This is a genomic window from Photobacterium ganghwense (assembly GCF_003025595.1).
GTDB lineage: Bacteria > Pseudomonadota > Gammaproteobacteria > Enterobacterales > Vibrionaceae > Photobacterium > Photobacterium ganghwense.
Genome location: NZ_PYMI01000001.1, coordinates 1,267,804 through 1,325,474 on the forward strand (window position 1 = coordinate 1,267,804; position 57,671 = coordinate 1,325,474).

General features: G+C 53.9%; 45 protein-coding genes and 1 other annotated feature (2 of these 46 only partly in view). Of the genes, 20 read left to right on the forward strand and 25 right to left on the reverse strand.

The genetic code is table 11. The annotated features are described in order from the left end of the window. From C9I92_RS05555 to xerD, 6 genes are all read right to left on the reverse strand, one after another. Positions 1–371, reverse strand: partial view of a hypothetical protein gene (locus C9I92_RS05555; protein WP_047886466.1) — the 5' portion only. 49 nt of this gene lie to the left of the window's left edge; the window shows 371 of its 420 coding nt (coding positions 1–371); the start codon lies at positions 369–371; the stop codon falls past the left edge of the window. A 137-nt stretch (positions 372–508) separates the two neighbouring features. Further along, on the reverse strand, positions 509–2,014 hold the full coding sequence (gene lysS / locus C9I92_RS05560; protein WP_047886465.1) for a lysine--tRNA ligase: 1,506 nt from the start codon (positions 2,012–2,014) through the stop codon (positions 509–511). A 33-nt stretch (positions 2,015–2,047) separates the two neighbouring features. Continuing rightward, positions 2,048–3,146 (reverse strand): peptide chain release factor 2 gene (prfB, locus tag C9I92_RS05565; protein ID WP_107193815.1). Its coding sequence is split into 2 segments (ribosomal slippage): positions 2,048–3,070 and positions 3,072–3,146, totalling 1,098 coding nucleotides; the frame shifts between segments, so codons are not numbered across the junction. Positions 3,147–3,643: 497 nt separating this feature from the next. Next, positions 3,644–5,368, reverse strand: coding sequence for a single-stranded-DNA-specific exonuclease RecJ (gene recJ, locus C9I92_RS05570; RefSeq protein ID WP_047886464.1), 1,725 nt, complete (start codon positions 5,366–5,368; stop codon positions 3,644–3,646). A gap of 339 nt (positions 5,369–5,707) precedes the next feature. Further along, entirely contained in the window at positions 5,708–6,430 is a 723-nt protein-coding gene (gene dsbC / locus C9I92_RS05575) for a bifunctional protein-disulfide isomerase/oxidoreductase DsbC (RefSeq protein WP_047886463.1), read from the reverse strand. A gap of 258 nt (positions 6,431–6,688) precedes the next feature. Further along, complete coding sequence (gene xerD, locus C9I92_RS05580; protein WP_047886617.1) at positions 6,689–7,585, reverse strand: site-specific tyrosine recombinase XerD; 897 nt, start codon at positions 7,583–7,585, stop codon at positions 6,689–6,691. A 433-nt stretch (positions 7,586–8,018) separates the two neighbouring features. Between xerD and fldB the strand changes: the two genes are divergently transcribed. Continuing rightward, positions 8,019–8,537: a flavodoxin FldB gene (gene fldB, locus C9I92_RS05585; RefSeq protein ID WP_047886462.1), complete on the forward strand. Its 519-nt coding sequence runs from the start codon at positions 8,019–8,021 to the stop codon at positions 8,535–8,537. A 99-nt stretch (positions 8,538–8,636) separates the two neighbouring features. Here the strand turns inward: fldB and brnQ are convergent, their stop codons facing one another. Further along, positions 8,637–9,947 (reverse strand): branched-chain amino acid transport system II carrier protein, encoded by a 1,311-nt coding sequence (gene brnQ, locus C9I92_RS05590; protein ID WP_047886461.1) that lies wholly within the window; start codon positions 9,945–9,947, stop codon positions 8,637–8,639. A gap of 367 nt (positions 9,948–10,314) precedes the next feature. Between brnQ and C9I92_RS05595 the strand changes: the two genes are divergently transcribed. After that, complete coding sequence (locus C9I92_RS05595) at positions 10,315–11,079, forward strand: tRNA1(Val) (adenine(37)-N6)-methyltransferase (protein ID WP_047886460.1); 765 nt, start codon at positions 10,315–10,317, stop codon at positions 11,077–11,079. A 183-nt stretch (positions 11,080–11,262) separates the two neighbouring features. After that, complete coding sequence (gene srmB / locus C9I92_RS05600) at positions 11,263–12,495, forward strand: ATP-dependent RNA helicase SrmB (RefSeq protein ID WP_047886459.1); 1,233 nt, start codon at positions 11,263–11,265, stop codon at positions 12,493–12,495. Positions 12,496–12,676: 181 nt separating this feature from the next. Here the strand turns inward: srmB and yaaA are convergent, their stop codons facing one another. Both yaaA and C9I92_RS05610 read right to left on the reverse strand, forming a co-directional pair. Further along, complete coding sequence (yaaA, locus tag C9I92_RS05605; protein WP_047886458.1) at positions 12,677–13,450, reverse strand: peroxide stress protein YaaA; 774 nt, start codon at positions 13,448–13,450, stop codon at positions 12,677–12,679. A 147-nt stretch (positions 13,451–13,597) separates the two neighbouring features. After that, complete coding sequence (locus C9I92_RS05610; protein ID WP_047886616.1) at positions 13,598–15,031, reverse strand: alanine/glycine:cation symporter family protein; 1,434 nt, start codon at positions 15,029–15,031, stop codon at positions 13,598–13,600. A gap of 567 nt (positions 15,032–15,598) precedes the next feature. Between C9I92_RS05610 and C9I92_RS05615 the strand changes: the two genes are divergently transcribed. Beyond that, positions 15,599–15,781 carry a DUF3545 family protein gene (locus tag C9I92_RS05615; protein WP_047886457.1) on the forward strand — a complete coding sequence of 61 codons (183 nt, stop codon included), beginning with the start codon at positions 15,599–15,601 and terminating at the stop codon, positions 15,779–15,781. A gap of 239 nt (positions 15,782–16,020) precedes the next feature. Here the strand turns inward: C9I92_RS05615 and C9I92_RS05620 are convergent, their stop codons facing one another. The 4 genes from C9I92_RS05620 to nfo all read right to left on the reverse strand — a co-directional run bounded on the left by C9I92_RS05620 (position 16,021) and on the right by nfo (position 18,622). Then, positions 16,021–16,563, reverse strand: coding sequence for a hemerythrin domain-containing protein (locus C9I92_RS05620; protein ID WP_047886456.1), 543 nt, complete (start codon positions 16,561–16,563; stop codon positions 16,021–16,023). Between the two features lie 119 nt (positions 16,564–16,682). Continuing rightward, positions 16,683–17,363, reverse strand: a complete 681-nt coding sequence (gene ung / locus C9I92_RS05625) for a uracil-DNA glycosylase (RefSeq protein ID WP_047886455.1) — start codon at positions 17,361–17,363, stop codon at positions 16,683–16,685. A 78-nt stretch (positions 17,364–17,441) separates the two neighbouring features. Beyond that, positions 17,442–17,567, reverse strand: a complete 126-nt coding sequence (locus tag C9I92_RS25755; RefSeq protein WP_273858543.1) for a hypothetical protein — start codon at positions 17,565–17,567, stop codon at positions 17,442–17,444. 206 nt (positions 17,568–17,773) lie between these two features. Continuing rightward, positions 17,774–18,622, reverse strand: a complete 849-nt coding sequence (gene nfo / locus C9I92_RS05630) for a deoxyribonuclease IV (RefSeq protein ID WP_047886454.1) — start codon at positions 18,620–18,622, stop codon at positions 17,774–17,776. Positions 18,623–18,965: 343 nt separating this feature from the next. Here nfo and grcA point away from each other — a divergent pair, with 343 nt between their 5' ends. Next, positions 18,966–19,343 carry an autonomous glycyl radical cofactor GrcA gene (gene grcA, locus C9I92_RS05635; RefSeq protein WP_047886453.1) on the forward strand — a complete coding sequence of 126 codons (378 nt, stop codon included), beginning with the start codon at positions 18,966–18,968 and terminating at the stop codon, positions 19,341–19,343. A 105-nt stretch (positions 19,344–19,448) separates the two neighbouring features. Here the strand turns inward: grcA and thrC are convergent, their stop codons facing one another. Genes thrC through thrA form a run of 3 tightly spaced genes read right to left on the reverse strand, consistent with a single transcriptional unit; the run spans position 19,449 to position 24,152 of the window. Continuing rightward, entirely contained in the window at positions 19,449–20,732 is a 1,284-nt protein-coding gene (gene thrC / locus C9I92_RS05640) for a threonine synthase (protein ID WP_047886452.1), read from the reverse strand. A 2-nt stretch (positions 20,733–20,734) separates the two neighbouring features. Then, positions 20,735–21,691 carry a homoserine kinase gene (thrB, locus tag C9I92_RS05645; RefSeq protein ID WP_047886451.1) on the reverse strand — a complete coding sequence of 319 codons (957 nt, stop codon included), beginning with the start codon at positions 21,689–21,691 and terminating at the stop codon, positions 20,735–20,737. Between the two features lies 1 nt (position 21,692). Next, the gene (thrA, locus tag C9I92_RS05650; protein ID WP_047886450.1) at positions 21,693–24,152 is read right to left on the reverse strand and encodes a bifunctional aspartate kinase/homoserine dehydrogenase I; all 2,460 of its coding nucleotides are present in this window, start codon (positions 24,150–24,152) and stop codon (positions 21,693–21,695) included. A gap of 63 nt (positions 24,153–24,215) precedes the next feature. Further along, positions 24,216–24,341, reverse strand: a sequence feature (Thr leader region). A gap of 290 nt (positions 24,342–24,631) precedes the next feature. On the opposite strand from thrA, the gene aceK reads away from it, so the two are divergent. Together aceK and C9I92_RS05660 are read left to right on the forward strand one after the other, a co-directional pair. After that, positions 24,632–26,404, forward strand: coding sequence for a bifunctional isocitrate dehydrogenase kinase/phosphatase (gene aceK, locus C9I92_RS05655; RefSeq protein WP_047886449.1), 1,773 nt, complete (start codon positions 24,632–24,634; stop codon positions 26,402–26,404). Between the two features lie 103 nt (positions 26,405–26,507). Next, positions 26,508–26,966 carry a hypothetical protein gene (locus C9I92_RS05660; RefSeq protein WP_047886448.1) on the forward strand — a complete coding sequence of 153 codons (459 nt, stop codon included), beginning with the start codon at positions 26,508–26,510 and terminating at the stop codon, positions 26,964–26,966. 342 nt (positions 26,967–27,308) lie between these two features. On the opposite strand, the gene C9I92_RS05665 is transcribed toward C9I92_RS05660, so the two are convergent. Together C9I92_RS05665 and C9I92_RS05670 are read right to left on the reverse strand one after the other, a co-directional pair. Then, positions 27,309–27,800, reverse strand: coding sequence for a putative 4-hydroxy-4-methyl-2-oxoglutarate aldolase (locus C9I92_RS05665; protein ID WP_047886615.1), 492 nt, complete (start codon positions 27,798–27,800; stop codon positions 27,309–27,311). 87 nt (positions 27,801–27,887) lie between these two features. After that, entirely contained in the window at positions 27,888–28,289 is a 402-nt protein-coding gene (locus C9I92_RS05670) for a DUF3293 domain-containing protein (RefSeq protein ID WP_047886447.1), read from the reverse strand. A gap of 391 nt (positions 28,290–28,680) precedes the next feature. On the opposite strand from C9I92_RS05670, the gene arcA reads away from it, so the two are divergent. Next, entirely contained in the window at positions 28,681–29,400 is a 720-nt protein-coding gene (gene arcA / locus C9I92_RS05675) for a two-component system response regulator ArcA (protein WP_047886446.1), read from the forward strand. A gap of 265 nt (positions 29,401–29,665) precedes the next feature. On the opposite strand, the gene C9I92_RS05680 is transcribed toward arcA, so the two are convergent. From C9I92_RS05680 to mnmL, 4 genes are all read right to left on the reverse strand, one after another. Continuing rightward, positions 29,666–30,208, reverse strand: a complete 543-nt coding sequence (locus tag C9I92_RS05680) for a hypothetical protein (RefSeq protein ID WP_047886445.1) — start codon at positions 30,206–30,208, stop codon at positions 29,666–29,668. A gap of 4 nt (positions 30,209–30,212) precedes the next feature. Continuing rightward, on the reverse strand, positions 30,213–32,570 hold the full coding sequence (gene arcB / locus C9I92_RS05685; RefSeq protein ID WP_047886444.1) for an aerobic respiration two-component sensor histidine kinase ArcB: 2,358 nt from the start codon (positions 32,568–32,570) through the stop codon (positions 30,213–30,215). Between the two features lie 241 nt (positions 32,571–32,811). Beyond that, positions 32,812–34,737, reverse strand: a complete 1,926-nt coding sequence (locus tag C9I92_RS05690; protein ID WP_242551833.1) for a diguanylate cyclase domain-containing protein — start codon at positions 34,735–34,737, stop codon at positions 32,812–32,814. A gap of 63 nt (positions 34,738–34,800) precedes the next feature. Further along, positions 34,801–35,742 (reverse strand): tRNA modification radical SAM protein MnmL/YtqA, encoded by a 942-nt coding sequence (gene mnmL / locus C9I92_RS05695; RefSeq protein WP_047886442.1) that lies wholly within the window; start codon positions 35,740–35,742, stop codon positions 34,801–34,803. 599 nt (positions 35,743–36,341) lie between these two features. On the opposite strand from mnmL, the gene gltB (C9I92_RS05700) reads away from it, so the two are divergent. The 11 genes from gltB (C9I92_RS05700) (at position 36,342) to C9I92_RS05750 (ending at position 54,209) form a co-directional block, all read left to right on the forward strand. Further along, positions 36,342–40,919 carry a glutamate synthase large subunit gene (gltB, locus tag C9I92_RS05700; RefSeq protein ID WP_047886441.1) on the forward strand — a complete coding sequence of 1,526 codons (4,578 nt, stop codon included), beginning with the start codon at positions 36,342–36,344 and terminating at the stop codon, positions 40,917–40,919. Continuing rightward, on the forward strand, positions 40,912–42,381 hold the full coding sequence (locus tag C9I92_RS05705) for a glutamate synthase subunit beta (RefSeq protein WP_047886440.1): 1,470 nt from the start codon (positions 40,912–40,914) through the stop codon (positions 42,379–42,381). Before gltB (C9I92_RS05700) ends, C9I92_RS05705 begins: the two co-directional genes overlap by 8 nt. Positions 42,382–42,754: 373 nt before the next feature. Next, positions 42,755–47,218, forward strand: a complete 4,464-nt coding sequence (gltB, locus tag C9I92_RS05710) for a glutamate synthase large subunit (RefSeq protein ID WP_047886439.1) — start codon at positions 42,755–42,757, stop codon at positions 47,216–47,218. Between the two features lie 12 nt (positions 47,219–47,230). After that, positions 47,231–48,643, forward strand: a complete 1,413-nt coding sequence (locus C9I92_RS05715; protein WP_047886438.1) for an FAD-dependent oxidoreductase — start codon at positions 47,231–47,233, stop codon at positions 48,641–48,643. Positions 48,644–48,760: 117 nt separating this feature from the next. Next, positions 48,761–49,459 (forward strand): 5'-methylthioadenosine/S-adenosylhomocysteine nucleosidase, encoded by a 699-nt coding sequence (mtnN, locus tag C9I92_RS05720; RefSeq protein ID WP_047886437.1) that lies wholly within the window; start codon positions 48,761–48,763, stop codon positions 49,457–49,459. Beyond that, entirely contained in the window at positions 49,459–50,415 is a 957-nt protein-coding gene (locus C9I92_RS05725) for a cobalamin biosynthesis family protein (RefSeq protein ID WP_047886436.1), read from the forward strand. Before mtnN ends, C9I92_RS05725 begins: the two co-directional genes overlap by 1 nt. Beyond that, positions 50,416–51,237: a vitamin B12 ABC transporter substrate-binding protein BtuF gene (gene btuF, locus C9I92_RS05730; protein WP_053061902.1), complete on the forward strand. Its 822-nt coding sequence runs from the start codon at positions 50,416–50,418 to the stop codon at positions 51,235–51,237. Between the two features lie 116 nt (positions 51,238–51,353). Beyond that, the gene (locus C9I92_RS05735) at positions 51,354–51,965 is read left to right on the forward strand and encodes a TRIC cation channel family protein (protein ID WP_047886435.1); all 612 of its coding nucleotides are present in this window, start codon (positions 51,354–51,356) and stop codon (positions 51,963–51,965) included. Between the two features lie 198 nt (positions 51,966–52,163). Further along, entirely contained in the window at positions 52,164–52,592 is a 429-nt protein-coding gene (locus tag C9I92_RS05740; RefSeq protein WP_047886434.1) for a VOC family protein, read from the forward strand. Continuing rightward, the gene (locus C9I92_RS05745; protein WP_146149663.1) at positions 52,540–53,619 is read left to right on the forward strand and encodes a questin oxidase family protein; all 1,080 of its coding nucleotides are present in this window, start codon (positions 52,540–52,542) and stop codon (positions 53,617–53,619) included. Before C9I92_RS05740 ends, C9I92_RS05745 begins: the two co-directional genes overlap by 53 nt. Next, positions 53,616–54,209: a flavodoxin family protein gene (locus C9I92_RS05750; RefSeq protein WP_047886432.1), complete on the forward strand. Its 594-nt coding sequence runs from the start codon at positions 53,616–53,618 to the stop codon at positions 54,207–54,209. The genes C9I92_RS05745 and C9I92_RS05750 overlap by 4 nt, the downstream gene beginning before the upstream one ends. Positions 54,210–54,346: 137 nt before the next feature. On the opposite strand, the gene tyrS is transcribed toward C9I92_RS05750, so the two are convergent. Beyond that, positions 54,347–55,534 (reverse strand): tyrosine--tRNA ligase, encoded by a 1,188-nt coding sequence (tyrS, locus tag C9I92_RS05755; RefSeq protein ID WP_047886431.1) that lies wholly within the window; start codon positions 55,532–55,534, stop codon positions 54,347–54,349. Positions 55,535–55,661: 127 nt separating this feature from the next. Here tyrS and shyC point away from each other — a divergent pair, with 127 nt between their 5' ends. Beyond that, positions 55,662–56,981, forward strand: a complete 1,320-nt coding sequence (gene shyC / locus C9I92_RS05760) for a peptidoglycan DD-endopeptidase ShyC (RefSeq protein ID WP_047886430.1) — start codon at positions 55,662–55,664, stop codon at positions 56,979–56,981. Positions 56,982–57,130: 149 nt separating this feature from the next. Here shyC and erpA read toward each other — a convergent pair whose 3' ends face one another. Then, positions 57,131–57,472, reverse strand: a complete 342-nt coding sequence (gene erpA, locus C9I92_RS05765; RefSeq protein ID WP_047886429.1) for an iron-sulfur cluster insertion protein ErpA — start codon at positions 57,470–57,472, stop codon at positions 57,131–57,133. A gap of 60 nt (positions 57,473–57,532) precedes the next feature. Continuing rightward, a protein-coding gene (gene clcA / locus C9I92_RS05770) for a H(+)/Cl(-) exchange transporter ClcA (protein ID WP_047886428.1) crosses the window boundary here: on the reverse strand, positions 57,533–57,671 show its 3' portion. 1,265 nt of this gene lie beyond the right edge of the window; the window shows 139 of its 1,404 coding nt (coding positions 1,266–1,404); its start codon lies beyond the right edge, outside the window; it ends in the stop codon at positions 57,533–57,535.

Genomic DNA, 57,671 nt, shown 5'->3' on the forward strand with positions numbered 1-57,671 from the left:
ACCTCCGTTTCAAAACTCCCATTCCCCGCAAACCAGGCTCGAACACCTAACCCATGGTCAATAGCGGCTCCAAAATTCTTGCAGAGCTTAGGAAATATTTCTGCTTCCGTTTCAGCTTGATGTATTCCCCAAGTCCACCGAGGGTTAGGTAAGCGATAGATGAGCGTTAACAATGCGGTGTCTTCATCATAGTGAAAAGTTTGCATTCCGCCGCGAAATGGCACAGCAGGTTCATCATTCAGCCGTTTAAGTTGCTCGTTCAACTTAGCAGGCACCTGGCTGGCAAAATCGGAAGCGGGTGGCATTAGCTGGGTGGTCATACAGCCGGAAAACAGCACGCAGGCGGCAACAAGGGAAGCTTTTCGGTACATTCTTTCACCTGATCACAATAAGATACTCGTTTTATATAAGCAATATTTTACAGACACAGAAGAAAAAAGATGAGACATATCAAACAGAAAGAAAAAAGCCACCCGGTGGGTGGCTTTTATAATCATTCCGCGAGAAATCAGTTCACTTGTGGACGCATCGCCGGGAACAGAATCACGTCACGGATGGTGTGCGTGTTGGTCATCAGCATCACCAGACGATCGATACCAATACCCTGACCTGCTGTTGGTGGCAGGCCGTGCTCCAGCGCAGTGATGTAATCGGCGTCGTAGAACATCGCTTCGTCATCGCCTGCATCTTTCGCTTCAACCTGTGCTTTGAAACGAGAATCCTGATCCTGGGCATCGTTCAGCTCAGAGAAGCCGTTCGCCACTTCACGACCACCGATGAAGAATTCAAAACGGTCAGTAATGAACGGGAAATCATCGTTACGACGCGCCAGTGGTGAGATATCCGCCGGGTAACCCGTGATAAACGTTGGCTGAATCAGTTTAGGTTCCGCCGTTTCACCAAAGATCTCTTCCAGCAGCTGGCCACAAGTCCAGAAATCTTCCACTTCCACGTGAACAGACTTCGCAATCGCAATCATGTGGTCACGATCCTGAACTTTGTCGTAGTCCAGCGCCTGAATATCAGCGTGGTTCGGGTTGTAGTGCTTGATCGCTTCCAGCATGCTCATGCGAGCGTAAGGACCGGCAAACTCAACGGTTTCATCGCCGTAAGGCATGCTGGTTGAACCCAGTACGTCTTGTGCGATTTTGCTTAGCATCTCTTCCGTCAGATCCATCAGATCTTTGTAGTCTGCGTACGCCATGTAGAATTCCATCATCGTGAATTCTGGGTTGTGGCGCGGAGACAGACCTTCGTTACGGAAGTTACGGTTGATTTCGAACACACGCTCGAAGCCACCAACAACCAGACGCTTCAGGTACAGCTCAGGCGCAACACGCAGGTACATGTCGATATCCAGCGCATTGTGGTGAGTCACGAACGGACGAGCTGTTGCACCACCTGGGATCACGTGCATCATTGGGGTTTCGACTTCCATGAAGCCTTTTTCCACCATGAAGTTACGGATCGCCGATACTACTTTAGAACGTACCACGAAGGCGTTACGAGAATCTTCGTTAACAATCAGGTCAACGTAACGCTGACGGTAACGCATTTCCTGGTCAGTCAGGCCGTGGAATTTTTCTGGCAGAGGACGCAGTGCTTTTGTCAGCAGGACGTACTCGTTCATGTTGACGTACAGGTCACCTTTACCTGACTTGTGCAGCGTACCTTTCACACCGATGATGTCACCGATATCCAGACCAGAGTATTTCTCTTTCAGCTCTTTCTGCACTTCTTTGTCAGCATAAACCTGAATGCGGCCAGAGACATCCTGAATCGCCAGGAATGGGCCACGCTTAGCCATAATACGGCCAGCTACAGCAACAACGTTGCCCGCCTCTTCCAGCTCTTCTTTGCTCAGCTCACCAAATTGAGCTTGCAGATCAGCAGCCAGGCTATCGCGACGGAAATCATTTGGGTGGCCGTTTGCTTTACAACCTTCGCGGATTCTGTCTAGTTTCGCGCGACGTTCAGCAATCAGCTTATTCTCATCTTGTAATTGATCAGTCATGGGTGAACCCTTAAATACATTAACCGAACTCGGTTACAGACCCGATTTCAGGCTGGCTTCAATAAAACGGTCTAGATCGCCGTCTAGAACTGCCTGGGTGTTTCGATTTTCCACCCCGGTACGCAAATCTTTAATGCGTGAGTCATCCAGTACGTATGAACGGATCTGGCTACCCCAACCAATGTCAGACTTGGCATCTTCATTGGCCTGCTTCTCAGCATTTTGCTTTTGCATTTCAAGCTCAAACAGTTTTGCTTTCAACTGCTTCATCGCCTGATCTTTGTTCTTGTGCTGAGAACGGTCGTTCTGACACTGCACCACAGTATTGGTTGGCACGTGCGTAATACGTACCGCAGATTCGGTGGTGTTTACGTGCTGACCACCGGCACCGGATGCACGGTATACGTCAATACGCAGATCCGACGGGTTGATATCGATATCGATATTGTCATCCACTTCCGGATAAACAAACGTCGAGGCAAAAGAGGTATGACGACGGCCGCCGGAGTCGAACGGTGACTTACGAACCAGACGGTGAACACCGGTTTCTGTGCGCAGCCAACCGTAAGCATATTCGCCGCTGATGCGGACTGTTGCCGACTTCAGACCAGCCACGTCGCCTTCAGACACTTCAATCACTTCGGTCTTGAAGCCTTTGGCTTCTGCCCAACGCAGGTACATGCGCAACATCATTGACGTCCAGTCCTGAGCTTCGGTACCACCCGAGCCCGCCTGCAGGTCAATATAACAGTCTGACGAGTCGTGATCGCCGGAGAACATGCGACGGAATTCCAGCTGTTCCAGCTTGTCTTCCAGTTCTTTCAGCTCAGGCTCGATTTCGTCAAACGTTTCCTGATCGTTCTCTTCTACCGCCAGCTCCAGCAGACCTTCGACGTCTTCAACGCCCTGATCCAACTGATCGATAGTATCTACCACCGCTTCCAGTGCCGCACGTTCCTTACCCAGCGCCTGGGCGCGTTCAGGTTCGTTCCATACATCTGGTTGCTCTAATTCTGCATTAACCTCTTCTAGACGCTCTTTCTTAGCATCGTAGTCAAAGGTACCCCCTAAGGACGTCAGTACGTGCTGACACATCCTCAAGTCGGTTTTTAATAGGATTAATCTCGAACATTGCCACTCTTCATAGCCGAAATGGACATAACCGAAGGATTCTATCGAATTGTAGATAGAATATACAGGGGGGAAGAAAAGGAATCAGCGATTTTCTTCTCCGCCTGAGGCGCTGAAACAGTGCCGTTACCACTCAGTCATACTTTGTTTACTTCCCCTTGCTCGGCTTTGGTTGCGATAGCGGATGCAAGGCAGAAAACATTACCGTGAAAAGGCAAGGGATTACAGACGCAAACGGCAGGGCTGAGCCCTGCCGTTTGCAGACGATAACATGGAGAAAAAGCGTCTTTCCGTGACAGCATGAGAACTACGCCGGACTCAACAGCAAGTGCTCATCACAACCACAGACTCGAGTGAGCGTTAACCATGCTAGTGGCTAACGCCCCTGAGTTTATACAATCCTAAGCTTTTACAGTCCTAAGATTTTACAACCCTGAGATTTTATACCCCAGATATTGTATATCCCGGAGACTTTGCCACTCGGATTCGTACTGCACGCTACAGCGCTGACAGGTGCTCCACCAGCAGCTGAACGTTACTGTTACCGCGGAACTCATTCACGTCGAGACGGTAAACCAGCTCGACCTGCTGAACCGACGCATCCGGCCAGCGGCGCAGATCGACGTTAAATGCGATCCCGTCAATCACGCTGCCCCCCGCCAATGGCTCCAGCATCATTTTCAGGTGCTTGCCGCCCACCAGTTTCTGATGCAACAAACGGAAGTGGCCATCGAACAGCGGCTCCGGGAACTGCTGTCCCCACGGCCCACCGGCTCGCAGCAACTCGGCGGTTTGCAGGTTCAGCTCCTGCGGCGTCAGCTCACCGTCAGTCAGCAATACCCCTTTGAGGGCATCCTCATCCAGCTCATTCCGGACCACCAGATCAAACGCCTTGGTAAACGCGTCAAGCTTCTCTTCGGGAATCGTCAGACCGGCAGCCATGGCATGGCCGCCAAATTTACTGATCATTCCCGGATTCTGGGTATCAATCAGGTCCAGCACATCACGCATGTGCAAGCCGGGAATCGAGCGGCACGAGCCTTTGATTTCACCGTTACCGGCATCGGCAAAGGCGATCACCGGGCGGTGATAAATCTCTTTGATGCGGGAAGCCAGGATCCCAATCACGCCCTGATGCCAATCCCGCTGGAACAGCGCCAGGCCGAAAGGCATGTCCTGCTGATTAAACTTGAGGCGCTCACAGATTGCCATCGCCTCTTCTTTCATCCCCTGCTCAATTTCTTTACGGGTCTGATTCAGGGCATCCAGTTCTGCCGCCATTCGTCGGGCCGCCTGAATGTTGTCACACAGCAGCAACTCAACCCCAAAAGACATATCGTCCAGTCGACCGGCCGCATTAATACGTGGACCGAGCGCAAAGCCTAAATCGCTGGCCACCAGCTTGGCGGGATCGCGATTTGCCACTTCAATCAACGCACGGATGCCCGGACGGCATTTGCCGGCCCGGATACGTTGCAACCCCTGATGCACCAGAATGCGGTTGTTGCCGTCCAGTGCCACCACGTCTGCCACCGTGCCCAAGGCAACCAGATCCAGCAACTCAGCCAGATTCGGCTCTGCGATCCCCTGCTCGGCAAACCAGTTGGCCTCACGCAAAGCGACACGCAGCGCCAGCATCAGATAAAAAGCCACCCCGACGCCACACAGGGATTTCGACGGAAAATCACACTCATGCAGGTTCGGGTTCACAATAGCATCAGCATCCGGCAGGGTATCACCCGGCAGGTGGTGATCGGTCACCAGCACCTGAATCCCTTTGGCTTTGGCTGCCGCCACGCCACTGAGCGATGACACCCCGTTGTCTACCGTCATGATCATTTCCGCGCCGCGGGCAGCGGCCTGCTCCACCACTTCCGGACTCAGACCGTAACCGTCATCAAAGCGATTCGGCACCAGATAATCCACATTCCGGCTGCCCAGCATACGCAAAGCCAGTACCGACAAAGCAGAGCTGGTTGCGCCATCGGCATCAAAATCTCCCACCACAATGATACGACGCTGCTCGCTGAGTGCTTGTTTGAGCAACTCAACCGCTGGCTGAATACCGTGGAGCTGGTTGTAGCTGTGCAAGCCGCGCACGCCGCGCTCCAGATCATGTTCACTACGGATACCGCGGCTGGCATAAATTCGTTGTAACAGGGGATGAACAGCATCGCTGAACTGGCTGGTATCCGCCTCGGGGCGGCGCTTAATTTCAATCATCAGGCTTATCTACTGACCGGCAGAGGTTAAATAGGCAAGGTTTCGTCTTGCTCTTTTATCGTACGCTTTCGCTGTGCTTGTAGGCACCGCCGTTTGCGCTGTGTGTTCATGTGGCTTGTTCATTGGCTTTATCAGCTTTGGCTTTTAACTGCTTGAGCCTTTACAACTTTGGGGGGTTAAAACTTGGGCTTTTATCAGCGCAACGACAGACCGCGGAGATATTATAGACAGTCGGGAAAGACGGGCAACCGCCGCGCCGGAATTTCAACCGGAAAAAACACGCCCGGAATCATCTTCCGGGCGTGGCGTTTGTACTCTTGTGACGAACTGCTTTAGCTGTCAGGTGCGGCTGTCGAGCAATTTACGCAGCATTGGGGCCGGCTGGTAACCCGGCAGCATAGTGCCGTCTTCCAGAATCATCGCCGGGGTACCGGAGACTCCCATTGCCACGCCCAGTTCGTAATGCTTGCGCACCAGATCATCACGTTTCTTGCCGTCATTCGGATTAAACGTCCCGTTCTTGGCATCGTTCATGGCTTTGGCTGGGTCACTGGCCCCCCAGATCGCGCTCATTTCACCAAAGTTACGCGAACGCTCGCCACCTCGTGGAAACGCCAGATAACGGATAGTAATACCGGCATCGTTGTATGCTTGCATCTCACTGTGCAGCTTGCGGCAGTAACCGCAGGTGGTATCAGTAAACACTGTCACCACGTATTTTTCATTTTTGGCCGGATAAACGATCATCTCATCTTCCATGCCTTTGAGCTTGTCTTTGTTCAGTTTGGCCATCTTCTGCTCAGTCAGGTTGACTGGCTCTGCGCCGTCATTCTGATACAGGTGACCAGCCAGGAAGTATTTGCCGTCATCAGAGACATAGACTATTCCCCGCTCTGTCACTACCTCATTCAACCCAGGCAGCGGCGAAGCACTGATCGTTACTGGCACTAAACCCAGCCCACTCAGTTTGCTTGTAATGGCAGCTTCGTCAGGCTTGGCTGACGCGGCAAAAGCTGTCATGGCCACCGCAGTAGCGAGTAACGTACGACCCAAAAAGTGCATTCGACTCTTTCCTTTCCTATTAGATAAAAACAGACCAAACAGGGATACCGCGCGATTGTGACCAATCGATACCCACTTGTGAGGGATAAGACCACGGGTGTCTGAAAAAATTTCAACGGAACAAAAAATTCCTGACTTGATCAGTATAACCAATCCGGCAGACCTACAGCCAGTCTTCCGGCTGAGACACCCCGCCCGGTAACCGTTTATGCGACAAAAGAAGCCCTTCAACGGGATGATTCCCGCACCATCCCTCTGTTATGCACGCGGATGGTGAGTTTCGTGCAACTGCTTGAGGCGCTCAGTGGCCACATGGGTATAAATCTGGGTGGTCGATAAGTCACTGTGTCCCAGCAACATCTGTACAACCCGCAGATCCGCACCGTAATTCAGTAAATGTGTGGCAAAGGCATGACGCATCACGTGTGGCGACAGGGTTTCGGCATCAATACCGGCCAGCACCGCATAGTGTTTAATCCGGTGCCAGAATGTCTGCCGCGTCATCTGCTTGGCACGGCGGCTCGGAAACACCACATCGGAGCTTTTCTCGCCCAGCAGCTGAGGCCGGCCGTATTGCAGGAACTGAGTGATCCAATCAATCGCGTTCTCCCCCATCGGTACCAGGCGCTCTTTATCGCCTTTACCGATCACCCGGACCACCCCCTGACGCAAGCTGACATTTTCCATCGTCAGGCTGACCAGCTCAGTCACACGCAGGCCGGTAGCATACAGCAGCTCCAGCATGGCTTTGTCTCTCAGCTCCAGCGGATCGTCCGTGTTCGGCGCCTCCAGCAGGGCATCAACCTGGGCTTCGGTAATGTCTTTCGGCAGGCGCTTGGGCAGTTTCGGGCTCACCAGCATCGCACTCGGGTCATCATCACGCAGCTTTTCCCGGTGCAGGTACTGATACAGGCGACGAATCGCCGACGCCATCCGGGCCCGGGATGTCTGCTTGTACTCGGCATCAAACAGCCACTGTTGATAGCGCTGTAAATCGTCTGCCGATACGGTTATCAGGGTCAGCCCCTGGTCATCAATCCAGCCTTCGAGCTTTTTGAGATCGTTGCGATATGACGCTAGCGTGTTTTCCGACAAGCCGCGCTCCATCCACATTGCATCGAGAAACCGCTCGATAATCACTGCCTCGTTTTCCACTACTACCTCGAACACTTTATTGCCTGAACACCATGCGCCTGAACACAATTCCAATGAAACACTGCGCACCTAAAACACTGAGCAAGTGAAACATATGTACCTGAAAAACAGGCACCTGAACGATTGTGAGCAAGTACAAACACATGGATAAATAAACAGTATCTGTATAGTAGTCGATTTTGACCAAAAATGTAATGGCAGCCGTTATGGCCGCTATTTTATGTCGTTCCGCCAGCGCATGGCATAGAACCCGTAACCTTAACGTCGGGACCAGCCTGCGATAACCAAATACAGTAGTGACCACGCGGTAGAAGGTCGATAGATCACGCCGTCATGCCGCCACAACCACCGACAGTAACTTTAACTGGCAATCAGGGGATGGGGATAGGTAAAATCCCGTTATCACTTTTTTGTAAAATATTGGATACGCAGCATGAAGATTGGCCTATTCTACGGCTCAACCACCTGCTATACCGAAATGACCGCAGAGAAAATCCGCGAGTGTATCGGTGCGGAGCTGGTTGAGGTGTTTAACGTAAAAGAAGCAGACCTGACCGCCATGAACCAGTACGACATGCTGATCCTGGGAATTTCGACCTGGGACTTCGGCGAGTTGCAGGAAGACTGGGAAGCCATTTGGGAACAGCTTGACGGTCTGGATCTGACCGGCAAAACCATTGCCCTGTTTGGCCTGGGTGATCAGGAAGGGTATACCGAGTGGTTCCTCGACGCGATGGGTATGCTGCATGACAAACTGCTGCCATCTGGCGCAAACTTTGTTGGCTACTGGCCAAATGAAGGCTATACGTTTGAAGCGTCCAAAGCCCTGACCGAAGACGGCAAGTTCTTTGTCGGCCTGGCACTGGATGAAGACAGCCAGTACGAACTGAGTGACGAGCGTATCACAAGCTGGTGTGAGCAAATCCTGACGGAATACAGCGAGACACTGTAAGCGCTGCTGTGTGGAACCCAGGATAAAAAGACAGAAACAAAAACGGGATGCCTGAGCATCCCGTTTTTTATGTTCGGATCGTCTTGGATGGACGGGCCGTTATGCCGCAGAGGCTTCGCTTTGTGACTCTGGCGAACCAATGAAGCGAGTCACAACCAGTGCCAGTGCCGTTGGCAGTACCCACGCCATGCCATAGTCAAACAGCGGCAGGATATTCAGCGCGCTTAGATCCATGCCGATAAATTTGCCGGCATCAATCAGGCTGAACAACAGTGATACCGACAGCACCACACGGTATGCCAGACGCGGATTTGGCAACCAGCGACGCACAAAAGTCAGGGCCACCAGCGCGACTGCCACCGGATACAGCGCAAACAGAACCGGAATTGACAGGGAGATCAACTGGCTCAGACCTACGTTGGCGATTACCGCACAAACCACGCCCAACAGCACCACCCATTTTTCATAAGACAGCTTAGTCAGTGAGCTGAAGTAATCAGAACACGCACTGATCAGGCCAATGGCTGTTGTCAGACAGGCCAGCAGCACAATCGCAGACAGGATCAGTTGACCTACCGGGCCAAACAGTGCCTGTACATAGCTCGCCAGGATAGTCCCGCCATTGTCAGCACCTGCCGCCACTGCAGAGCTGGTCGCCCCCAGATAGAACAGTGACACATAGACAAATGCCAGACCCGCAGCAGCAATCAAGCCTGCGTAAACCAGATAGGTACAAGTGGTTTTTTCGTCAGTAATGCCTTTGCTGCGAATCACATCGACAATCAGCATCCCGAACATCAAGGCCGCAAAGGTATCCATAGTGTTGTAGCCTTCCAGGAAGCCTTTGGTGAACGCCATGTTCGCGTACTCACCCTGAGCCGCCTGAATCTCCCCCTGAGGGAACAGGAAGACAGCCACCGCCAGAACAGCCAGTACCGCAAACAGGGCAGGCGTCAGGAACTTACCGATAGTGTCAATCAGCTTACCGCGAGACCATGCAAAGAACATCGCCACGGCAAAAAACAGAATCGAAAACAGCGTCAGGCTGACTTGACCTGCTTCAGGGATAAACGGCTTCACCGCCATTTCGTAAGCCACAAGACCTGTACGCGGTGCTGCAAAAGCGGGACCAATAATAATGAAGATCAGCACAGCCATCAGAGTCGCCACTTGCGGTGGCAGATCACGTGTCAGCCCTTTCCAGCCCCCACCGGCAATCGCTACCGCGATAATGCCGACCAGTGGCAGACCCACCGCGGTAGACAGGAAACCAAACATGGCCGGTAGCAGATTATCACCCGCCGCCAGACCGGCCTGCGGAGGGAATATGATATTCCCGGCGCCTAAGAAGAATGCGAAGGTCATAAAACCTATCGCCATGATATCAGTGACTTTGAGTGACTTTTTCAAACTGCACCTTCCACTCTTACGGATTAATGTTGTGTTAGCGTTTTGCTTATATTTTTAATATCGAGATCACAAAAAATGAAAAGCTGAATGTGACCTTGCTCGCAGCATAATGACGAAAAAGCATTCAATAAGCAAGGGAATAGACAAAAACACCACAATCTTTGGCTGTCCACCTTTGAAACCAGAATATCAAACCAAAATCAAAACCTAGTACGGAACTATAAACCACCACATACGCATTCGATAAAAGATCACCATCAGAATTAAAACCTATTCAACAACCTGTTAACAGCTCATCACTGAACTTGCTTCTCTTTTTTGACGCGTTACTATCATCTGCAAAATTGTGACAGAACCTCAAACAACCATGGCAAAAGGCTTCACCTTCAAACAATTTCACGTCAATGATCACGGCTGCGGAATGCCGGTCAGCACCGACGGTGTGCTGCTGGGGGCCTGGGCGGAATTACCTCCCAGTGCACCGCACGTACCCGACCTTGCTGGTCAGGACAGGAAGACCGCCACAAAAAATACGGTACTGGATATTGGGACCGGCAGCGGTCTGCTGGCTCTGATGGCAGCCCAGCGTACGACTGAGCACACGACGGTGACCGCCATTGAGCTTGATGCCGGTGCTGCCCTGGCTGCACAACACAATTTTGCCGATTCCCCCTGGTCGTCTCGCCTGACGCTAGTCAATGCTGATGTGCAAACCTGGGCGACAGCGCAGCCAGCCGGGGCGTACCCAGCCATTGTCTGTAATCCACCGTATTTCAACCACGGGGAGCAGGCTGACTGCCAGGCCAGGGCCACGGCACGCCACACCGACAGCCTGACCCATCAGGCCCTGCTGACCGCCTTGCGGCACTTGCTGGCCCCGGAAGGCACCGCCAGCCTGATTCTGCCGGATTATGAAGGCCGCCAGTTCATCGCTATGGCAGAGACCTTTAAGCTCCATTGCCGCAAGGTATGTGAAGTGCGCACGACCGGGAACAAACCGGTCAGCCGCTTACTGATCGCACTGTCCCCCACCGCCGGGGCGTGCCTGAACGAACAGCTGGCGATCCACCATCAGGGAAGCTATTCAGCGGATTTTATTGCGCTGACACAGGCGTTTTACCTGAGGATGTAACCCTGCCGGACAGAAACGGACGCCATCGCCGGCAGTTTTTTGTATATTTATCGGTGATAGTTACGCCAATAATCACTATAATGCCGCCCCTTGCCGCCGAAGCGATAAGCGGCAAATAAACCGGAACCACAACGAGACGCCCCATCAGGGCCGTCGTCCTGCATTCCCGAGGAGAATTGACTGGTGAGAAACTTTTCCGAATTAGAATTAGATAGTGAGCTGTTGCAGGCCATTGAAGAGATCGGTTACGAGCGCCCAACCGCGGTCCAGACCGAAGCAATCCCACACGCACTGGACGGGCGGGACGTGCTGGCTTCCGCTCCTACCGGCACCGGAAAGACCGCCGCGTTTCTTCTGCCAATGCTGCAGCATTTGCAGGACTTCCCGCGTAAGAAGCCGGGGCCTGCACGCGTACTGGTACTGACGCCGACCCGTGAGCTGGCCATTCAGGTTGCCGATCAGGCTCGCGCCCTGGCTAAGTACACTTCGCTGAAAATCTTCACGATTACCGGCGGTATTTCTTACGACGAGCACGCCGAGCTGCTGGGTAAAACCCAGGATATCGTTGTGGCCACGCCGGGCCGTCTGATGGAGTACATCGAAGCTGAGCGCTTTGACTGTCGCGCCATTGAATGTCTGATTCTGGACGAAGCCGACCGCATGCTGGACATGGGCTTTGGTAAAATCGTGGAACGCATTCACAATGAATGTCGCTGGCGTCGCCAGAGCCTGCTGTTCTCTGCCACTCTGGAAGGGAAAGGGGTTCGTGACTTTTCACAGGGTATTTTGAATGAGCCGGTAGAAGTCAACGCTGAGCCGCCGCGCCGTGAGCGTAAGAAAATCCACCAGTTCTACTACCGTTGTGACGATATGGCGCACAAACTGGCGCTGTTGCAGGAAGTACTGAAAGAAGCGGATCGCACCATCATTTTCGTCAAAACCCGTGAACGCCTGGCCGAGCTGCGCGATCAACTGGCATCGATGAAAATTAATTGCTGCTGGCTACAGGGTGAAATGGCTCAGGCATCGCGTAACAACACGATCAACCGTTTCCGCTCTGGTGACATCAATATCATGCTGGCGACCGATGTCGCAGCCCGTGGTATCGATCTGCCGGATGTGAGCCATGTGATCAACTTCGACATGCCACGTACCGCAGATGTCTATCTGCACCGTATCGGCCGTACCGCCCGGGCTGGTAAGAAAGGCACCGCAGTCTCACTGGTTGAAGCGCACGATCAAAGCCAAATCGAACGTGTAAGCCGCTACATGAAAGAAGATGTGCCGGAGCGCTTCGTCGAAGGTATGCGTCCGAAACACAAGAAAGCCAGTACGGTGAAGAAGAAAAAGAAAAAAGACACAAAGAAAAAAGATGCCAAAGGCACTGCAGCGAAAAAGAAGAAAGTAAAAAAGTAACGACTCTTCCGTAATTTGCTGGACACGTGCTCCCTCTTACTGACGGGGCACCCGGATCAAAAAAGGCTGGTTTCGACCAGCCTTTTTGTTTGCCTGCGGATTGTTCATCCACGGCCTGTGTGCCGCACGCTCCACTTTCCTGACGTCCCGGATTTCCCGGATATATCAGAAACAGCCCGGTTTATTGCTCTTCGCGCTTAAACACCAGTTCCGTTGCCGTCGACTCCGCCGGTACAAAATAATAGCCAGCGGTATCAAAGGCTTTCAGGCCTTCAACCGAATCCACTTTGTGATCCAGAATGTAGCGCGCCATCATGCCACGCGCTTTTTTGGCGTAAAAGCTGATAACTTTGTAGGTGCCGTTTTTACAGTCTTTGAACACCGGGGTAATAATCTTGCCCGCGATTTTCTTCGGCTTCACCGCTTTGAAATACTCGTTGGAAGCCAGATTCACCAGCACATCGTCACCTTGTGCGGCTAACGCGGCATTCAGCTTATCTGTAATGATATCGCCCCAGAACTGGTACAGGTTCACCCCACGCGGGTTTTCCAGTTTCGTCCCCATTTCCAGGCGATACGGCTGCATCAAATCCAACGGGCGCAGCAGGCCATACAGACCAGACAGCATGCGCAGGTGTTGTTGCGCATAGGCAAAACCGTCTTCATCCAGCGTTTCCGCTTCCAGCCCGGTGTAGACATCACCTTTAAATGCCAGGATCGCCTGACGGGCATTATCAGTGGTAAATTCCGGTTGCCACTCAGCAAAACGGGCCGCATTCAGGCCGGCAATTTTATCGCTGACTTTCATCAGGCTCGCAATTTGCGCCGGGGTCAGTTCGCGACACACTTCAATCAGTTCAGCCGAATGTTCAGTCAGCTCCGGCTGGGTGTAAGTCTGGGTCGCCAACGGCGATTCATAATCCAGGGTTTTGGCCGGTGATACCACAATTAGCATAAGTTGTTCCTTTATCAGGCGCTCAGGTCCGACAAAATGGTAACAGCATTGCAAAAAAAAACCACGCGTAATCCGCGTGGTTTTTCCTATCAGAACCATCTGCTTGGCCGATGGCCAGTGTGGTAAGTGGTGGTGACCAGGAAGCGCTTACTGCTTACCGGACTGGTCCCAAATCCCTTCTTCTTCCAGCTGAGCATGCAGCTCCGGATAATCATTGCTGTCGAAGGTCGGCACTTTGCCTTGCTCCAGCTGCTTGTTATAGTCCCGCGCCAGCTTCACCACCGTACCGGACAGCAGCACAATGGCTATCAGGTTGATGATGGCCATCATACCCATCGACACATCGGCCATCGCCCAAACGGTCGGCAGATCCGCCATTGCACCAAACATCACCATACCCAACACAACTAACCGGAACAAAGTCAGACCCGCTTTGTGGTTGTGTTCCAGGAAGATCAGGTTCGTTTCAGCGTACGAGTAGTTAGCCACCAGCGAGGTAAACGCAAAGAAGAAAATCGCCACGGCAATGAAAATCGATCCCCAGCCGCCAACCTGTGAACTCAGGGCGCGCTGAGTCAGCTCAATACCGGTAATTTCGCTGTGCGGCACATATTCGCCAGACATCAGAATAATGGCAACGGTCGCCGAGCAGATCACGATGGTGTCCATAAACACCCCCAGCATCTGCACATATCCCTGCGAGGCCGGATGCGGCGGGTAAGGCGTGGCCGAGGCAGCCGCATTAGGTGCCGATCCCATCCCAGCTTCGTTTGAGAACAGGCCACGTTTCAGGCCATTGATCATCCCTTGGGCAATGGTGTAACCCAACGCCCCCGAGGCCGCTTCTTCCAGCCCGAAGGCGCTGCGGAAAATCATCCCCAGCACATCCGGCAGCTTCTCAATATTCATCATCAGAATGAACATCGCCAGCACCAGGTAACACAGGGCCATGGCCGGAACCAGAATTTCAGCTGTACGGGCAACGGCACGCAGACCACCGAAAATGATCACACCCGCCATAATGACCAGACCGATCCCGACATACATCGGGTTCCAGCCAAACGCGACATTCATCGCCTGAGAAATAGAGTTCGCCTGAACCGAGTTAAACACCAGACCGAAGGCAATGATCAGGCAGATTGAGAAGGCGACCCCCATCCAGCGCATGCCCAGGCCTTTTTCCATGTAATAGGCCGGGCCGCCACGGTAGTTTCCATCGTCATCGCGGGTTTTATACAACTGTGCCAGTGCACTTTCAGCAAACGCCGTGGCCATGCCCAGCATCGCAATCAGCCACATCCAGAAAATCGCCCCCGGACCACCCAGTGTCAGCGCGACGGCCACACCGGCCATGTTGCCGGTTCCCACCCGTGCTGCCAGGCTGGTACATAATGCCTGAAACGACGAAATACCTGCCTCGTCAGACTTTCGGCTGTTACGCATGACACTGAACATGTGACCGAAATGACGGAACTGGATGAAGCCCAGGCGGTAAGTGAAATACACGCCGACCCCAATCAACAGATATATCAGGACGGAGCCCCACAACAGATCATTCAAAAAGTTAATCTGACTTGACACGTCAACCCCTTTCAATTCATTCGAACACTGACGACTGCGACATAAAAATGGCAACCGTCAGGAAAAGACAAATGTAGCCTCAGCCAAACGGGCAAACCGCCGGAACAACGGAGAGTGCTACAACCTTAGTGTTATTATTTGATAAATGGCAGCGAAAGCCGGTTGCAGAGCAACATTCAGACCTTCACTTAGCGCAGTTAGCTTGTTATTGATTTGTAAATAACGGCCGGTTCTGTCGACAACCGGTCGTACCGATTGCACTTGGGCTAACTGCAGATGGGCGGTGATCATGCAAACTTACCCCTCAAAAATCAATATCTCATCCCTAAATTATTGGCGGATGACATGCTTTATGCCTGTCAGGTGCTTATAAATCGCCCCTGCATCCCGATTTTGAAACATCAGGAGGTCACCCCAGGTGGTGAAATATTCCGCAAGCCAAACGTTTTTGCGAGGTTTGACACATAAAACATTCATCAGCTGGCAACAATTGTGAAACACTTCAATTTTATTTTTAGGCCTGTTGTGATATTTAACTACTGACCGATTGTGAGGAAGAGGTGCTCTATGGACAGTTACGCATTCGATGACATTCTTGCAACAGACATGCCGACCCGAAGCTCACGCAGCAAGCCTGTGAAACGCAAGTGGCGGGAAATTGAAGCATTGAAGGACAAACAAAGACTACGCCGCGAACTTGCTGATATCGACATGTTCCGCGATTTATCAGATGACGAATTAGATCTCTAATCTAATCCACAGCTTACCGAAAAAGAGTCGGCCTGTGCCGACTCTTTGTGTTTACCTGGTTACGTACCAACACGCCACGCTTTTCCTTTTGTCGGTCACTCGCGCCCCGGCCCGTATTCCGGGGCGAATTCCCTCACCCCGGTCGATTCAGCGTTTGGCTCATGTCAGAGGCCGCCTCTATTAACGACTAACAACTAACGACTAACTACGGGGTGTGATCAATTACGGACTGCCACTGACTATGGCAGGCGCTGCAGACGCTCTGACAGCGCGCGATACCGTTCGGCGACCTGAGAGCCAAACAAAGGATCGCACTCGCACTGTGAGTATTGCCCGGACACGGCAAGCCAGTCATCTTTGGTGAAGTTAGCCCGGATCCGCGGAAAGACATTCTGCTCTTCAAATTCCAGGTGAGCCCGCTGCCGGGTGACAAACGCGTTCAGCTTGTCGGCAAATACATCAAGCGGCACAACCGCATCCATCAGGATCATTTCGACGGTATCTGAAAACTCGTGGGTCAGCTGAGCCAACTCCTGGTGCTCCCGCTCCAGACTGGCCATGTCACCCTGATCATCGGCATAGTGGCTCTGATAATAGTGGTAAAGAATATCTTCTTTCGGGTGGTGGCACTGTTCTGCATGGCTTTGCAGGTAATCCACGATCTCTTTGATCAGCGTGTAATTCACCGTCTGTCCCTGCCGAATAGCATCCAGCTTTTGTTGCAAAATATTGAGCAGACGGATGATATAACCATGCTCAGTGTGAATGTCATCCAACATCATTGTCGTTACCTCCCAGTCATCTTTCCATTACTGAAAGTGTAAGCACAGAATGGCATCCCCACCTTGATCCCGATTAGCAAACCCGCAAAAAGATCACACTTTCATCACAAATCACTCAATTAGGTACGATCGGCTAACATCCAGTTAATCGGCGATTTATTCATCTGCTCCAATAACTTATTGGTCTGAGAGAAGTGCTTGCAGCCGAAGAATCCGCGATACGCGGAAAGCGGTGACGGATGCGCTGAATGCAGCACATGGTGGCGGGCAGTGTCGATTTTCTTCCCTTTTTTCTGCGCATGGGCTCCCCAAAGCAGGAACACGACCCCCTCGCACTGCTGATTAATCACTTCAATCAAGCGGTCGGTGAACGTCTCCCAGCCGATCTTGGCATGCGAATGCGCTTTGCCCTGCTCCACCGTCAGAACCGTATTGAGCAACAACACGCCCTGCTCGGCCCAACCTTGCAGATAGCCGTGCTCGGGAGCCGTGAAGCCCGGAATATCGGTCGCCAGTTCTTTATACATGTTTGCCAGCGACGGCGGCACTTTGATTCCCGGCCGAACGGAAAAGCTCAAACCGTGCGCCTGCTCTGGCCCGTGATACGGATCCTGGCCCAAAATAACGACTTTCACCTGCTCCAGCGGGGTGCTGTTCAGCGCGCTGAACACCTCCGCCTCGGGAGGATAAATGGCTTTGCCGGACTCACGCTCAGCCGCCACAAAGTGCTCGATTTGCTGAAAGTAAGGCTTCTCGCGCTCAGCCGTGATGACTTGCTGCCAGGTCAGCGGTTGGCTCATATCATGCTCCTGTCATGTGATTGAGCCGCTATTGTATAGCCTTCCGCAGACAAAAAAAGCGCCCGCAGGCGCTCTCGATTATTCCGGTTGCTGACGTACTTTGGAACGGACTGGCGTTCGCCAGTGGCCACGTCCCTGGATATGACGGTATGCCTGAGGCAATCGGGATATGCCATAGCACAGGATCATCATCTCAGTATTCATAGTGCCTCCTCATTCTTGCGGCCAATGATCACTGAGACAACCTATGAAAAAAGGATGCCAAAATAATTAACCATTAATAATCAATATATTAAGTATCTGACACCTTTTTTTCCCGCAACTCGTGCGCCGAGGTGGGGCGCTCATGCGCCAAACCTGCACATCTCAACCCGAGATTATGCAGGTCGCTGCTATAACCGTCAGACCCGTTACGATGCCGGGATGAAAGCACGCAGGGTCGCGATCTCCTGCGCCCAGATATCCGGATTGATGGTTTCCAGCACCAGCGGAATGTTATCGAACCGGCTGTCCTGCATCAGATAACGGAAACAATCCCAGCCGATTTCCCCTTCACCCAGGCTGTGATGGCGATCCAAACGACTGCCCAGCCCGCCTTTCGAATCATTGAGATGCATACCGCGCAAATAGTGCATGCCGACAATCTGATCAAATTCGGCAAAGGTCTGATCGGTCGCGGTTTCAGTGCGCAGATCATATCCGGCAGCGAAAGTGTGGCAAGTGTCGATACACACACCGACCCGACTTTTATCCTCAACCTGCGCAATAATTTCAGCCAGATGCTCAAAACGCCAGCCCAGATTCGTCCCCTGACCCGCCGTGTTCTCAATTACCGCCACAACATCCGGCACCACCTGATGGGCCAGGTTGATCGATTCTGCAATCAGCGACAGGCAATCGGCTTCACTGATTTTCTTCAGATGACTGCCGGGATGGAAATTCAGCAGGGTCAGCCCCAGCTGCTGGCAACGTTCCATTTCATCGATGAACGCCGCGCGCGATTTCTCCAGCTTATCCGCTTCCGGAGCACCCAGGTTTATCAGGTATGAGTCATGAGGCAAGATGGATTCGGGCCCGAAACCATATTGCTTACATCGCGCCTTGAACGCAGCCACAACATCTGCGGTCAGTGGCTTGGCCACCCACTGCCGCTGATTTTTGGTAAACAGGGCAAAGGCGTTTGCGCCAATCTGGCGGGCATTTTCCGGGGAATGATGTACACCACCGGCGGCAGATACATGTGCGCCAATTAACTTCATGGCTCTCCTACTCAATCTCGTTACTGATTAACGTTTGCGACGACAATTCTGACACTGTCGACTCACATTTTTCTTAGGGTTAGTGATTTAACCCCGCTTATTTTGTAGTAATTTTACAACAAAATAAGCGTTCAACTATTTTTTAATGTTGACAAAAACAATTACAAAGCCAGTTTATTTAAGGGTTGATTGACCAAGCTCAAAAAATCAGCCTTATTTTATTTGTGGTTTTTTGTGGTTATTTGATCTAAATCAACACAGAAAAAAGGGGCTCGGGGTATATAATACGCAGCTCGACACGAAAATCGAAAAAATTAACGACATCCCCCTGAAGGAGAAAGCCATGATCAAGGGTATTCAAATCACTAAAGCGGCAAACGATGATCTACTGAACTCTATCTGGATCCTGGACAGCGACAAGAATGAAGCGCGCTGTGTAGCCGCTTCAGCAGGCTTTGAAGCCGACCAGGTTGTTGCCGCTACTGATCTGGGCGACATCGAGTACCGTGAACTGCCAATCGAAGCACCGGCAAAAATCGAAGGCGGCCAGCACCTGAACGTGAACGTTCTGAAGCGTGAAACGCTGGAAGATGCCGCGAAGCACCCTGAAAAGTACCCTCAGCTGACAATCCGTGTTTCGGGTTACGCTGTGCGTTTCAACTCGCTGACAACTGAGCAACAACGCGACGTGATCGCTCGTACTTTTACCAGCACGCTGTAATCGCCAATCTGGTTATGCCCAGCTTGGGCAACCCGCCTTAGGCACCCGAAATAAAAAAACGGCATCTTGGATGCCGTTTTTTGTTACCTGCCGTTCTGCGCAGGCTTATTGTACGTCGCGTAGCACCACTTTTAGCTGGGCAAAGTCATTATCACGCTCCAGCGACAGCAGCTCCATGGCGTTATGCTTAGCCAGTGGGGTGGGTAGTGGGATGTCTTTGCCCAGAATGTCATCCACCACTTCCTTAAATTTGGCCGGATGGGCGGTACACAGGAACAGCCCCGTTTCACTGTCTGCCAGTTGCTCATTCAGCACGCGGTAAGCAATAGCACCGTGAGGTTCACACAGGTAACCTTCCTGCTCCATCTGACGCAGCGTGTCGGCGGTCTGCTCATCATTCACCGCGCCGTAACCCAGGGTATCCAGCCCCCACCCCTGCTTGTGGCACAGCTCCTCGATACGCGGCCAGTTGTTCGGCTGGCTGACGTCCATCGCATTAGACAGCGTCGGTACGGTCGGCGTCGGTTCCCAGTTACCGGTTTGCAGGTAACGTGGCACTGTATCATTAACGTTGGTGGCCGCGATAAAACGCTTCACAGGCAAGCCAATCGCCTTGGCCAGCAAGCCCGCCGTCAGGTTACCGAAGTTACCGCTTGGCACGGCAATAACCAGCTCCTCGCGCTCAGCTTTTGACAGCTGTGCCACCGCTTCAAAGTAGTAGCAAATCTGCGCCAGCAGGCGGCTGATATTAATAGAGTTCGCCGAATTCAGACCCACTTCCTGACGCAGTTCAGCGTCGTCAAAGGCCTGTTTCACCAATGCCTGGCAATCATCAAACGTACCGTTAACGGCGACCGTGGTGATGTTGTCACCCAGCGTACAGAACAGTTTTTCCTGCAGCGGGCTGATTTTTCCTTTCGGATAGAGAATGACCACTTTGATGTTGTCCATGCCAAAGAAAGCATGGGCAACTGCCGCGCCAGTGTCGCCGGATGTCGCGGTCAGAATCGTGATCTTGCCGTCACGTTCAGACACCGCAGCCAGTGACTGAGCCATAAAGCGGCCACCGAAATCTTTAAACGCCAGAGTCGGGCCGTGGAACAATTCCAGCGCGTATACCCCCTCTTTTACTTTGGCAATCGGGGCCGGGAACTGGAACGCATTACCAACCATTTGCGCCACGGTTTCCGCCGCCAGTTCGTCACCGATAAAGGCCGATAAAATGCGCGTGCTGCGGCTGATAAAGTCTTGCTCCAGCAGAGCATCCACATCATCAAAAAACGGCAGCTCAGACGGGAAAAACAGCCCTTGATTCGACCCCAGTCCCTGACGGACCGCCTGGCCAAAAGAAACCTGTTCCTGGTGATTTTTTAAGTTATATAGCTTCATGGTTACAGCTCACTTCCTGTTACTTTCGAGCCCTGACTGTCAAGACGACAGACATGGACAAATCCTTCATCGTTCTGAACATAATGATCTTGCAACCATCGTGCAATACGCTGGGCAACGTCAATGTCATTACAGATGCTAAACATGGTCGGTCCGGAGCCGGAGATCCCGCTGGCCAGCGCCCCTGCTTCCAGCGCATATTGCCTCGCCTGGGCAAATCCCGGCAATAAGCGTTCACGGTATGGCTCCGCCACCACATCTTTGATCATTTTTGCGGCCAGCTCAGGCTGCTGCGAATGACAGGCGTGGATAAAGCCTCCCAAATAACGGCCGTGGGCAATAACGTCCTGACGGCGGTACTGCGACGGCAAAATTGCGCGCGCTTCTGCGGTGGGTACTTTGATCCCCGGATACGCCATCACCCAGTACCAGTCGTCAAAACACGGGACTTCCTGGCTGATGATGCCCAGCTCTTCCACCATAAACTGCAACCCGCCGAGGTAGCACGGCGCGACATTGTCGTAGTGCAGGCTGCCTGAAATTTCCGCTTCCATCTCGCCCATCAGGGCCAACAGTTCCGTTTCTGTCAGCGGCAAATCGTGGTAGTGGTTTAACGCATCCAGCGCAGCCACAATGGAACAGGCACTGGAACCCAGTCCTGAGCCAATCGGCATGTTCTTTTCCAGCGTCAGGGCAACCGGTTTTAGGGTCTGGCCTTTTTTGTCCAGTTCCCGGGCAAAGACCTGCCAGCAGCGGTACACAATATTTTCTTCCGCCTGCTGTGGCAGTTTGTCCACAAAGCGGCCGATACACTGCAGCGAGAAGGGCTGCTCTCCGGCAGCCACTTTCACCCGGTCCCCCAGTAATGTGCCGTCCAGCGGCGATACGGCCGCCCCCAGCACATCAAAACCTACGCTGACGTTCCCAATTGACGCTGGCGCGTAAACAACAACACTCATTTTATACTCCTAGTTTCCAGCCCAACGTCCGCATCAGATCCGCGAATACCCCGGCCGCCGTTACTTCAGTACCGGCTCCGTAGCCACGCAGCACCAGTGGGATTGGCTGGTAGTAGCGGCTGTAGAATGCCAGGGCATTTTCGCCATCCTTGATCTTGAACATAGGATCATCGGCATCCACGGCGGCAATGCGCACAGCACACTGCCCCTGATTAATTTCACCCACATAGCGTAGCACTTTCCCTTCTGCGGCTGCTTTTTCAGACAGCTCGGCAAAATAGGCATCGGCTTGCGGCAGGCGCGCCATAAACTCGTCATTACTACCACTGGCATCAAAGCCCGGCGGTAGTGCCTGTTCTACCACTACATCATCCAGTTCCAGTTCCAGACCGGACTCACGGGCAAGAATAAGCAGCTTACGCGCCACATCCATGCCGGACAGATCATCACGCGGGTCTGGCTCAGTAAAGCCATTATTGCGCGCCACTGTTGTCGCTTCACTGAAGCTCATGCCTTCATCCAGCTTGCCAAAGATGTAAGACAGTGAGCCGGACAAGATACCGCTGAAGCGCTCAAGCTCATCACCGGCTGCCATCAGGTTCTGCAGGTTTTCGATAACCGGCAGACCGGCACCCACAGTGGTGTCATACATGAACTTACGACGCTTGGAGCGGGCCGCCTGACGCAGCTGCTGGTAGTATGCCATGCTGGCCGTGTTGGCTTTCTTGTTCGGTGTGATGACGTGGAAACCGGAGGCCAGGAAGTCCGCATACTGCTCGGCAATGCCCTGATCCGACGTACAATCGATCACCACCGGGTTGATGATATGGTTGCGTTTCACCAACTGGATCATTCGCGCCAGACTCAGCGGCTCGCTGACCTGACCCATCAGATCACGCCAGTTTTCCAGAGGCAGCCCGTTGCTGTCCATCAGCATGCCACGGCTGTTGGCCAGACCACAAACCCGAATCACGATGCCGTTGTCGGCCAGTTTCACCTGCTGGCGACGGATCTGCTCGACCAGCTCACCGCCCACGCCGCCAACGCCGATAACAAACACATCCAGGAAGTGCTGGCTGTTAAACAGGTTTTCGTGACAGGCTTTCACCGATTCCGACACTTTTTCATCCGGGATCACCGCAGAAATCGCGCGCTCCGAAGACCCCTGAGCAATGGCCACAATGTTGACGTCCACTTCTGCCAGTGAGGTAAAGAACTGAGACGCCACGCCACGAGAGGTACGCATACCGTCACCCACCAGCGTTACGATCGCCACGTTATCCATGAACTCGACCGGCTCCAGCAAGCCTTCTTTCAGTTCCAGTTCAAAGTTGTTGTGCAGGGCTTTCTCGGCCGCAACTTTGTCATCGCTTTCAATACAGAAGCTGATGCTGTACTCCGACGATGACTGAGTGATCAGAACAATCGACACCCCGGCGGATGACATCGCGCCAAAGACTCGGGCCGCCATGCCGACCATTCCCTTCATACCCGGACCGGAAACGTTCACCATGGTCAGGTTTTTCAGCGTGGTGATGCCTTTGATATCCAGCTTGTCTTCGCCGGTATCCTGACCGATCAGCGTACCGGCCCCCTGCGGGTTAAAACTGTTTTTGATTAGGCAGGGAATGTGGAACTGGGCAATCGGAGCAATGGTTTTCGGGTGCAGTACAGAGGCGCCAAAATACGACAGCTCCATCGCTTCCTGATAACTCAGGGATTTCAACAGACGGGCATCCGGTACCAGACGCGGGTCACAGCTGTAAACACCGTCCACATCGGTCCAGATCTCACAGCAGTCAGCACGTAGGCAGGCTGCCAGCACAGCGGCTGAATAGTCAGAGCCGTTACGCCCCAATGTGACCAGTTCGCCTTTCTCATTGCCTGCGGTAAAACCCGGCATAATGTTGACATGGCCTGCCGGTAACGGCTGATTACGGAAGTTCTGAGTGGATACTTCGATATCCACATGGGCTTCCAGGTAATCGCCGTGCGCTTTCAGGTAAACCACAGGGTCAATCAGGAAGGCAGCCTGACCGCGGGCTTCCAGCAGAGATTTCATTGCCGCAATCGACAGCCGCTCTCCCTTGCTGATAATACGGGCATAAACATTGTCCGGACACAGCCCCAGCAGCTTAATCCCGTGTACATACTGCTTCAGCTGACCCAATGAGCTGGCCAGTTTCGCATCCAGTGCCGCCTGATCGAACTTAGGTTCCAGCGCTTTCAGGCCGGCAAACAGATCTTTAAAGACCGATTCCAGGTCAGCCAGTTGTAACTCGGCTTCACCGTAAGCAATGGTATTTTCGATAACGGACACCAGCTTATTGGTGACCTTGCCCGGAGCCGACAGCACGACAGACACGTCTTCCTGCTGGGCGTTGTTAAAAATGATGTCGCCTGCACGCGCAAAGCGTTCTGCATCGGCCAAAGATGAACCGCCAAATTTTAATACTCGCATTCCCTACTCCCAACTTCCTCAATCTTGCCCCATCTATGACCTGTCCGGGGATAAAAACATGGTTAAAAAAAAGCCCACACCTTGGAGGGGTGTGGGCTTTTTTTGTGCGATTCTTATTCGTCGTGCATCAGCCCACCCCAGCAACCATGGTGCCGGTAATAATAATGGTGGTGGTGTTCATGCTGATGACGTTGTGCATTGCAATCCTGCTACTATGCCTTTGAATTAGTATTTATCTACGTTTACCGGAAAGCTTTTGATGAGTCAACCATCAATTTCATCCCATTCTGGCTTTTAATTGCCACAAGCGCATAAAAAACAGCCGCAAAGGGATATAACGAAGACAGAAAATCAACGCAATTGATTGCAGTCACTCGGCTCAGGATGCATAGTAGGAAGCGATGGATATTTAAGCACTCGGCTATTTTTACACATGCTCAGCCCTAATTAGGCTAAGGTTAGATTCGGAGGGATCCCGAATGACTTCTGCAATGGAACAACTCGTCGCACACACCATCCTGCAAGGCTTTGACGCCATGTACGGACGGTTTCTTGATGTGACTGCTGGCGCTCAGGAGCGATTTGAATCGCAAGACTGGCCCGCCGTTCAGCAGGCACTGAAAACCCGGATTAATTTTTATGACCACCACGTTGGTCTGGTCACCAGTCAGATTCAGATCATGCTGGGAAAGCAGTATGCCAGCCACAGTTTTCTGATGGCGGTGAAAAATGCTTATGAAGATCTGCTGCTGGACTATCCGCGCTACGACATTGCAGAAAGTTTTTTTAATTCCGTATACTGCCGTATTTTCGAGCACCGTAATATCAATCGTGACAAGCTGTTTGTGCACAGTTCCCAGGAAGGGCGGATTCCCTCCTATCCCACCGCGCTGACCCGGCTGTACAATACCGGCGCAGGACTGGACACGCTGCTGGAACGGGTGATGGATGACTGCCCTTTTACGCTTTGCTGGGAAGATAAATACCGTGATATTCAGGAGCTGAGCCAACGGCTGCAGGCGGTGTTACCCGATACCCTGAGTACCCCGCCGGTGATCGAGATGATCCGCGAGCCCTTTTACCGGAACAAGGCAGCTTACCTGATTGGCCGGGTCCGGCTTGATGACTACCAGTTTTTCCCGCTGGTTCTGCCAGTGCTGACCACCGCCAACAATGAACTCTTTATCGATGCCTGCCTGACCAACGTCGATGACGTCAGCATCCTGTTTGGCTTCGCCCGTTCCTACTTCATGGTCTATGCCCCGGCGCCGGCGGCACTGGTGCGTTTTTTGGGAGAGCTGCTGCCCAAGAAAACCAAAGCTGAGCTTTACACTGCGATTGGCTGTCAGAAACATGCCAAAACCGAGCTTTATCGTGAATTTTTGCGTCATATGGCCAATTCGGATGATCAGTTCGTGCCCGCCCCAGGGATCAAAGGGATGGTCATGTCGGTGTTCACCCTACCCTCATACGGTTTTGTGTTTAAAATCATCAAAGACAAATTCGCACCGCAAAAAGATATCAGCCATGCGGTCGTCAAAGAAAAGTACCGTCTGGTTAAAGAACATGATCGGGTAGGCCGAATGGCTGACACCCAGGAATACCGCAATTTTACGTTTGACCGCCACCGTTTCAGTGACGAGTTACTGGACGAACTGCTGGCCGTAGCGCCGTCCATCATTACCGTGACCGATACCCAGGTCATCATCAAACATCTTTATACCGAGCGGCGCATGATTCCGTTTAACCTGTATATCGAACAGGCCAACGATGACGACTTGCGCCACGCGGTGGACGAATACGGCAAAGCCATCAAACAACTGGCCGCTGCGAATATTTTCCCCGGCGACATGCTGTTCAAGAACTTCGGGGTGACCCGTCACAAGCGGGTGGTGTTCTATGACTACGATGAAATCAGCTACATGACTGAGATGAATTTCCGGCGGATTCCGCCGCCACGCCACCCGGAAGATGAACTGGCGTCAGAGCCCTGGTACAGCGTCGGTATTAACGATGTATTCCCGGAAGAGTTTCGCACCTTCCTGCTGATCAACCCCAAAGTACGGGCGCTGTTTGAGGAACTGCACAGTGATCTGTTTGATCCGGCTTACTGGCAACACCTGCAGCATAACATTACCGACGGGCTGTTTGAGGATGTATTCCCTTACCCCAATTCGCTACGGCTATCACGTTTTCAGGTAACCGACGGCAACCCCGAGAAAGAGAATATGGCAGAGGGGCGCAGCCTGTGAAAACGCTCTGACGTGGAGTGTCTTTTTCCGGCAACCTAGCCTAGTATTATTTTGCTAAGAAATGGATAAATAATTCACAAAAGAAAAACAGGGAAGGTGATCAATGCGTAATTTGCTAATCACAATTACCCTGTTGGTAGTGGCCTTACCGACAGCAGCGGCAGAAAGCGACCCGCTCACTCTGCTGGATGACAAATCGAAATCCGGGTGGTTTCTGACCTCCCAGTCCCGAGGTGCGGAGCAGTTTGATCTGTGGCAGATCGACAGTGGTTATACGTACGCCCTGACAGACAAAACCGAGGTTTATTTAAGTACGCGTCTAAAAACGTCGACCAGTACGCAACCGGCCAGCCGAGGCTTACTGTCCGGGGTCAAGTATTCCTTGTCTCCGCGTCTGAGCCTGCAAAGCGCCGTGACGTCTGAAACGGAAGATCGCGAAACCGTCATGGGGGTGGAAGTGTCGAGCCAGTTTGAGGTCACCGACAGACTCAACCTGCACGCGACCCTGGACTACGAGTCCCTTGAGCAGATCTATCAGGTAGGCATAGGTTTTCGTTTTTAGCCTCTAGCCTTTTCGTTTCTGACTCATGCCTCTGGCTCATACCGTAGTCAGGTTAAGCAGAACAGTATCCTGCCCCTTGAAACCGTGACACCAATGCCACCTTGGTACGAATGACATCAACGCACAAAAAGCAGGCTCCGTTGATCACTGAGCCTGTTTTTATGCCTGACGCCTGTCTTGTGTTTCACGATTGTGATTCATGAAAATGGCTAGTCTTTACCGCCGCAACCGCCAGCCTTCGTTTCTCGTCAGGTAACTTCCAACCTCGTTCACCTATCCCAGAGCCGTTTCCATGAGCCAGCAGATTGCTTCATGCGGACAACCGTGTTGGCCCCCGCGGCGTTACAGTTTAGATAAGTCCAGCGGCTCTTTGCTGAACACGATGCCGTTGCGATCGGCATAAAGCATATCACCGGGGTAAACCAGCGTATGGGCAACCGTCAGGGTCACATTCTCTTCACCTGTCTGACGTTTGACGGTTTTGATCGGGCACGTTCCCAGGGCTTTTACCCCAAGAGCCATGGTTCGCAGCGCACCGGCGTCACGCACAGCGCCATTGACGACAATTCCCTCCCAACCGTGTTTCTGTGCCAACAAGGCAAGCTGGTCTCCCAGCAAGGCCCGGTTACATGAACCATGACCATCAATAAACAGCACTTTACCGACACCTGAACGAGATACAATGTCACGCACCAGGCTGTTGTCTTCAAAGCAGCGCAACGTCACCACTTCACCGTAAAAAATATCGCGTCCGCCAAAATCCTGCATCGTCAATGGCAGCCAGCGAACCTCTCCCTCAAAGTTGTCACATAAGTCCGGGGTCAAATCCTGCATTTTTGGCTCCTGGGCTGTTGTCATTTTCTTCCCTCCTTCTGACTGAAAGCACTGCCTGTGCTTCTTTTGATGAATGTGCTTCTTTGGTTAAGTGTAGAGAAAGCTCGGCCAATCTCCCAATCTTTGTATCTCCTGGCCCTCAATTAAAACCGGCACTAAAAACAATTCGTTATCCTCAACCCAATATATGGCATTCTGCTCCCATTGCCGAGCCAGCTGGCGCACTTTGGTCAAGCTCAGTGGCACCACAAATCCCGGCTCCTGCCATTGCCCGTCCAACCCACTGCAGGTGATCGGCAACAGCTCCTGCACCAGAGTGCTGAGTTCCGCCGCCATTTGGGCATTGCGGTCAAGGTTTTCTCTTTTACTAAGAACAATGCTTCTCGGATTAAATGCTGTTAGAATTGCAAAACAAGGGTAAACAGGGTGTTGCTTGAGATTAAAGATGATTGACTGGTAGCTACACCACAGTGAGAGTTTTTCACACATAATCTGACAGCCCCTGGGCACGATGCATTTTTTTGTAGCGAATGTTAAACAAAGTAGCGAGTCGTAAAACACTTCATACGGTTTGATATAAATCAAGAAAGTGCCCGAAAGCAGCGCTGAAACAAAAACCAATTATTGTTAGCGAGCTGTTAAGTGAATACAATCGTCGCCATCCCACGGAAATAGAAGCCAATGCCCTCTATTTTGGGCTTTTTTCAGCGCGAAATGAAATATCATACTGAACGCTGGATTAAAGGATGGCGTACCAACAGGCAAACCATGGGTCTTACACGTCTTTTCCCCTCGACTTTGCCTGTATGTGAATTTTTTTTATAGAATTTAACTATTCTGTTTTTGACCAGATTCCGTTTTTAGATATTAGGTACTGCCAATGCAAACCCCTCACATTCTAATTGTAGAAGACGAGCACGTTACACGTAACACCCTGAAAAGCATCTTTGAGGCAGAGGGTTATACGGTCTTTGAAGCCAACGATGGCGAAGAAATGCATCAGATGCTGTCTGAGCACCCAGTTCACCTGGTGATCATGGACATCAACTTGCCGGGTAAAAACGGCCTGTTGCTGGCCCGTGAACTGCGTGAGCAAGGCGACATGGCACTGATGTTCCTGACCGGACGTGATAACGAAGTCGACAAGATCCTGGGACTGGAAATTGGTGCGGATGATTACATCACGAAACCATTCAACCCACGCGAACTGACGATCCGTGCCCGTAACCTGCTGACCCGTGCGATGAACCAGGGTCTGCCGACTGAAGACAAGCGTCTGGTTGAGCGTTATGAGTTCAACGGCTGGTCTCTGGAAATCAACAGCCGCTCTCTGGTTAGCCCAAATGGCGATCAGTTCAAGCTGCCACGCTCTGAGTTCCGTGCTCTGCTGCATTTCTGTGAGAACCCGGGCAAAATCCAGACTCGTGCCGAACTGCTGAAGAAAATGACTGGCCGCGAGCTGAAGCCACACGACCGTACGGTTGACGTGACTATCCGTCGTATCCGTAAGCATTTTGAATCTGTGGCTGATACACCGGAAATCATCGCGACCATTCACGGTGAAGGCTACCGTTTCTGCGGCGATCTGGACGAAGAGTAATCTTCGCACTGATACCCCGCCACAGGCTCAGCGCTGTGTGCACACTGCGTGTATCTGATGCTGTGGTTTAGGTAGTGCGATGGTTTGTGTGGTGCCAGTTTAACTGTTCGCTGCGGGCGGGCGAGAGAAGTTTTGTCTGAACGAAACGATATCAGAGTGCGACTTAAACGACACGCCACATAAACGGCAAACGACCTAAAAAAAGGCTCCTTACGGAGCCTTTTTTGTTTGTTGTATTGCTCGGTTCTGGCAGGTTGTCACACGCTTAGTGGGCCTGCTCCAGCAGCACGCCGGTTTCGACCAACACATGCTCCTGCCCTTTATACAGTAAAGTCACCGCAATATTGGCCTTACCGCCCGGCAGCCATTCAGGGCCGCCATTAATGGCAATTTCCAGTCCCTGCTTTTCCAGCACCCGAACATCGAGATTATTCTGGCTAAGCCACTGCTCATCATCCTGCGCCATCATAACCTGCATGATCTCCACGCCTTTCGGCAGCGGCTTATCATCGGCAGTGACAACTTTGATGGAAGCAAACAGCTTGTTGGCCGGGACGCTGCCGTCCTCACCTATCACCGGCATGGTATTCAGCCACAGTGCACTGTGGAGCGTGACCTTGGTCCCCTCCAGATCCAGCTCCGTTGGGGATTGCCAGATATCCACTTCAGCCGGCAATTTCACCGGCTCTTCTACCGCTACCGGCTGCTCGGCTTCCGGCGCCTTGGCTTTATCGGCCTGATCCGGTTCACCGCACCCGGCCAACGCAGCCAGCATTGCCAGAAGGATCCCATGCTGCCTTAATTTCATCACACTACTCCTGCTGGGCTAACCAGTCTTTCAACACCTGAAGATCATTCTGGTAGCCGTCTTTGATTTCATCGACCCAGTCATTGATGTTTTCCCACCAAGCCGGCAGTTCCGGCGACTGGGCTTTCTGTGCGACCTGCTGGATATGTTTGAGACCAATCGAGCCTGCCGCTCCTTTTATTTTATGCGCTTCAAACTTAATGCCATCTTGATCTTTGGCCATCATGTTGGAATCCAGTATGGCAATGTACTCCGGCATCTTCGCTTCAAACATCGCGATACTGTCATAAACCGGTTTCGTCCCGACAATCTCGACATACGAACTGAGCATTTCCAGATCCAGCAGCTTGCTGACCATGTCATCACTCAGTTGAGGGGTTGGTTCAGGCATTTCATCTATCTCCTCTTCCTCATCCAGCGGGCAGGTCAGCACCAGGCTCTGAATCACATCCGTGATGGCTTTGACGCTCAGCGGCTTGCTGATGGCATCATCCATGCCCTTATTCAGGTATTCGCTTTTATCTTTAATCACATTGGCCGTCAGGGCAACGATTGCAGGCAGGTGGTCATACTGCTCCCGCAGACGGGCCGCGATGTCAAAACCGGTCATGTCCGGTAACTGAATATCCAGCAGTACCAAGTCATACAACTCCGGATCGAACATTTCCAATGCTTCTTCGCCGCGCATCGCGATCGTGACTTCATGGCCGAGGCTCTCCAGCAGCGCTTTTGCCACCGTAATATTGAGCTCAATGTCCTCCACCATGAAGATGTTCAGGCTGGCCTGCGGCACACGCGGCATGGCTTCTTCCTCATCGTCCTCCAGCGCGGCGATCGGGGCGGTAATGGTCACGGTGAAGGTGCTGCCTTCGCCCACTTCCGACGACACGGTAATATCGCCTCCCATCATCTGCACCAGCTGACGGGATACCGCCAGTCCGATACCGGTGCCGACTGCATGCAGATTGTCGTTTTCGTCTTTCACCTGGTAATACATGGCGAAGATCTTCTCAAGTTCGCGACTCGGGATCCCAATCCCGCTGTCTTCAACCTCGAAGGTGATTTGCGCCTGATCGTCTTCCACCTCGCAGCTGACCGACATCACTACCCCGCCGTCTTTGGTGAACTTGGTGGCATTACTGATCAGGTTCCACAACACCTGACGCAGCCGGGTACCGTCAACTTCAATCCCGTGTGGCAAATCAGTCAGGCGCTCAAGGTCAAACCGCAGCCCTTTCTGCTCGGCCATCAGCGCCGAGATGGTGCCCATTTCCGACACAAACGCTTCAAAGTCGAGTGGTTTAGGCAGCAGTTCCAGACGACGGCGGTCCGATTTATCCATATCGATTATGTCGTTAAAAATATTGCCGAGGGTAATGGCACTGACGTAAATCGTTCGCATGTAACCACGCTGCTCTTCGTTCAGCGACGAGTTCATCAGCATCCGGCTCAGACCGACAATGCCGTTCAGCGGGGTACGCAGTTCATGGCTGATGGTCGAAATAAAGGCGGTTTTGTCACGGCTGGCTTTCTCCTGAGCATCCTGATACTGCTTGCGCTCGGTGATATCCCGGCCAAAGCCCATCAGCCCCAGGCGCCGTCCCTCACGGCTGTAGAACGGTACTTTTCGCAGCTCGAACACCGCTTTGCGGCCATCCGGGTATTCAAGCCATTGCTCGTAAGTCAGGGAAACATTCTGCTGGAAGACCTGCTGGTCGGTTTCCACAATCTTGCGCGCGATGTCTTCGCTGTAGACATCCCACGGCGTCAGACCGACCAGCTGTTTCTCGGTGCGGTTGGTCAGTTCTTCCATCGCCCGGTTGCAGCCGGAGAACTCCCCTTTTTCGTTACGGTAGTAAATCAGATCCGGCGAAGCATCGAGAAACGACTTCAGCAACGCGCTTTGCTCCGCCAGTTCCAGCTGAGCATTTTCCCGCTGGTACACTTCGTTCTCCAGATCCCGCATGGCTTCTTCACGGGCTTCTTCTGCTTTTTTCCGCTCTTCGATTTCCTGATTGAGCTGGGAAATATTTGCCTGCAGCTGCTTGTTGAGCTGCATATCGCGCGAGCGCATCTCTTCCAGCTTGGTCACCAGTTTTGACAGCCGCTGGCGCGACTCTTCCAGCTGATCCACCACAACAGAAAGGAAATACACCGCCCACGGTGTGATCAACAGACCAAACGTCACCGAACGCACGATATCAATATTGAGTACTTCGCCCTGCATCACCAGTGTGACACCAATCTGGACGACCACCGCCAGTGCCACCAGCGCCAAGGCCAGCAACATGCTAAAGCGGATAATCCCGAGCTTCACCAGCAGATCTACATAGAACTGCGCCAGAACCCTGATTTGTTTCATTCTTTAATCCCAGTCATTACTGCTGAGTTTATGATACTGGGCGAGTTGCCAGATCCCAAACGGTCATGACGGAATACCCGGTTTAGGCTCACAGTTTGGCACGAGAGATCCCTTCCCCGAGTGGCTCGGGGTGGGTAAAGATGGAGAGAATTTCGCCGGTAGGTCTTTCAGAATGGAGTGACTAGCGAGAATGCCCCTCGTCCGCCGGTTGTTACCAAGGCCTACCAGACGCGGGAGCTAATCAACGGTGGTTCGTGTCCGCCCCGGCGAGGTCAGCCACCGCGGTCAGCGACATGGTGCAGTTACGTCCGGCAGCTTTGGCTTTGTACAACGCAATATCCGCCATTTCAACCAGTTCGCCATAATCCTGATTCGGCTGTGGCGTCAGGGTGGCAACCCCGAGGCTGACCGTCAGCTTGGTATCCACTTCAGAATACAGGTGGGTCAGGCCGACATCTGCCAGCGCCTGATGAATTTCAGCCGCCACCACTTCGCCGCCGGGCAGATCCGTATTGGGTAACAAGAAAGCAAATTCTTCACCGCCGTAGCGGGCAACTTCATCGGTTTCCCGTTTGATGACGCTGCTGAAAATTTTCGCCACCTCACGCAGGGCGAAATCCCCCTGCTGGTGACCGTAATTATCATTAAACGCCTTGAAGTAGTCGATGTCACACAAGATCAGGGTCAGCGGCTGCTGCTCCCGCATGTGGCTGAACCAGAGTTTACGCATCTGCTCGTCAAAGCTGCGGCGATTGGCCACTTTGGTCAGGCTGTCGACAAAGCTCAGCTCCTGCAGCTCCATGATGGCATCGGCCAGTTGCTGCTCTGCCATCTTGCGTTCCGTCACATCCCGGGCCATCACCAGCACACCGTTGGTGCCATCGGTCGGATCCAAATATGGCGATTTAAGCACTTCGTACCAGATCGGCGTACCGTCTTCGAGCACCACATAATCGTCCGTTTTGATGCTGCGCCCTTCGTTGATCACCTTCTGATCCGTCTGACAGAACGACTCATATTGCTCACCCGTCAGCACATCCCGGGCACTTTTCCCCAGAAGCCCTGTCTGTGTATGGCCAAGCGCACGGGCAAAAGGCTCGTTGCAGATAACATACACCCCTTGCTCGTTATACATGCCGATCGGATCACGGCTGGCGCTGAGGATGGTATCGAGCAGGCTGTTGCGCTGTGCCAGCTCCTGCTCCGTGATTTCCCGCTTTTCGATTTCGCTTTTCAGCACTTCCTGCATTTCATGCCAGTCCGTCACATCGTGACTGATACTCAGGGTACCGAACACGCCGCCATTGTCATCCACCAGTTGCGTGCGGTTAGACTCCAGCAGGCGGCTGGTACCGTCCGGTGCCGTGGTCCAGGTGTGGCTGGCACTGTTGCCGATTCGCCCGACCTCTTTAATGCTTTCCATACCTTCGTCATACCGGCCGCGCCAGAAGCGATCGAACGCCTTATTGGTGCCAATCACTTCGCCCGCATTGTTCTGGAAATACACCAGTTCTGACAGGGAGTTCAGCACCTGCTGGAACAGTTTGGGCTCCTCCTCCAGCTTGATCTGGTTCCTCTGTGCGGCCTTGTCCGGCACGATAGACAGCAGCCAGCAGTCCTGCCACCGGCAGCGAATAGCCTGTCCGGAAATAGAGAGAGCAATCGGCTTACCATCGACACCCGGCAGCTCATCACGGACATGAACGAACTCCGACAGACTGGCCAGCGGGCGCAAAAAGTCACACAGCATGGTCGCACTCAGCGCATCAGGATAGAGATATCGGTCATTGATTTTGCGCACCCCCAGCAGCTCACGGCAGGCGCGGTTGGCATAAACCAGCTGACCGTCTTTACTGCGCACAATCGCGACAGCCATTGGCATGGCCGTCAGCAGACGGTGCAGCCGGCGAAAAGAGACAGAGCTCAGGTAACTGATCAGCAGGGTCAGAAAGCCGCAGCTGACCACCAGTACCAGAAGCAGCAAGGTATATTGCAGGGCAGAGCTTTCAAACGACTCAGGCTGCGCCGCCATGGCCGGTCCGGTTAGTCCCCAGCCGACAATACTGATAAGACGGGATCGGACCGCAGCAGACAGCCCGTGATGAAAAAGGAATGAGAGTAACGCGGCGCATCGAAAATTCGTCATGACAACGGAGTAAAAGCTCATAGTGACTCGTAATCTAACACAGAACCCGCACAGATCTTAACCTTCCGTTTGCTACTGATTGCACTATTTGAGAGGCTGAGCCCGTACAACGTCGAAGGGGGCTCCCAATGCCGCACCTTGTCCGCCGTTCACATTCAGATCACGGCCGATTTCGGTCATCGCCAGCCAGCGGTTTTCACACCATTCCGGCGCCAGCAGGGTCGGTTTGCGGGCACTGGCCGACACCCGGTGATACACCACCTCCGGCGGGGTACGCCGGATCATCTCCGCCGCAATCGCGCTGTAACTTTCCAGTGACAGGGCTGCCAAACGGCCGGCTTTCCAGGCCTGCCCCATTTTGCTGCCTTCAACAATATGGAGCGGGTGCAGCTTAATACCGTCCACGCCTGTCGCCACCACCTGATCGATCGTTGCCAGATTATCCTCACGGGAGTCCCCCGGCAGGCCGACAATCAGGTGAGCACACACTTTCAGTCCCAGCTCACGGGCACGGCGGGCTATCGTCTGATAACAGGCAAAGTCGTGACCGCGGTTAATGCGCTTCAGGGTTTTATCATTGGCGGTCTGTAGCCCCAGCTCCAGCCAGATTTCATAGCCCTGCCGCTGATACCCGGCCAGCAGGGCCAGCACGTCATCCGGCACGCAGTCCGGGCGGGTTCCTACACACAGTCCGACAATATCGGTGGTACGCAAGGCTTCTTCATACATCTGTTCCAGGCGCTGCACTTCCGCATAAGTACTGGTGTATGCCTGAAAATAAGCCAGATAGCGCTGGGCCCGGTTCACTTCTCCGGCGCGCGTCGCCAGCTGGACGCTGATGGGCTGATACTGGGCCTGCTCATCGGCAAAAGAGGCCACATTGCAAAACGTGCATCCTCCGCGCCCGATCGTACCGTCCCGGTTGGGGCAGCTGAATCCACCGTGCAGGGTCAGTTTATGGACTTTTTCACCGTAGCGGCGCTGTAAATCCTGGCCAAATGTATTCACCAGCTCATGCAGTTGCATTCTGTTTTTCCTCGGCTTGCAGGGAGTAACAAAGAGCCGCACAGCGTACCAGTCTCAGCACATTCCAAACTTGTGCCAAAGCAAGAAAGATACTTTTTATTTCATTTCACCAAGATGAAAATAACCTACATTTAAGAATGTAAAGAACATTCCACTTCCTTATTGGCTTTTTACTTACTTGACCCACACCTTCCAAAAATATGCAAAATGAGAACCATTATCGAATATTTAGCCAAATTAAATTACAAAACTATTCAAAGAGCACCTCGTTCAGGCTTTTCAGGGGCCAATTTTTGTTGGTAATTAATAAATCAAAAATGTAGGATAGTTACAGCTGTGTGCAATTAATGAACAATAAAAGCAACTGAACCTCACGTTTTGTAACGGTTTATGTTGCCTACCCTCAGAGCTGTCAGTGCTTTTGCATACCAGAGCAAAGAACAACAGCATTTCGTTTGCTTTGACAGACAACATCCCACAGCAACGCCATCGGCACAGCCGGACAGGAGTCCACCATAGGCTGACGCCGGTCGGAACAATAATCATAGGGATAACTCAAGTGCCCGGAAGGTACTTGTTGCAACTGGAAGGAAGTATCTATGACAGAGCAAGAGCTGAATGCTCAGGGCCTGTATGTGCCTGAACTCGAGCACGATGCCTGTGGTATCGGCTTTGTAGCCCACCTCAAGAACCGAAAATCCCACGACATTGTCACCCAGGCCCTGGATATGCTTGCCCGTATGGAGCACCGTGGTGGTCAGGGTTGTGACCCATGCAGTGGTGATGGTGCCGGTATTTTGCTGCAGAAACCCCACGAATTCCTCCTGGAGGAAGCCGTAAAACAGGGGATTCGTCTGCCGTCGTTTGATCAGTACGGCGTGGGGGTCGTTCTGTTCCCGAAAGATGAATACAAACGTCAGCAGTGCCGCGACATTCTGGAGCGCAATGCCAAACGCCTGGATCTGGAAGTGCTGGGCTACCGGGTGTTGCCGGTCGATAACTCGATGATCGGGGAAGACCCGCTCAGCACCGAACCCCAGTTTGAGCATGTGTTCATCAGCGGTGGCCCGAGCCTGGAGCCAGCGGCGCTGGAACGTAAACTGTATGTGCTGCGCAATTACACCATCCGTGTGTGCCTGGAAAGCATCTCGAATATCGGTGACGATTTCTACATTAACTCTCTGTCATACAAGACGCTGGTTTACAAAGGCCAGCTGACCACAGAACAAGTGCCGCAATATTTCCTAGACCTGCAAAACCCGTCGATGGTCACGGCGCTGGCGCTGGTTCACTCTCGCTTTTCAACCAACACCTTCCCGAAATGGCGCTTGGCTCAGCCTTTCCGTTACATTGCCCACAACGGTGAAATCAACACCGTGCGCGGTAACCTGAACTGGATGAAAGCCCGCGAAGCCATTCTGGAATCCGACCTGTTTACCCAGCAGGAAATCGACATGCTGCTGCCAATCTGTCAGGAAGGCAGCTCCGATTCTGCCAACTTCGACATGGCACTGGAACTGCTGGTACTTTCCGGTCGCAGCCTGCCGCACGCACTGATGATGCTGATCCCGGAAGCCTGGCAGGAAAACAAAACCATGGATCCGAAGCGTCGTGCGTTCTACCAGTACCACGCCAACCTGATGGAACCGTGGGATGGCCCGGCTTCGGTCTGCTTTACCGACGGCGTTCAGGTTGGGGCCACGCTGGACCGAAACGGTCTGCGCCCGTCTCGCTATACCGTGACCAAAGACGACTTCCTGATCATGGCCTCAGAATCGGGCGTGGTGGAAATCGCGCCGGAAAATATCCAGTTCCGGGGCCGCCTCCAGCCGGGCCGGATCTTTGTTGCCGATCTGGAACAAGGCCGCATCATTTCCGATGAGGAAGTGAAAGATACCATCGCATCGGCTCAACCTTACGAGCAATGGGTGCAAGACAACCTGCTGAGCCTGAAAGCGCTGCCGGATGCCGGGAACGTGCATCACCAGCCCTCACCGGAACGCCTGCTGCATCACCAGCAAGCCTTCGGCATCAGCTCGGAAGAAGTGAACGACATTATCGTGCCTCTAGCCCAGACAGGCTACGAGCCTCTGACCGCCATGGGGGCCGACTGGCCGCTGGCTGTGCTGTCACACCAATCCCAGCATTTATCGAATTACTTCAAGCAGCTGTTTGCTCAGGTGACCAACCCACCGATTGACCCAATCCGCGAACGGATGGTGATGTCGCTCAACACCTATCTGGGCAAAGATCAGAACCTGCTGACCGAAACCCCGCTGCACTGCCAGAAAGTGGAACTGGAATCCCCGGTTCTGAGCAACGCCGAGCTGGAAAAACTGCGCGCCATTGACAACGAGCACTTGCAGGCGAAAACGCTGGATATCGTGTTCCGCGCCAGTGGAGAGCCGGGCAAACTGGAACGAGCTCTGAAGCGGATCTGCCAGTACTCGGAAGATGCGGTGATCGACGGTTACTCCATCATTATCCTGACGGACCGCGCCGTGAACTCCAACCATGCGGCAATTCCGGCCATGCTGGCTGTGGGAGCGGTTCACCACCACCTGATCCGCAAAGGTCTGCGCGCCAAGTGTGACATCGTGGTGGAAACCGGTGACGCCCGTGAAACCCACCATTTTGCCACCCTGCTTGGCTATGGGGCCAATGCCGTCAACCCGTATCTGGTGACGGAAACCATTGTGGATCTGCAGCGTACCCGCAAGCTGGATCCGGCAACATCCGCGGAAGCGCTGTTTGAAAACTACCGCAAAGGGATCAACGGCGGCCTGCTCAAGATCTTCTCAAAGATGGGGATTTCGACCCTGCAATCCTACCACGGCGCTCAGATTTTCGAAGCGCTGGGGATCAGCAAAACGGTGATCGACAAATACTTCACCGGCACTGTCTCCCGTATTCAGGGGCTGACTATCGACGACATCGCCAGAGAAGTGCTGATCCGTCACCGTGTCGGCTACCCGACCCGCGAAGTGCCTATCCAGATGCTGGATGTAGGCGGGGTCTACCAGTGGAAACAGCGTGGTGAGAAACACCTGTTCAATCCGGAAACCATTTCGCTGCTGCAACAGTCGACCCGTAACAAAGACTATGCTCAGTTCAAACAATACGCCAAAACCGTCGATGATCAAGGAGACCATGCGGCGACCCTGCGCAGTCAGCTGGAATTTGTGAAAAACCCGGCCGGTGCCGTACCGCTCGATGACGTTGAACCGGTTGAGCACATCCTCAAGCGTTTTGCTACCGGGGCGATGAGTTTCGGCTCGATTTCCTATGAAGCGCACTCGACGCTGGCCGTCGCGATGAACCGTATCGGCGCCAAATCCAACTCCGGTGAAGGCGGTGAAGATCCGGCGCGTTTCGAGAAAAAAGACAATGGTGACTGGGAACGCTCAGCCATCAAGCAGGTTGCCTCCGGTCGTTTCGGGGTCACGTCATACTACCTGACCAACGCCGATGAGCTGCAAATCAAGATGGCACAGGGCGCCAAGCCAGGAGAAGGCGGTCAGTTACCGGGAGATAAAGTCGATGACTGGATCGGGGCAACCCGTCACTCCACGCCGGGCGTCGGCCTGATCTCACCACCGCCGCACCACGATATCTACTCGATTGAGGATCTGGCGCAGCTGATCTATGACCTGAAAAATGCCAACCGCACCTCACGGGTTAACGTCAAGCTGGTATCCGAAGCCGGGGTCGGCACCATCGCCTCCGGCGTTGCCAAAGCCAAAGCCGATGTGGTCCTGATTGCCGGTTTTGACGGCGGAACAGGGGCATCACCGATGTCGTCAATTCGTCACACCGGCTTGCCGTGGGAATTGGGACTGGCTGAAACCCACCAGACGCTGCTGAAAAACGGCCTGCGTAACCGGATCGTTGTCCAGTCAGATGGCCAGATGAAAACGCCGCGCGACCTGGCGGTTGCCACTTTGCTGGGTGCCGAAGAATGGGGGATCGCCACCGCCGCGCTGGTCGTGGAAGGCTGTATCATGATGCGTAAGTGTCACAAGAACACCTGTCCGGTGGGTATCGCAACCCAGAACAAATCCCTGCGCGAGCGCTTTGATGGCCGCGTTGAAGACGTAGTAACCTTCTTCCATTACATGGCACAAGGTCTGCGTGAAATCATGGCTGAACTGGGCTTCCGTACGATAGACGAAATGGTTGGTCAGGCGCAGAAACTGAAAGTTCGTGACAATATCGGCCACTGGAAATACCAGAACCTCGATCTCAGCCCGGTGCTGTTCATCGAGCAGCCTCGTGACGAAGACGGCATCTACAACCAGCGTGAGCAGAACCACGGCCTGGAAGACGTGCTTGATCGTAAGCTGATCGAGGTTGCCGCCCCTGCCCTGTATGAAGGCAAACCGGTTGAGGCGGAATTTGACATCATCAATACCGACCGCAGCACCGGCACCATGTTGTCGAACGAGATCTCCAAGATCTACAAAGACAAAGGCCTGCCGCAGCCAATGAACATCAAGTTCAACGGCTCTGCCGGACAGAGCTTCGGTGCCTTCCTGGCCAAAGGGGTCAAGTTCGCCGTGGAAGGCGATGCCAATGACTACTGGGGCAAAGGCTTATCCGGCGGTACGCTGGTGCTGTACCCGGATGCCCGCGCCGACATTGTGCCGGAAGACAACATCGTGGTCGGTAACGTCTGCTTCTATGGCGCGACGTCCGGTGAATCCTTTATCCGCGGCAAGGCCGGTGAGCGCTTCTGTGTGCGCAACTCCGGTGCCCATGTGGTTGTAGAAGGTGTCGGCGACCACGGTTGTGAATACATGACCGGCGGGGTGGCGATCATCCTGGGTCAGACCGGCCGCAACTTTGCCGCCGGGATGAGCGGCGGGGTGGCCTATGTCTGGGATCAGTTTGACGACTTCGCGACCAAACTCAACCCTGAGCTGGTTGACTTGGATCCTCTGGACAGTGACGACCAGGCCCTGCTGCGAGACATGCTGACCAAACATGTGGAATACACCGGCAGTACCGTCGCACAGACCTTCCTGGCACATTTTGAAGCCAATCTGGGCAAAATGGTTAAGGTAATGCCGCGCGACTACAAAGCGGCATTCGAGAAACGCAAAGCGGAAGCAGAACAAGCGACAGTTGCAGAGGCAGACGTCGCAGACAAGGACGTGTTGGAGGCCATCGATGGGTAAGCCTACTGGATTTCTGGAATTTGGCCGCGAGCTGCCAAAGAAAGTTGACCCGAGCGTACGAATTCAGGACAACAAGGAATTTGTCCTGAACCAAGAGTTCGGAGAGAAAATCAACACGCAGGCTGCGCGTTGTATGGACTGTGGGGTGCCGTTTTGCCATAACGGTTGTCCTATCGGCAACATCATTCCGGAGTTTAATGACGCGGTTTACCGCGACAGCTGGGAAGAAGCCTGGAATATCCTGAGCTCAACCAACAACTTCCCGGAATTTACCGGTCGTGTCTGTCCGGCACCTTGTGAAAGCAGTTGTGTGTTGGGGATCAATCAGGATCCGATCACCATCTGTAATATCGAGAAAACCATTGTCGAGACGGCGTACCGTGAAGGGTACGCCAAACCGAGAACGCCTCGCAGCCGTACCGGCAAAACCGTGGCGATCATTGGTTCCGGACCATCCGGCCTCGCCGCCGCCGAGCAGCTAAACAGCGCCGGTCACAGCGTTACCGTGTTTGAGCGCGACGAAAAAGTGGGTGGCCTGCTCCGCTTTGGCATTCCGGATTTCAAGCTCGGCATGGACATCATTGATCGCAAAATCAACCTGATGGCCGACGCCGGGATCAAATTTGAAGTCAACGCGCATGTAGGAGTGAACATCAATGCCCAACAGCTGCGTCAGGACTTTGATGTGGTGCTGCTGACCGGTGGTTCCACCGTTCCGCGTAACCTGCCCATCCCGGGCCGAGAGCTGAAAGGCGTTCACTTTGCCATGGAGTTTCTGGCACAGAACAACCGCCGCGCCAACAACATGGATCTGAAAACGGAAGAAATCCATGCCAAAGGCAAACACGTGGTGGTCATCGGTGGCGGTGACACCGGCTCCGACTGTGTCGGCACCTCTAACCGCCACGGTGCGGCCAGCATTACTCAGGTGGAGATCATGCCGATGCCGCCGGAAAAACGCCCGGTGAATCAGCCATGGCCGTCTTACCCGATGATCCTGCGGACCTCGACGTCTCACGAAGAGGGCTGTGAACGTCACTGGAACATCCTGACCAAAGAGTTTATCGGCGACGAAGCAGGCAATGTCAAAGCCCTGCGTATTGCCGATATTCAGTGGCAGGATGCCAAGCCAGGCGAGCGTCCGGGGTTTGAGGAAATCCCAGGGTCAGAGCGCATTATCCCTTGTGATATGGCCTTCCTGGCGATGGGCTTCTTGCATCCGGAACCACACGGGGTGCTGGCACAGCTGGATATCGCCCTGGATGAACGCGGCAACGTGGCCACCCAAGGCTTCGCCACCAACCAGAAAGGCATTTTTGCCGCCGGTGACATGCGAACCGGCCAATCGCTGGTCGTCCGCTGTATCAATGAAGGACGTGAATGCGCCCGTGAAATTGATGCTTACCTGATGGGTAACAGCAATCTGGAAGCGAAAGCCGACTCCCTGATGCTTTCTGCCTAAGGGCAGAATCGCTGCCAAAATCAGTATTTGTAGCATATAAAACAAACCGGCCTAACCAGGCCGGTTTTTTATGCTTTTCGTTTTCCTGAACGTCATATTTATTCACTTTCAATTTGTTAACTCCGTCGCATTCTTTGCTTCCCGCGCACCAAATATTAACGGTTTGTTAAACCCGCGAACAATGTTTGACCTTTCTGTAATTAGCCGTTAACGTGAAAGGTCGCTGGAAGCACATGAATACCTTTAGCCGTACCTGAACAACAATAAAAACGTGGAAAGGAAACAGTGCTTAGGTAAGTTTTGGACGGTCAGGATGACTGTCAAAAAAATGCAGTAACACTGCTTATTCAGGCAGATGCTAGGGAGAGTTGCAATGACACTGTATGACCCAACGCTGGATAAGGACAACTGTGGCTTCGGGCTAATCGCCCATATAGAAGGACAAACCAGCCACAAGCTTGTACGTACCGCGATTTCCGCTCTTGACCGAATGACCCACCGTGGTGGTATTGCCGCCGACGGGAAAACGGGTGACGGTTGCGGACTTTTAATGAAGAAGCCCGATAGTTTTTACCGAATTATCGCCGAAGAAAAAGGCTGGAAACTCTCACGCGAATTTGCGCTGGGGATGGTTTTCCTCAGTCAGGATCCGGTATTGGCCGAACAGGCCCGTACCATCATCAATGAAGAGCTGGCCAAAGAAACCCTGTCGCTGGTGGGCTGGCGTGAAGTGCCTATCAACCCGAAAGTTCTGGGCCCGATTGCGACAGAAAATCTGCCGAACATCGAGCAGGTCTTTGTCAATGCCCCGGCCGGCTGGAAGCCGCGCGATATCGATCGCCGCCTATACGTTGCCCGTCGCCGTATCGAAAAACGCATCAGCAGCGACCCGGATTTCTACATCTGCAGCCTGTCAACGCAAGTCACGGTCTACAAAGGCCTGTGCATGCCGGCGGACCTGCCGCGCTTTTATAAAGACTTAGGCGACATCCGTCTGGAGTCTTCTATCTGTCTGTTCCACCAACGCTTTTCAACCAATACCCAGCCCCGCTGGCCACTGGCACAGCCGTTCCGCTATCTGGCGCATAACGGTGAAATCAACACCATTGCCGGTAACCGACAGTGGGCACGCGCCCGGGCATATAAATTCGCCTCGCCGCTGCTGCCGGATCTGCAAAATGCCGCGCCGTTCGTTAATGAGACCGGTTCGGACTCCTCCAGCCTCGATAACATGCTGGAGCTGTTCCTGTCCGGCGGGATGGATCTGTTCCGCGCCATGCGAATGCTGGTCCCGCCAGCATGGCAAAACCACCCGGACATGGATCCTGAGCTGCGCGCTTTCTATGATTTCAACTCCATGCACATGGAACCGTGGGACGGCCCGGCCGGGATCGTGATGTCCGACGGTCGCTACGCGGCCTGTAACCTAGACCGCAACGGCCTGCGCCCGGCGCGCTATGTGATCACCAAAGACAAACTGATCACCCTGGCGTCGGAAGTCGGGATCTGGGATTACGCTCCGGATGAAGTGGCTGAAAAAGGCCGCGTTGGCCCGGGCGAGTTGCTGGTAATCGATACCAAGTTCGGCAAGATCTGGCATTCTGATGACATCGATAATGATCTGATGGAACGCCATCCCTATAAAGAGTGGATGGACAGCCACGTTAAGCGTCTGGTGCCGTTTGAAGATCTCGGCGACGATCAGGTTGGCAGCCGTTCGCTGAGCGACAACGAGTTGTCGACCTACCAGAAGCTGTTCGGCATCAGCCGGGAAGAGCTGGATCAGGTCATCCGAGTGATGGGCGAGATAGGTCAGGAGGCAACTGGCTCCATGGGCGATGACGCCCCGATGGCCGTGCTCTCGTCCAAAGAGCGCGCGGTTACTGATTATTTCCGCCAGATGTTTGCCCAGGTCACTAACCCGCCAATCGATCCGCTGCGGGAAAAACACGTGATGTCGCTGGCCACCTGTATCGGCCGCGAGATGAACGTCTTCTGCGAAACCGACGGTCACGCATATCGGGTAGCCTTTGCCTCACCGGTCCTACTGTACTCAGATTTGGTACAGTTGCTGGAGCTGGACGATCAGCATTATCGCAACAGCATCATCGACATCAATTTCGATCCTAGCGAGAAAGATCTGAAGCAAGCGATTCTGGATGTCTGTGATCAGGCTGAGCGGCTGGTGCGTAACGGTACCGTTCTGCTGGTGCTGTCTGACCGTGGCGTAACGCCAGAGAAACTGCCGATTCCGGCAGCGATGGCGGTCGGCGCGGTCCAAAACCGACTGGTGGCGCAAAACCTGCGCTGTGATGCCAACATCATTGTGGAAACAGCTGCAGCACGCGATCCGCACCAATTTGCGGTACTGCTCGGCTTCGGGGCCACCGCGATCTACCCTTACCTAGCCTATGAATCACTGGGTAAGCTGGCTGACAGCGGCGCTCTGACCCACCCTTACCGCGAAGTGATGCTGAACTTCCGGAACAGTATCAACAAGGGTCTGTACAAGATCATGTCGAAGATGGGGATCTCAACCATCGCCTCTTACCGCTGCTCCATGCTGTTTGAAGCCGTGGGTCTCGACAGTGAAGTGGTTGATCTGTGCTTCAAAGGCGTCTCCAGCCGTATTCAGGGCGCAGGTTTCAGCGATTTTCAGCAGGATCTGTTTAACCTGTCCCGTCGGGCTTGGCTGAAACGCAAGCCTATCGAGCACGGCGGTCTGCTCAAATACGTCCACGGCGGTGAATTTCACGCCTATAACCCGGATGTGGTCGGCACCCTGCAAAAAGCCGTACGCAGTGGCGACTACCAGGACTACCTCGCGTTTGCCCGCGAGGTCAACGAGCGTCCGGTGGCCGCCATCCGTGACCTGTTCAAACTCAAAACCAGTGGCGACCCGATTGCCCTGGAGCAAGTGGAAGCGGCTACTGAGCTGTTCAAACGCTTTGACTCCGCGGCAATGTCTATCGGTGCTTTGAGTCCGGAAGCGCATGAAGCGCTGGCCATTGCGATGAATCGCCTCGGCGGTTACTCAAACTCCGGTGAAGGCGGTGAAGATCCGCGTCGCTTCAACACCGAACGTAACTCGCGTATCAAACAGGTGGCCTCCGGTCGCTTCGGGGTCACACCGCACTATCTGGTGAACGCCGATGTCCTGCAAATCAAGGTCGCCCAAGGGGCAAAACCGGGTGAAGGTGGCCAGTTGCCGGGGCACAAAGTCACGACGGAAATCGCCAAGCTGCGCTTTGCGGTACCGGGCGTCACTCTGATCTCACCACCGCCGCACCACGATATTTACTCGATTGAAGATCTGGCGCAGCTGATTTTCGACCTCAAGCAGGTCAATCCGGATGCACTGGTGTCCGTCAAACTGGTTTCTGAGCCGGGCGTCGGCACGATCGCGACCGGGGTTGCCAAAGCCTACGCCGATCTGATCACCATTTCCGGCTACGACGGCGGTACTGGTGCCAGCCCGCTCACCTCTGTGAAATATGCCGGTAGCCCGTGGGAATTAGGACTGGCCGAGACCCAGCAGGCACTGGTGGCCAACGGACTGCGCCACAAAATCCGCCTGCAGGTGGACGGCGGCCTGAAAACCGGGCTGGATGTGGTGAAAGCCGCCATTCTCGGGGCCGAAAGCTTTGGTTTTGGTACGGCGCCCATGGTAGCTCTGGGCTGTAAATACCTGCGTATCTGTCACCTCAACAACTGCGCTACCGGGGTCGCGACCCAGGATGAAACCCTGCGCCGTGATTTCTTTAAAGGGCTGCCGGATCAGGTCATGAACTACTTTATCGGCCTCGGCCAGGAAGTGCGTGACCTGCTGGCCACTCTGGGCGTCGAGAAACTGACTGACCTGATTGGCCGCACTGACTTACTGGAAGTTGTGGAAGGTTACACGGCCAAACAGAGCAAATTGGATCTGTCGCCTATCCTGGCAACCGCAGAACCGCAGCCGGGCAAAACGCTGTACTGCAGCGAGCCTAATACACCGTTTGACCCGGCAACCCTGAACGCCGCGCTACTGGAGCAAGCACTACCGGCCATCGAAAGCCGCAGCGGAGCCGATATTTTCCAGAATATCCGTAACACGGACCGCTCAGTCGGTGCCCGCCTGTCGGGTGAAATAGCCAAACGCTGGGGCAACCAGGGCATGGCAGCCTCACCGATCAACCTGCACCTGACCGGCACCGCCGGGCAGTCGTTCGGGGTCTGGAACGCCGGCGGCCTGAATCTGTACCTGACCGGTGATGCCAACGACTACGTCGGTAAGGGCATGGCGGGCGGCCAGATTGTGATCCGCCCACCGGTAGGCTCGGCATTCAAGTCCAGCGATGCCACAATCGTCGGTAATACCTGCCTGTACGGCGCCACCGGCGGTAAGTTGTATGCAGCCGGTAAGGCCGGGGAGCGTTTCGGGGTACGTAACTCCGGCGCCATTGCGGTGATTGAAGGAGCCGGGGATAACGCCTGTGAGTACATGACCGGCGGTATCGTGGCAATTCTGGGCAAAACCGGGGTGAACTTCGGGGCCGGGATGACCGGTGGCTTCGCGTATATTCTGGATGAAGACGGCGATTTTGCCGGCCGGGTAAACCCGGAACTGGTTGAAGCCCTGCCACTGGCAGAGCTGAAAATCCACCAGGAGCACCTGCGCGGCCTGATTGACCAGCATCTGGAACACACCGGCTCCAGCCGGGCTCAGGAGATATTGGCTGAATTTGACCAGTGGATTCCGAAGTTCTATCTGGCGAAGCCAAAATCTGCCGATGTAAATACCCTGCTTGGTCACCAAAGCCTGTCGGCGGCCGAGCTGCGCGTTCAAGCACAATAGGGAGGGAGTCCGATGAGCCAGAACGTATACCAGTTTATTGATGTGGCGCGTATCGACCCACCCAAGAAACCACTGAAAGTGCGCAAGATTGAGTTTGTCGAAATTTACGAGCCGTTTACCCAGCAGCAGGCCAGCGCACAGGCTGACCGCTGTCTGGATTGTGGCAATCCGTACTGCGAATGGAAGTGCCCGGTGCACAACTACATTCCGCAGTGGCTAAAACTGGCCAATGAGGGACGGATTATTGAAGCGGTGGAGCTGTCCCACCAGACCAACACCCTGCCGGAAGTTTGTGGCCGGGTCTGCCCGCAGGATCGCCTGTGTGAAGGGTCCTGTACCCTGAATGACGATTTCGGCGCGGTCACTATCGGTAACGTGGAAAAATACATTACCGATAAAGCGTTTGAAATGGGCTGGAAACCGGACATGTCGCAGGTGGAATGGACCGACAAAAAAGTCGCGATTATCGGGGCCGGCCCTGCCGGTTTGTCATGTGCCGACATTCTGGTCCGCAACGGGGTCAAACCGGTGGTGTTTGACCGCTACCCGGAAATCGGAGGCCTGCTGACCTTCGGCATCCCGTCGTTCAAGCTGGAAAAAGAGGTCATGATCAATCGCCGCAAGGTCTTTACCGAAATGGGGGTGGAGTTCCGCCTCAATACCGAAGTCGGCAAAGATGTCTCGCTGGCTGAGCTGGTCAATGACTACGACGCGGTTTTTCTTGGTGTCGGCACGTACCAAAACATGCGTGCCGGACTGGACAACGAAGACGCGCCGGGAGTGTACGATGCCCTGCCGTTTTTGATCTCCAACACCTACCGGGTGATGGGGCTGGAAAGCGGCCCGGATTACATCGACATGAAAGGCAAAAACGTGGTGGTACTGGGCGGTGGTGATACCGCGATGGACTGCGTGCGCACCTCTGTCCGTCAGGGTGCCAAGAACGTGATCTGTGCATACCGCCGTGATGAAGCCAACATGCCGGGGTCAAAGCGGGAAGTCAAAAATGCCCGAGAGGAAGGCGTAAAATTCCAGTTTAACCTGCAGCCGATTGGTCTGGAACTGAACGATAAAGGCCACATCTCTGGGGTGAATATGGTGAAAACGGCGCTGGGTGAACCAGACGAAGCCGGTCGCCGCCGCCCACAGCCTGTCGAAGGCAGCGAGCACGTTCTGCCGGCGGATGCCGTGGTCATGGCGTTTGGCTTTCAGCCTCATGCGATGCCTTGGCTGAGCGAGTTTGACGTGGCGCTTGATGACTGGGGACGCATTAAAGCGCCAGCTCAGGCCGAGTTTGCCTACCAGACCACCAACCCGAAAATCTTTGCCGGTGGCGATGCGGTACGGGGCTCAGATCTGGTGGTGACCGCCATCGATGAAGGCCGCAAAGCCGCAGACGGTATCCTCAGCTATCTGGAACTCTGAATCTGGGCGTAACAAGGGCGGCAATTTGGCAATTGCCGCCACGCTCATGTTACAATCACACCATTCTAATCAGGCTCCCATTCGGGAGCCTTTGTTCACCAGCAAGAGATCCTATTGATGAAAATCGGCATTATTGGCGCGATGGAGCAAGAGGTTGCGATCCTGAAATCGCAACTGGCAAACTGTGAAACTCACCAGAAAGCAGGCTGTACCTTCTACACCGGGACGCTGAACGGCGCCGATGTGGTTCTGCTTCAGTCTGGCATTGGTAAAGTGGCAGCCGCTGTTGGCACAGCCGTTCTGCTGGAAGTGTTCCAGCCAGATGTCGTACTGAACACAGGTTCAGCCGGTGGTTTCGACAGCTCACTGAATGTAGGTGATGTGGTTATCTCAACGGAAGTACGCTACCACGATGCTGACGTAACGGCGTTTGGCTACGAAATTGGCCAGATGGCACAGCAACCAGCCGCTTTCCAGTCCGACGAAAAACTGATGGCCGTGGCAGAAAAAGCCCTGGCAGCAATGGGGGATATCCACGCCGTACGCGGTCTGATTTGTACAGGTGATGCTTTTGTTTGCTCAGCCGACAAACAGGCCTTCATCCGAGAACACTTCCCGTCAGTCGTTGCCGTCGAAATGGAAGCCGCAGCTATTGCTCAGGCTTGTCATCAGTTCAACGTTCCGTTTGTCGTTGTCCGTGCGATTTCAGATGTCGCGGATAAAGAATCGCCAATGAGCTTTGAAGAATTCCTGCCACTGGCCGCGAAAAGTTCTTCAGCCATGGTCAGCAAAATGGCTGAGATTCTGAGCCAATAATGAACGAAGCCATTGCCCTGCTGACCGCATCCCCTTACCTCCTGGCACTGTGGGGTGCCCTGGCATTGCAATGGCTGCTCCCCCTGCCCGCCGCCCTTCATCCGCTGCAAATATGGCAGCAACTGGCCCGCGCCATAGCTGACAGAGTCAACCACCCTGATGACGCCCCCCGCCAGCAACAACTGGCTGGTGCGCTGGCCTGGAGCGTAATGTGGCTGACCGTGCTGGTACTGCTGATTTGCCTCTACCAGCTGGTATGGATAGAAACGGCCTTTCACCTGCTGCTGCTCTGGATTGCGCTAGACTGGCGCAACACCCGCCAATTCAGTCAGGCTTTTATCCGGCATTACAGCCGGGAAGACAAGCAAGGCTGCCGCTTTCTACTCTCCACCCGTATCAACCGCCACACCGACTCATTGTCGTTGCTGGGGCTGGGTAAAGCCGGTGCGGAAACCCAACTGCTGGCATACGGCCGTCTGGTCGCAGGCGTGCTGTTCTGGTTTGGCATTGCAGGCGGCATCGGCGCCATTCTCTACCGGCTGGCGGTGTCACTGGCGCGGGTGTGGTCGCCAAGCCGACAGCAATATCGCCAGTTTGGCTTGCCGGCAGTAAGAATTCTGGCGCTGCTGGATATCGTCCCGCTTCGCCTGTTTGCCGTCCTGATCAGCCTCGGCCAAAACGTGCGCGTCGCCTGGCGCGGGCTCGCCAGTCAGGGAGAAGCCTGGCTGCTACCCGGTCCGGGCTGGTTACTGGTGGCAACCGGACACAAACTGTCGCTCTCTCTCGGTGGCCCGGCCATTTACGATACGATCAAGCGGGAGCGTCCGCGCCTGGGCGGCCCCATCTCCCCCGCCGCGCTGCACCTTGCCCAGATTGATCGACTGGTTAACCAACGCCTGATTGGCTGGGTGATCCTGCAAAGCCTGTTACTACTTCTGACTCAAGGAATGTTCTGAGTGCGTCTGCTTGCTTTCTGTTTTCTGTTGCTCAGCGCAGCAACCGCGACCGCCGCTGTGGAGCGGGTGATCAGTCTGTCCCCCCACACCACCGAACTGGCCTATGCTGCAGGGCTGGGCGATAAACTGGTTGCCGCCAGCGACTACAGTGACTACCCGGAAGCAGCCAAAGCCCTGGAGCGGGTCGCCAACTACCGCGGCATTAAACTGGAACGTATCGTGGCTCTGCAACCGGATTTGATTCTGGCATGGCAGGGCGGTAATCCGAGCCGGGAGATGGAGCGACTGGAGCAGCTCGGCTTCACCGTTTTTTATTCCAATCCGAAGACACTGACTGACATTGCCACCAGCCTGGAGGCCCTCGGCAAGTATGCCGATTCCCCGCAGCAGGCGAACGCGGCCGCTACCGATTTCCGCCAGCAGTTAAACGCACTGCAGCAAAGCCACCAGACCCAACGCCCGGTGAAATACTTTTATCAGCTCAGCGATGCCCCGATGATCACCCTGTCCGGCGAAAGCTGGCCAAGTCAGGTTTTTGCCCTGTGCGGGGGCCAAAATGTGTTCGCAGACAGTCCGGCAGCCTACCCGCAGGTCTCCGAAGAGCAAGTCATTATTCGCCAGCCGGAAGTGATTTTTGGCACCAACCATGCGGGCAGCCAACTGGCGCGCTGGAACAAGTGGCAGCAACAATTACCGGCCGTTGCCCGCGGTAATCTGTTCTTTCTGACCTCCGACTGGCTGAACCGCCCGACCCCCCGTACGCTTAAAGCGGCCCAGGAGGTATGCCACTACTTGGATAAGGTTCGCCAGCAGCCACACTGAGCCTTGTTAAAGTTATGTGACAACACTCACAAAGCCAATGTATCCGGTTGTGCGGCGAACGATTCCTCGTACAATCACGCGGTTTTTTAACTGACTTTGCGCAGGCGAGTAACCCCATGCTTATCTACATTCTTGATATGTTCGGAACGGCCGTGTTTGCCGCTTCGGGCGTTTTGCTGGCTGGCCGTCTCCGGATGGACCCGTTTGGGGTCGTGGTACTGGCCAGCGTCACGGCTATCGGCGGCGGTACCATCCGTGATATGGCGCTCGGCGCAACGCCGGTCTTCTGGATCACCGATACCAACTACCTGTGGGTGATCTTTATTACCTGCCTCATCAGCATGGTGGCAATCCGGCGCCCGCGGCAAATGCCTTGGTATATCCTGCCGGTTGCAGATGCCATCGGACTTGCCGTATTTGTCGCGATTGGCGTCGAGAAAGCCCTGCGCTTTGGTGCCACCCCGATGGTCGCGGTCATTATGGGGGTCATTACCGGTTGTGGCGGTGGGGTGATACGTGATGTGCTTGCCCGCGAAATCCCGATGGTTCTGCGTACCGAAGTCTATGCGACCGCCTGTATTCTTGGGGGAATTGTGCACACGGTGGCGCTGATAATGGGCGTGGAAACCGCACTGGCAACGCTGGTCGGCGTCATCACCACCCTAAGCATTCGACTGGCCGCTATCCGCTGGCACCTGTCATTGCCAACCTTCGCCTTAAGAAATTGATCCAGCCGGCAAAATAGCCTCAGTTTTTGCACCCATACATAAAAAGACTGCCAAACAGGCGGTCTTTTTTACGTCCCACACCAATTAAATAAACAAAAAACTTTATTTATCTACACCACCGCCTATCCTATTAGTAAATCAAAAACATTACTAATATGCTTTTACTAAAACCATACGCAATATACTTCAGGAGGCAACATGAGCACTGATCACGTCCCGTATGTCGAACACGCCAATCTCACCGTCAGCAACATTGACCACAGCATCGCATTTCTGCAAACCGCCCTGCCCGGTTTCTCTGTCCGACATCGCGGTCAGAGCGAGCTCTATCGCTGGTGCCATATTGGCACTGAACACACTTACCTGGCCCTGCAGGATGTCGTGAATCGCGACAAGATCGATCGTGCGCCTTACCTCGACAGCGGAATCAATCACATCGGTCTGGTCACGCAGGATGTTAACGGCGTCAGACAGCGCTTACTGGCTGCCGGTTATCAGGAAAATGACATCGAAACCACACACCCGTGGCGAAAACGCTGTTACTTCTGGGATCCCAACGGCATTGAGTGGGAGTTTGTCGAATACCTCAGTGACGATCCCGCCCAGCGCAACGACTATCACCTATAACCAAAGTACCCATCCGTTTTCTGTTTACGGCAACCAGGAGAAAGGCATGTTTCATCCTATTTCTGAGCACTGCTTGCAACTGATTCGTCAAGGGCAACGGTATGATCCTGTCTACGGCCGCGGTCTGGCCAACCACTTGCCAATGGCGCTGGCCGCCCTGGCTTTTCAGGGGGCGTCCGAGAACCAACTGGATGCGTTTTATCACCACTATACCGGCCAGTTGGTGCCCATGCGTCCGGCCTGCACCGATGCACAAACGCCGACACTCGGCAACAGGGCCGATTTCGGCCGCTTTCTGTCCCGTTATCGCAGGCAAATCCACCAGCAGGGAATTGAGCAAACCGTGCGCCATGCCCTGCCCGAACTACTGCCAGGGCTGATCAGCGCCGCTTTTCATGGGGTGATCCGCCTCAGCTACGGCGTTACCCTGCAAGATCCCGACGAAGTGGCCATTGCCCTGGCCTACTGGGCCAGTGAATACCAAACCCTGGGGGCGTTGCACCAAAGTGAGACGATACAGGCCGAGCAGCAATTGCGTCTTGTGCAGCATCACTTTGCCGCGCACTCATATCAGCCCGGCCTCATTGTCGATCGGATCGCTGAACTCAGCAGCCTGCCCGAATTTGCATCGCTTGCCGTCACTCCGGCCGACCTAAACGAGCCGCTGGTCGCCCGGCTCACGATCCGTCACTATCTTGCCACCAACAATTTCACCCTGCTGCACGGGGTTACCGGTTTTCAGGCCCTGCACCAATTGCAGCCTTACCTCGCTGAGCCAGCGCTGGCGCTACGCTACTACTGGCAGGCCTTCGTCGCTGCGTTGGGGGTTGCCGGGACTGCTGCGCCTCCAGTCTCGATTAGGGATTGTCCGCCGTTACAGTGGGCCCACTGGCAGGCGCAAACCTGCACCAGCGATGATGATCACACTATCAAGCTGATCTATAGCTGCCAGTACCTGTATCACCATTTTTCGTTGCCGGAATACCCGGCCGCTATCATGAGGCGACTTGCCAAGGAGAACCCATGACCTCAGTCTTTATTGTCTACTTTTCCCAATCCGGCTGTACCGAACAATTAGCCCAGGCGTGCGCGGCGGGAATCAGCCAACAGCCAGGGGCACACGCGACGCTCTATCCGATCCGGGGGGAGCGCATCCTCAACGGCCGATTTCGCGATCCGGCGTTATTCAGGGCGTTGGCCAATGCCGATGCGATCATCTTTGGTACCCCGACGTTCATGGGCGGACCGGCGGCTCAATTTAAAGCCTTCGCCGATGCCAGCAGTGAAAATTGGGAGCAGCAACACTGGCGCGATAAGCTGGCCGCAGGTTTTACCGTCGGCGGTAGCTTCAATGGCGAGCAAGGGAGTACCCTGCAGTCTCTGATCACTCTGGCGTGCCAACATGGCATGTTATGGGTGGGAATGGATATGCCCTTCAGCTATACCGACAAATCAATCAACCGCCTTGGTGTCCAATACGGCAGTTCAGCCCATGCACCGGAAGGGACGGTTCATGCTCAGGATTTAGCCACAGTTCGCCATCTGGGCAGCCGTGTCGCGAGACTGGCAGCACAGCAAGTCATTGCCCGACAGTGTGCCCAAGCGACAGACAGCTAATTGGCCCCAGAACCTGTCTTATCGCAGTTGATGTAGCTGAAGCTGAAGCCATTTCCGGCTTTTGCATTTATCCGGAGGCATAAACAAACAAAGGCGCCTGAGGCGCCTTTGTGGTGTGTCACGGGTATAAATCGGAATTATTTTACGGTAACACGGGCAAATTTACGCTTGCCGACCTGGTATACGTTCGTACCAGCCGCTGGAACCAGCTTGGTATCATCCAGCTTTTCACCGTCGATCTTCACCGCGCCCTGACGAATCATACGCAGTGCGTCAGACGTTGAATTCACCAGATCAGCGTCTTTCAGCAGGTTAGAAATGGCAATTCCGGCTTCAAACTCGAATTCCGGCATTTCATCTGGCATTGCACCTTTCTGGAAGCGGTTGATGAACTCCTGCTCTGCCGCGTCAGCATCCGCTTCAGAGTGGAAACGAGCGATGATTTCTTTCGCCAGCAGAATTTTCACATCACGAGGGTTCTTACCTGCTGCGATGTCTGCTTTGAACTGCTCGATTTCTTCCAGCGGACGGAAAGACAGCAGCTCGTAGTAGTTCCACATCAGGTCATCAGAAATCGACATGATCTTACCGAACATTTCGCTTGGCGCATCAGCCACACCGATGTAGTTGTTAGCCGACTTAGACATTTTCTTCACGCCGTCCAGACCGACCAGCAGTGGCAGCGTCAGTACAACCTGTGGTTTCTGACCGTTGGCTTTTTGCAGCTCACGGCCCATCAGCAGGTTGAATTTCTGGTCGGTACCGCCCAGCTCAACGTCAGTGTGCATCGCCACCGAGTCATAGCCCTGCAGCAGCGGGTACATGAATTCGTGAATAGCGATTGGACGGCCTTCCGTGTAACGTTTTTTGAAGTCGTCACGCTCTAGCATGCGAGCAACCGTCTGGTTAGCCGCCAGACGAATCATGCCTTCTGCGCCCAGCTCGGACAGCCAGGTCGAGTTGAACTCAATCTTGGTTTTCGCCGGATCCAGGATTTTGAACACCTGCTCTTTGTACGTTTCAGCATTACGCAGTACGTCTTCGCGTGTCAGCGGCGGACGCGTGGTGTTTTTGCCGGTTGGATCGCCGACCATCCCGGTGAAGTCACCGATCAGAAACGTCACATCATGGCCCAGTTCCTGGAACGTACGTAGCTTGTTCAGAATAACAGTGTGGCCCAGGTGAATATCCGGTGCTGTCGGATCGGCACCCAGCTTGATGCGCAGTGGACGGTTTTCTTTCAGCTTGGCAATCAGCTCTTCTTCCGGAATCAGCTCATCAACACCACGCTTAATTTCAGCTAATGCTTGTTCAATACTGGCCATTCTTGTTCGCTCCCACAGAATTGGCAAAAAAGTAATAATCGTCAATATTACTTGAATAGCGATGTTTTTTGAAACCAGTTAGACTACAGGTTGATTTATTTTTTCCTAATACACAAAAAAATCACTAATGCTATTAACGATACTGCGCCGGCTGCCAAGGATGCACCAAGTCTCAATCACAGTGATTACCCTGTTTATGGGGTTGTTGCTGTTGTGGCCGGGCACCGAGGATAGCGCCCATCCGGAGCGAAAATTCGAACCCGGCAAACATTACCCGCTGGCTCTGGATCTGAACATCACCCAGCTTCGACCGATGGCCGGGGAAGAAAAACCGGCAATTCCGGCTTTGCGCTGGAAAGAGTATAAGGTAAAGCCGGGTGAAAGCCTGGCCGTGGTGTTTGATAAAGTCGGCCTCTCTCCTCTGGATCTCTACCAACTCGTCAACGCTGATGAAGGCACCAAAGAGCTCGCCAACCTGCGTCCCGGTGAAACCCTTCGCTTCGGGTTTGATGAAAAAAACCAGTTAGTTCAGCTTGTTCAGCCACAAAGCGCGACAGAACGCCTGATCGTCACGCGCACGGCTGACAGCTTCTACTCCGCCAAAGAAAGCAAACAAGTCGACATCCAGCTTAATTACGCCCAGGCTATTATCACTTCCAGCTTCTGGAACGCCGCCGACAAAGCCGGACTGACCGCCAACCAGATCATGGAACTGGCTGGCATTTTTGGCTGGGATATCGACTTTGCCCTCGACATTCGGGCCGGAGACAGTTTTTCCGTCCTGTTTGAAGAAAAGCTGGTGGAAGGCGAACCCATTGGCCGCGGCGATATTCTGGCAGCCACCTTCACCAACTTAGGCCAGACTTTTACCGCCGTGCGTAGTGAAGACGGTAAATACTATGATGCAGAAGGACGCGCCATGCGTAAGGCCTTCCTGCGCTCGCCGATAAACTTCCGCTACGTCAGCTCCAACTTCAACCCTCGTCGCCTTCACCCGGTCACCGGACAAGTGAAAGCACACCGTGGAACTGACTATGTCGCGCCGGTCGGCACCCCAATCTGGGCCGCCGGTGACGGAGTGGTCATGAAATCCGGCTATAACCAGTTTAACGGCAACTATGTCTTTATCCGCCACAGTTCCACCTACATCACCAAATACCTGCACATGACCAAGCGCAAGGTCAAAACCGGCGATCGGGTCAAACAGGGAGAAGTCGTCGGGACTCTCGGCGGCACCGGTCGGGTTACCGGCCCACACCTGCATTATGAGTTCCTGGTCAACGGCGTGCACAAAAATCCGCGCACGGTGGATCTGCCGCAGGCCCGCTCGCTGAGCGGCAAAGAGAAAACCCGCTTCAAAGCGCACGCCCGCGAGCGAATGGCGCAACTGAACCAGTTCAGCCAGTTCATTGCAGATAACAGCCCGCTACTGACAAACCGCAGTTAAGCGGTCCAAACCAGCGCGCCCCAAACACAGCCCCTAGACCAGGGCATTCCCAGATATGCAGCCCGGCGCCACAGGGCGCTTCCCGGACATAAAAAAACCGCAACATCAGGTTGCGGTTTTTTTTGTCTCGCGCAGGGCGCACAGTCAGCTTACACGCTGAATGATGCCCCACAACCACAAGTCGTGGTCGCATTCGGGTTGTTCACAAAGAAGCGTGAACCTTCCAAACCTTCGGTATAGTCAACAATGCCGCCGATCAGGTACTGCAGACTCATAGGGTCAACGACCAAGGTTACGCCACTGTTTTCGATGGTGAAATCACCTTCATTCACTTTTTCGTCAAAGGTGAACCCGTACTGGAAACCGCTACAACCACCACCAGTGATGTAAACACGCAGTTTCAGATTCGGGTTTTCTTCTTCGGCGATCAACGATTTGACTTTATTCGCTGCAACATCGGAAAAACTCAGCGGCAAATTAGCATCGCTCATTCAAAACCTCTCAAATACACTCGGTCATTGCGTTGATTATCTAATACCTGACTATCTCGTTCAAGTATTGACCACCTCTGAGGACGACTGCTGGGCCATTTTTTCTTTCGCAATGGTACGATGCAGCAGTTGCGAGTAAATAGGCTGTCCACCCAGAACCTGCGCCAGCATGGTCGCGCCCAGGGTCGTAATAATCAGC

Coding starts and splice junctions, on each gene's coding strand:
- C9I92_RS25755 (WP_273858543.1), bottom strand. CDS start 17,567: ATGAATACTGAGATGATGATCCTGTGCTATGGCATATCCCGATTGCCT.
- shyC (WP_047886430.1), top strand. CDS start 55,662: ATGCTATTAACGATACTGCGCCGGCTGCCAAGGATGCACCAAGTCTCA.
- C9I92_RS05680 (WP_047886445.1), bottom strand. CDS start 30,208: ATGAAATTAAGGCAGCATGGGATCCTTCTGGCAATGCTGGCTGCGTTG.
- mnmL (WP_047886442.1), bottom strand. CDS start 35,742: ATGCAACTGCATGAGCTGGTGAATACATTTGGCCAGGATTTACAGCGC.
- arcA (WP_047886446.1), top strand. CDS start 28,681: ATGCAAACCCCTCACATTCTAATTGTAGAAGACGAGCACGTTACACGT.
- ung (WP_047886455.1), bottom strand. CDS start 17,363: ATGAGCCAACCGCTGACCTGGCAGCAAGTCATCACGGCTGAGCGCGAG.
- aceK (WP_047886449.1), top strand. CDS start 24,632: ATGACTTCTGCAATGGAACAACTCGTCGCACACACCATCCTGCAAGGC.
- tyrS (WP_047886431.1), bottom strand. CDS start 55,534: ATGGCCAGTATTGAACAAGCATTAGCTGAAATTAAGCGTGGTGTTGAT.
- C9I92_RS05690 (WP_242551833.1), bottom strand. CDS start 34,737: ATGAGCTTTTACTCCGTTGTCATGACGAATTTTCGATGCGCCGCGTTA.
- C9I92_RS05615 (WP_047886457.1), top strand. CDS start 15,599: ATGGACAGTTACGCATTCGATGACATTCTTGCAACAGACATGCCGACC.
- grcA (WP_047886453.1), top strand. CDS start 18,966: ATGATCAAGGGTATTCAAATCACTAAAGCGGCAAACGATGATCTACTG.
- mtnN (WP_047886437.1), top strand. CDS start 48,761: ATGAAAATCGGCATTATTGGCGCGATGGAGCAAGAGGTTGCGATCCTG.
- C9I92_RS05620 (WP_047886456.1), bottom strand. CDS start 16,563: ATGATGTTGGATGACATTCACACTGAGCATGGTTATATCATCCGTCTG.
- lysS (WP_047886465.1), bottom strand. CDS start 2,014: ATGACTGATCAATTACAAGATGAGAATAAGCTGATTGCTGAACGTCGC.
- nfo (WP_047886454.1), bottom strand. CDS start 18,622: ATGAAGTTAATTGGCGCACATGTATCTGCCGCCGGTGGTGTACATCAT.
- C9I92_RS05735 (WP_047886435.1), top strand. CDS start 51,354: ATGCTTATCTACATTCTTGATATGTTCGGAACGGCCGTGTTTGCCGCT.
- thrB (WP_047886451.1), bottom strand. CDS start 21,691: ATGAGTGTTGTTGTTTACGCGCCAGCGTCAATTGGGAACGTCAGCGTA.
- gltB (WP_047886441.1), top strand. CDS start 36,342: ATGACAGAGCAAGAGCTGAATGCTCAGGGCCTGTATGTGCCTGAACTC.
- dsbC (WP_047886463.1), bottom strand. CDS start 6,430: ATGCACTTTTTGGGTCGTACGTTACTCGCTACTGCGGTGGCCATGACA.
- C9I92_RS05660 (WP_047886448.1), top strand. CDS start 26,508: ATGCGTAATTTGCTAATCACAATTACCCTGTTGGTAGTGGCCTTACCG.
- gltB (WP_047886439.1), top strand. CDS start 42,755: ATGACACTGTATGACCCAACGCTGGATAAGGACAACTGTGGCTTCGGG.
- erpA (WP_047886429.1), bottom strand. CDS start 57,472: ATGAGCGATGCTAATTTGCCGCTGAGTTTTTCCGATGTTGCAGCGAAT.
- C9I92_RS05750 (WP_047886432.1), top strand. CDS start 53,616: ATGACCTCAGTCTTTATTGTCTACTTTTCCCAATCCGGCTGTACCGAA.
- C9I92_RS05670 (WP_047886447.1), bottom strand. CDS start 28,289: ATGTGTGAAAAACTCTCACTGTGGTGTAGCTACCAGTCAATCATCTTT.
- C9I92_RS05715 (WP_047886438.1), top strand. CDS start 47,231: ATGAGCCAGAACGTATACCAGTTTATTGATGTGGCGCGTATCGACCCA.
- thrC (WP_047886452.1), bottom strand. CDS start 20,732: ATGAAGCTATATAACTTAAAAAATCACCAGGAACAGGTTTCTTTTGGC.
- C9I92_RS05595 (WP_047886460.1), top strand. CDS start 10,315: ATGGCAAAAGGCTTCACCTTCAAACAATTTCACGTCAATGATCACGGC.
- yaaA (WP_047886458.1), bottom strand. CDS start 13,450: ATGCTAATTGTGGTATCACCGGCCAAAACCCTGGATTATGAATCGCCG.
- recJ (WP_047886464.1), bottom strand. CDS start 5,368: ATGATTGAAATTAAGCGCCGCCCCGAGGCGGATACCAGCCAGTTCAGC.
- fldB (WP_047886462.1), top strand. CDS start 8,019: ATGAAGATTGGCCTATTCTACGGCTCAACCACCTGCTATACCGAAATG.
- C9I92_RS05665 (WP_047886615.1), bottom strand. CDS start 27,800: ATGCAGGATTTGACCCCGGACTTATGTGACAACTTTGAGGGAGAGGTT.
- thrA (WP_047886450.1), bottom strand. CDS start 24,152: ATGCGAGTATTAAAATTTGGCGGTTCATCTTTGGCCGATGCAGAACGC.
- C9I92_RS05705 (WP_047886440.1), top strand. CDS start 40,912: ATGGGTAAGCCTACTGGATTTCTGGAATTTGGCCGCGAGCTGCCAAAG.
- C9I92_RS05740 (WP_047886434.1), top strand. CDS start 52,164: ATGAGCACTGATCACGTCCCGTATGTCGAACACGCCAATCTCACCGTC.
- arcB (WP_047886444.1), bottom strand. CDS start 32,570: ATGAAACAAATCAGGGTTCTGGCGCAGTTCTATGTAGATCTGCTGGTG.
- C9I92_RS05725 (WP_047886436.1), top strand. CDS start 49,459: ATGAACGAAGCCATTGCCCTGCTGACCGCATCCCCTTACCTCCTGGCA.